This window comes from Alicyclobacillus hesperidum (assembly GCF_900107035.1).
GTDB lineage: Bacteria > Bacillota > Bacilli > Alicyclobacillales > Alicyclobacillaceae > Alicyclobacillus > Alicyclobacillus hesperidum.
The window spans coordinates 173,015-230,685 of the sequence record NZ_FNOJ01000004.1 but is presented as its reverse complement, the minus strand read 5'-3'; the positions used below and the strand labels follow the sequence as shown (position 1 = coordinate 230,685).

Here is a 57,671-nt window from a genome sequence, read left to right as displayed (position 1 = left end):
CAATCGACATGAGGTTCGCGTTGTTCCGCATAGAGAAACAAGATTGTGTTGTAACCGTTTGCCTAGTGCTACGATCAATGCGAGGCGTTACACCGAAGCGTCGCGTCGCGGCACAAGGACGACCATTGCTATCGGTTGGCTGCACCGATATGTGAAAAAGGGAGGAAGTCGCCATGAGTCTTGAATTGGCGATGATCACGCCGCACACACCGCGCATTTGCCATCGGGATCGAATCCCTGAATTTCAAAAACCGATGGTGGAGGCCATGTTGAAATGCGCTGACATCATCGATGATGTCAATCCAGATGTCATCGTGCTCATCTCGTGTCACTGGATGTCTAGCTTCATCCATTATGTCGACATTACGCCTGCGCATCAAGGCGTTTTGACCGCAGTCGAGTGCCCAGATTTAATTACCGACGTTGCGTACAGTCACCCTGGACACCCAGAACTTGGGCGTCAGTTGGTAGAGGCAGGGAAGGCTGCCGGACTTCAAGTTGTTGGGATTGATGATCCGACTTATATCTGGGACTACGGTACTGTTGTGCCACTTCGTTATTTGCTCAAGCGGCCCGATATCCCGGTTGTGGATTTGTCCGTCTGCTGGGCGGCGTCACTCGACGAGTCGATTCGATGGGGCGAAGTGATGGGAGAAGTATTCCTCAACACCCCATTGCGTGTCGTTTTTCTCGCCAGTGGCGCGCTTGCGCACAACCTCGGTCGGGGGCCGGAACTGTGGCCAAACATCACAGAGCAGGCGCTTGACCGCGAGTTTTGCCAATACCTTGTCAACGGAGACAAGGCTTCGGCGGTTTCTATGCTGCCATCGTATGTGCGAGCTGCAGGCGTCGAGTCTGGAGGGCGGCACGTCGCTGTCTTACTTGGCGTGCTGCGCAAACAGTTTACTGGCGAACTGCACGGTTATGGTCCCTCATCGGGATCGGGTAACCCTGTTCTAACAATGCGTTATGCCGATGTTGTCTGATTGGTTTTCGCCGCATTCTATTTTTGCAATCACAACACGAACACGGGTGAGGGAGAACGTATGGAAAAGGTATTGCATTTTATCGATGGCACATTTTGTGAGTCGCACGACGGCCGCACATTTGACAATTTCAACCCAGCAACCGGTGAAAAGATCGGTGTTGTTGCGGAAGGTGGCAAAGCGGAAATCGATCAGGCTGTCGCCGCTGCACGTCGAGCGTTTAAGACGTGGGGCAAGACATCCGCGGCAGAACGAGCTGCCATTATGCATCGGATCGCCGATTTGATTGAAGAAAATCTGGATGAATTGGCTCTTCTCGAGACGACGGACACCGGCAAGCCGCTAACACTGGCAAAGAGTCTCGATATCCCACGATCGGCCTACAATTTTCGTTTTTTTGCCGACTTTGTGAAAGGCATGAGCACAGAGGCGTTCGAAATGGAGGGCGTCGCGCTGAACTACGCCCTGCGCCGACCAGTCGGTGTGGCGGGCCTTATTTCACCGTGGAACTTGCCTTTGTTTTTGTTGACATGGAAGGTTGCGCCGTGTTTGGCAGCAGGCGATACCTGCGTGATCAAACCGGCCGAATTGACGCCGATGACGGCGACGAAATTGGCTGAAATCTGCCAAAAAGCAGGTGTGCCAAATGGCGTTGTCAACGTTGTGCACGGCTTTGGCCCAGATGCTGCCGGATCTGCCTTGACCGAACACCCAGATGTCGATCTGATCTCGCTTACGGGTGAGACGACGACAGGCAAAGCCGTGATGAAATCTGCAGCTTCGTCACTCAAGCGCCTGTCTTTGGAACTTGGCGGCAAAAACCCGAACATCGTCTTTGCGGACTGCGATCTCGAAGATGCTTTGACGACAACGATTCGCTCCAGCTTTGTCAACCAAGGTGAGGTGTGTTTATGCGGCTCGCGCATTTACGTCGAGCGTCCATTGTATGACCGCTTCGTCGCCGGGTTGGTCGAGAAGACCGCTCAACTCGTCGTTGGCGATCCGCTCGATCCAAACACGAACGTCGGCGCTCTTATCTCTTTCGAACACCTGGAGCGCGTCGAAGGATTCGTGCGGCGCGCGGTCGAACAGGGAGGCCGCATCCTGATTGGCGGTAAGCGCCCTGAACATCTGAAACACGGCGCGTTTTTCGAGCCCACCATCATCGGCGACGTCGACTCTTCGTGTGAAATCACGCGCCAAGAGGTCTTTGGACCTGTTGTGACCATTCAACCGTTCGACACAGAAGAAGAAGTCATTGCCATCGCCAATGACACAAATTACGGCTTAGGGGCAACCATCTGGACGTCCAATCTGAAGCGGGCACATCGTGTCGCTGCCGAGATCGAAGCGGGCGTGATTTGGGTGAATACATGGTTCCTACGCGACCTGCGCACGCCTTTTGGCGGCATGAAACAAAGTGGTATCGGCCGCGAGGGTGGAGTACACAGCTTCGAGTTCTTCTCGGAATTGAAAAATGTCTGCATCAAGTTGTAACGAGGTGATGGTGATGGCGGTATTCCAAATGGAAGATTTGGCGGCTGAACTGTTTGCGGCGGAACGTGCGTTGCGCACGATCCCGCCGTTGACAGAACGATATCCCGACATGTCGATGGAAGTTGCGTACCAAATCCAATTGCTGAATGCCCACAAGAAGCAACAAGCTGGCGATCGCGTCGTGGGTCATAAAATTGGACTGACGAGTAAGCCGATGCAGCGCATGCTCGGCGTCAACGAGCCCGACTTTGGACATCTATTTGCCTCGATGCGGTACCGTTCTCGCGACATTGTCGACTTTCCTCTGATTCAACCGAAGGTTGAACCCGAACTGGCGTTTATTCTGGCGGAGGATCTACCAGGGCCGGATGTCGACGCTGATGCCGTCTTGCGTGCGACACGCTCTGTCGTGCCTGCGCTCGAAGTTATCGATAGCCGGATCGCCGACTGGAAAATTCGTTTGGCAGACACCATCGCAGACAATGCATCGGCTGGTTGTTTTGTATTAGGGGATGAACCGACACCCGTTCGTGATGCCAATCTAACGACCTGTGGGGCAGTGCTCAAAGTCAATGGCGAAGTCGTGGAGACTGGGGCGGGAGCCGCTGTGATGGGGCATCCGGCCATTGCGGTGGCCTGGTTGGCGAATAAGTTGTCGTCTTTGGGCACGACCTTGCGTGCGGGCGACGTTGTGCTCTCTGGTGCAGTCAGCGCCGCAGTACCCGTGCGCTCTGGCGATCATGTCGCACTTTCCTTCGGCCGATTGGGGCGTGTCGAATTCACCCTGGCCAAGGCGAACTTGTCTGAGTCTTCATGGGGGTGACCAATATGACAAAATTAACAGCTGCGATTGTCGGATCGGGCAACATCGGCACGGATTTGATGGTGAAGTTACAGCGTAGCGAATGGATTGAACCACGGTGGATGATTGGCATCGATCCAGAGTCGGACGGGCTGCGCCGTGCGAAAAACGCCGGCCTCGAAGTCTCTGCGGAAGGCTTAGCCGCTATGCTGAAAGCCGGGGTGCATCCGGATATCGTCTTCGATGCAACAAGTGCGAAAGCGCACGTGCGTCATGCGAAATTGTTACGCGAGGCAGGAATCCAGGCCGTCGACTTGACGCCAGCCGCGCGCGGACCATACGTGATCGCGGCGGTGAATTTGCAGGAGCACCTTGAATCTCCAAATGTCAATATGGTCACGTGTGGCGGCCAGGCAACTGTTCCTATCGTATATGCGGTCAGCCGTGTAGTCGGCGTGTCGTATGCCGAGATCGTTGCGACCATTGCGAGTAAGAGCGCCGGCCCAGGGACACGGGCAAACATCGATGAGTTTACGGAGACGACCTCACGAGCCATTGAAACCATCGGCAAGGCTCGACGCGGCAAAGCGATTATCATCCTCAATCCGGCTGAACCGCCCATTTTGATGCGAGATACCATTTATTGTTTGATGGACGACGCATCAGAGGAGACAAGGCATAAGGTGCTTGCGTCCATTCGCGAAATGGTGAGCCACGTGCAGACCTATGTTCCAGGTTATCGCCTCAATCGCGAACCGATTTTCCGCGATAACTTGGTCAGCGTCTCCATTGAAGTCGAAGGCCTCGGCGATTATTTGCCGGTCTATGCAGGAAACCTCGACATCATGACGGCGGCTGCAGTCAAGTTCGCTGAGGAGTATGCCAAGCACCGGGCTGCGGTCAACCAGTGAGGAGGGAACATTTATGGCCTATAAGTATCGGATTGAAGTGACGGATGTCACTCTGCGCGACGGGATGCACGCCGTTCGCCATCAGTTCAGTGTCGAAGATGCTCGTGCAATCGCGTCGGCCTTAGATAGCACAGGGGTCGCGCTGATCGAGGCGGCGCATGGCGACGGGCTCGGGGGTAGCTCGGTGCAATATGGATTTTCAAAAGAAACGGAAGCGGATTATCTGCAGGCGGTGTGCGGCGCGGTTCAAAACGCGCAGGTCGTGGCACTCCTGTTGCCGGGGATCGGTACGGTGGAAGATCTTAAACGGGCCGTCGAGTATGGTATTCGCGGCGTGCGTGTAGCTACCCATTCGACCGAGGCGGACATTTCGGCGCAGCACATCGAAGAGGGTCGCAAGTTGGGCCTCGATGTTGTTGGTTTTTTGATGATGTCGCACATGACCGACGTCGAGCGGCTGGTGGAAGAGGCAAAGAAAATGGCGTCGTACGGCGCACACGCCGTCTACATCGTCGATTCGGCTGGTGCCATGTTGATGGATGAGGTGCGCCGCAAGGTATCGGCACTGCGCAATGCTTTGCCAGACGACGTGCAAGTCGGTTTTCATGCCCACAACAATCTGGGCGTGTCTGTTGCCAATTCCATTGCGGCGGTCGAAGAAGGTGCGTATCGCATCGATGCAAGCCTTGGTGGTTTGGGTGCTGGCGCTGGCAACACGCCACTTGAGGTGTTCGTCGCGGCGTGCGAAAAGTACGGCATCGACACAGGCGTATCGCTGTATCCGGCCATGGACGCTGCAGAAGATGTCGTGCGCCCGCGCATGCATCGGCCCATCATCACCGACCGCACAGCACTCACGTTGGGCTATGCTGGCGTCTATTCGAGCTTCTTGCTGCACGCGCAGCGCGCGGCCGAACAATTTTCCGTCGATGTTCGAGACGTCCTTGTCGAACTCGGCAACCGCCGCGTGGTGGGCGGCCAGGAGGATATGATTGTCGACGTCGCGTACGAAATCGCACATCGACAGGCGTAATAGATTGTCTGATAAGCTCTGGGAGGATGGACCGATGAATTTACAAGCGATCGCAGACGAGTTATACCGACATCAAACATCCGCTGCCGAGTTGGAGAAGCTGACACTTCGGTACGAAGGACTGTCTGTCGAGGATGCGTACGAAATCCAACAGCTCTGCATGGGCAAGTACATGAATGAAGGCCAAAAGCTTGTCGGATGGAAGATGGGTTTAACGAGCAAGGCGAAACAACAATCAGTTGGTGTCGATGAGCCTATTTTCGGGCATCTGCTCGACGGCATGGAGTTATATGACCCGCATGTGTCGCTCACGGGGCTCATTCATCCGCGCGTTGAGCCAGAACTCGCTTTTATTTTCAAGCACCGCCTGGAAGGCGACAAGATCCTGCCCCGCGATGTCTGGCTCGCGACCGAGTGTGTGGTTCCTGCGGTCGAAATTATCGACAGCCGTTACAAAAACTTTTCCTTCACGCTCGTCGATGTCGTCGCCGACAACGCATCCAGCGCGAAATTCTATCTCGCCGAACAGGCATATTCTCCCTATCAAATTGCGCTTGACCAAGTTGGTGTCGTTATGCGGAGAAACGGAGAGGTTGAGCAGACCGGGGCCGGTGCCGCCGTTCTCGGCCACCCAGTGCGCTCTGTTGTAGAGCAGGTGCGGATGCTCAGTCGCATCGGTAAAGCTGTGGAACCCGGTATGGTTGTCTTAACCGGAGGCATTACAGAGGCAATCTACATTCACGATGGAGATCGGATCTCTGTCTCCTTCGAAGGGATGGGCGAGATCGAACTCACGGTTAGCCAATAAACCTGCGCACGAACGAGGGGGCCCTATTTGCCCCCTTCTTAACTAGGATTCATAAAAGGAGCGTCTTGACATGCCATTAGTGCAGATGAGCATTCTTGAGGGTCGGTCCGCGGAGGCCAAACGAGCACTGATTCGGGAAGTGACGGACGCCGTCGTTCGTACGCTCGGTGTTCAGCCGGATGCTGTGCGCGTGTTACTTTACGAAATGCCCAAAGCAAACTGGGCGGTTGGCGGCGTTTCAAAGGCCGACTCCTCGTCCTGAACATGGCTTTTAAAGAGATGGTGATACGGCATGTATGATGTTCATTCACATTTTATCCCACACGAGGTCCTCGACTGGTTAAAGACCAATAGCACCATCGATGCGGTATGGGAGCAAAGAGTGCCTGATAAGGAACCGTTTCTGACGGTTGGCGGGAAATGGTCATTCGAGCTGAAACGGGCGTTTTACGATCTCGATATATACCTCGCGGATCAGTCGGCCAACGGCATCCAACACACCCTTGTTTCACCGGTTCCGCAGTTATTCCTTTATGAAGTCGAGCCAGAAGTGACGAAACAGCTTGCGGCGATTTATAACGAAGCTTTAGCATGTGTCGTAGCTAGCCACCGCACCCATCTCTCAGCTTTGGCGACGCTGCCGTTAAACGATCCGGATGCAGCTTGTCATGAACTTGAAAAGGCCATGACCCGGGGACTGAAAGGGGCCATCGTCGGTCCAGGCGTCAGTGACATTCCACTCAGCGACGAACGTTTCGCGGAATTGTGGTCCGTCGCTGACCGTTTGGGAGCCATCGTCTTTATTCATCCGCTGTTGAATACCGACAAACGGATTCAACGCCTCATGATGCCCAATCTGATTGGCGTTCCGTGGGAAACGACCATTTCAGCACTTGATCTGATCCTCGGCGGCATTCTCGATCGATATCCGAACATGCGTGTCCTGTTGGCGCACGGCGGCGGTTTTCTGCCATACCAACTGGGACGTCTGAACAAAGGATACGAGGTTTGGCCGCAGATCAAGGCGCGCCTGAACGACGAACCAGCCAGCTATATGCGGCGCTTTTGGTATGACAGTGTGCTGTGGTCGGCAGAGGCATTGCAATTGCTTTGCAGCGTCGCCGGAAAGGAACGTGTGTTACCCGGATCAGACTATCCATTTGATTTGCAGGCGTGGCCGCCTATCGAGTGTGACGAAGGAGCGGTACGCAATCTGCTTGGTCTGACACACGCATAAATTCCTGAGCAATAGCGTAATAGACGACTGTCCATGTACACCACGGCAGTCGTCTTTTCTCTTAATGTCACCATGTGGAGCCCTCAAGAAAGCGTTGACAAATGACCTCTGGACATGCAGAATGAAGTTGTATACTATTTTGTCATACAATATTGCGTATCAAAACAGAAGCGTGTGAATGCCTTGCAGACGGCGATAGGTTGCCGTCTGGGAACAGGATGGTGAAACGGTGTGAGCAATGACCTGTGTTTCGATATTGCCCATGTGGGTCACGTCGAACTGCTGACTCCAAAGCCTGATGAAAGCCTCTGGTTTTTTCGTGAACTCCTCGGCATGGAAGAAGTCGCTCGGCAAGGACAATCGGTGTATTTGCGTTGCTTTGGAGACTATGAACGCTATTCCATCAAATTGACAGAGTCTGGCCACGCCGGCGTGGGCCACACGGCTTTGCGCGCCGCGAGCGAGGCCGCGTTAGAACGGCGCGTAGAGGCTGTTACCATGGCTGGGTGCGAGGGCAGGTGGCATGAAGGCGATATCGGACATGGACGCGCGTACGCGTTTCATGGTCCAGACGGCCACCTGATGGAACTCTATTATGAGACCGAGCATTACCAGCCATCCGCAGACCTGCGACCAACACTTAAGAATCAACCACAGAAGTTTACCGGTCGCGGCGTCGGGGTCAAGACTATGGATCATGTCAACTATCTATCCTCGCATGCCGAAGCAGACGGCGATTTTGTCGAGAAGTACCTCGGTTTGCGCCTCACAGAGCAGATCCAACTGAACAATGGTCGCCGTCCGGGCGTGTGGTATCGCTGCAGCAATAAATCTTATGACCTCGTCTATACTCAGGATGCCACAGGTGCTCGTGGGCGCCTGCACCACATCGCTTTTCGCGTCGATACCAACGAGGCCATCTGGCGTGCAGCCGACTTGTTTGTCGACGCTGGTGTTTTCATTGAGTTCGCCCCAAGCAAACACGCAATTAACCAGACCTACTTTGTATACGTTTACGAACCTGGAGGCAACCGGATCGAAATCTGTTCCGGCGGCTACCTCGTGCTCGCCCCAGATTGGCAGCCCATCACGTGGACAGAGGAAGAGCGCGCACGTGGGCAGGCCTGGGGGAACAAGACCGTAGAAAGTTTCCATCATTACGGCACGCCTGTGGTATAACTGTGCATAAAAGCAGAAGTTGTCGGAAAGGCGGTGCCGGCTCTTGGAAATGCAGAGCCAGGGGTACACAGAAGACGAATGCTATCGAAAACTGCGGACGGCGATTGTCGACGGTACGTTGATGCCGGCACAGCGCCTGGTGGAAATGGACTTGGCGCGTTGGCTCGGGGCGAGCCGCGCGACGGTGCGCACGGTGTTGGCGCGCTTGGAACAAGAGGGATTGGTTGAACGCGAACGTTATCGCGGTGCTCGTGTGCGCCACGTATCCCACGAGGAAGCGGTCGAGATTTTGGAGGTACGCATGGCGCTGGAATGCATCATTGCTCGCTACGCGGCAGAGCGTGCGACGGATGACGAGATCGACAAAATTGAGGAACTCTTGGGATGGATGCGTGAAAAATTCGAAGAGGGAGATCTCGTTTCGTATTCAGAGGGCAATGCCCGATTGCACCGCACGATTGCCGAGATGTCTCGCCACTCGACGGCGCGCCGACTGCTCGATACGCTCAACTCACAAAACGTCCGCTACCAATATCGAACCATTCTTGCCCCTGGCCGCTCGCATCCCTCGCTACAGGAGCACACCGCCATTGTGCAGGCCATTGCGGGGCGCGACGCGGATGCTGCAGAACAAGCGATGCGCAAACATCTGTCGCATGTTTGTGATACGTTGCGCAAGATGAGGTCAGGGCCCTGACCTCGGAGATGGTCTTCTTTGTCACACCCTGAATTGTCAACAATTTTGTCGGCATAATTGTACTTCTTATATTCAGAAAGGGTGGGTTTCAGTTCATGCCTCAATCCGAACACATCATCCGCCTGTTGGCAGGAGCCTATGATTTACACGTTCACGTCTGGCCAGATCTAGTCGAGCGCAGCATCGACGACGTGACACTCGCACAACAGTTCAATGCCATCGGCTGGCGAGGTTTTGCGCTCAAATCGCATTATTTTCCGACGGTTGAGCGAGCGAAAGTGGTTTCCTCCGTCGTACCGGGCGTCGACGTCATCGGCGCGATCGCGCTGAATCACACGGTGGGCGGTTTTAATCCTGTCGTCGTCGACATCGCAGGACGCGCCGGCGCCCGCATCGTATGGTTGCCGACGGTCGATGCAGCCAATGAGAGCGAAGAGAAGCAAAAGGCTCGCGGAGCCGCACATTTGCCATTTTGGGCGCGCATTCAAGAAGAAGTACGGGCGCAAGGCATCGCGACTGCACCACTGTCCGTGCTCGACGAGCGCGGACAACTGCGAGACGATGTGCGGGCCTGCCTTGAACTCATTCGCCAATACAAGATGGTGCTCGCCACAGGTCACTTGGCCCGCGATGAAATTTTCGCCGTGGTTGAAGCGGCGCGTGAAATTGGCGTCGATCGCGTAATTGTCACGCACGCCTTGTTCCCTTCGGAGGCGCTTTCTATTGCCGATCAGGTACGTCTCGCAGAGATGGGGGCGATCATCGAACACTGCTACACGACGTTCTACACCAACAAGTGCACCTGGGATCAGTTGTATGAGGCGATCCGCGCGGTGGGTCCGGAGCGCACGTTGTTATCCACAGACCTCGGCCAAAAAACGAATCCTGGCATCGTAGATGGACTCATCGACTATGCCGAAAGATTGCTTGCCGCATCCGTTTCGGAAGCAGATGTGCGCAGAATGCTCGTCGACAACCCAGCCCGCTTGGTTTCGTTGTAATGTCGCCGAACTTGTTCATCTATTTTTCTTATATAGCGACTGTGAAGGAGGACGAAGAAAATGTCACAACCCGGAACACTGTTTGTCGTCAGTGCTCATGCAGCCGATTTCGTGTGGCGGGCAGGTGGCGCCATTGCGCTGCATCGTTCACAAGGTTGGAAAGTACGGGTGCTGTGCTTAAGTTTTGGCGAACGCGGTGAGTCGGCCCGCCTGTGGAAAGACGGGAAGAGCCTGGAGGAGATCAAGGCCATCCGACGTGCGGAAGCGGAACAGGCGGCGGCCATACTCGGTGCAGACATTCGGTTCTTTGACGTTGGCGATTATCCAATCGACGTTACGCCAGAGCTTCGTGACGGCCTGGTTCAAGAGATCCGTGCTCATCGCCCGGACGTCATCCTTACGCATACCTTTCTCGATCCGTACAATGCCGATCACCCGCGCACGGCAGAACTGGTTCGCGAAGCGCGCATTCTCGCGCAGGCACACGGGTATCCATCGGAGCATCCTCCCATTGGCGCGCCGCAGTTATACTCCTTCGAACCACATCAACCAGAACAGTGCCAATTTCGTATTGATCTACTCCTCGATATCACATCGGTCTTCGACAAGAAGCGCCAAGCTATGGAGTGCATGCAGGCGCAGGAACATCTTTGGGCGTATTACACCGACGTCGCAAAGCGGCGCGGCGTTCAGGCAGGGCGCAATTCCGGGCAGCCCATCGTGTACGCGGAAGCTTATCAACGCGTCTTCCCATCGGTCGGAGGTGCGTTTGTATGAAACCCGTGATCGTAACCAATATTCGTCGTCCGGATCGAGAACTCGTGGAACAAATTGGGAGTTACTCGGTTGCAACTTTACACGAGGCAATGGGGCGAAGTGGTCTCATGCTGCCGTACATGCGTCCTATTTACCCCGACGCCAAAGCATTTGGCACAGCGGTCACCGTGTTGAGCCACCCTGGCGACAACGTCATGATTCACGCTTCACTCGATGTCTCTGAACCCGGCGACCTGGTCGTTGTCACAACCACGTCGCCGTCCACCGACGGCATGTTTGGTGAACTGCTCGCGACTTCGATGCAAGTGCATGGCGTGACGGGGCTCATCATCGAAGCAGGCGTGCGCGATGTGGCGGATTTGACAGCGCTACACTTTCCCGTATGGTCGCGAGCCATCAGCGCTCAGGGTACGGTGAAAGCGACGCCTGGCAGCGTGAACGTACCCGTCGTCTGTGCAGGTGTCGCGGTTCGTCCTGGAGATATCATTGTTGCAGATGCCGACGGCGTCGTGTGCGTTCCGCAAGAACGTGCCGCAGAAATTGCACGATTGGCACAACTGCGGATCGAAAAAGAGGAAAAAACACGCGCTCGCCTGCAGAGTGGCGAATTGGGCTTGGAAATTTACGGTTTGCGCGACAAGTTGAAAGCCATGGGCGTGACCTGGGTCTCTCAATCCGAATGGGAGGGGTGAGCCGTGCGACTAGGTTTCATCGGGTTTGGCGAAGCGGCGTCGACCATCGCACTTGGTCTGCATGAAGCAGGCCTTGCACAGATGGTTGCGTATGATGCGATGCAGAACAGCAGCATGGAAGGGCGCGCACTGGCGGCTGGCGTCCAGCTTCTCGGTAGCGCCAAGGATGTTTGTGCACAAGCCGATGTGGTTTTGTCCATGGTCACGGCGAGCGTCGCGGCAGACGTGGCACGTACCATTGCGCCGTATCTACAGCCCGGTCAGGTGTATGCCGATCTGAACTCCTGTTCGCCAGCCGTGAAGCGCGAAATTGGGGAAGTCGTGCATCGAGCGCAAGCCAGTGCATGGTTTGCCTCTGTCGCTGTAATGTCAGCCGTGGGACCCCATCGCCACCGCGTGCCAATGGTCGCCGACGGGCCGGGAGCCGAGGCTTTTGCCGCTGCCCTGCGCCCATATGGGTGCAAGATTTCGGTCTTGGCCGGAGAGATTGGATCCGGAGCCGCCTTGAAGATGTGCCGAAGCACCGTGCTCAAAGGCCTGGAAGCCTTGTTCATCGAGGCGCTTGTCGCCGCAGAAAGGTACGGGGTCACCGCAGATATGCTGGCTTCGCTCGACGCATCTTTTCCCCAGCACCAACTTTCAACGCTGGCATGGTATCTCGTCGAGCGCAACTTACAGCACGGTCAACGGCGGGCGCACGAAATGGACGAAGCAGTCAAAACCTTGAAAAGCGCAGGCATCGATCCGCTTGTGGCAGAGGGGGCGGCAAAACGCTTGCATTGGTCGGCGGATCGGCAACAGGCGTGGCCAGCGGCAAGTTCGCGTTCACCGCAGGACGCCATCCGTCACTTGGCAAACGGCGTGGAGTGACAAACGAGAAGAGCCTGCTGGCTGGCGAGTCTTGATGGCCATTAGCAGGCTCTTTGTTCTAGGTTATTTCATCCCGATTGCGCAAGGCGAACTTGCAGCGGGCGATGGTGAATGGCATTCACGTGGCGGATGGTGCCAGTACCGGCCCGCAACACAACCGAATGCGTGTGCAGGTAGTCGCCTTCGCGCGTAACTCCGTTTAACCAATCCCCATCCGTAATGCCGGTCGCCGCAAAAATGGCGTCGTCGTTTCCTGCGAGATCGTGCAATTGCAAGGTTTGTGTTGGGTCCTGGATGCCAAGCTTTAGGCAGCGATCGCGCTGTTCTTGCGTTTCTGGCAAAAGCCGCCCTTGAAAGTCGCCGCCAAGGCAACGTAGCGCGACGGCTGCCAGTACGCCTTCGGGCGCGCCGCCGGAGCCGATGTATAGATCGGTGCCACCCCGTGGCAATGCTGTTGCGATGGCGCCAATCACGTCGCCACCGGCCAGCAGTTTGACGCGCACACCAAGGCGGCGAGCCAGCTCGATATGTGCGCGATGTCGATCGCGCTCGAGGACCGCAATGGTCAACTCTTGGAGCGGTTTGCCGAGCGCTTGCGCGGCCTGTTGCAGGGTCACGGGAAGAGGGGCATCGAGTGAGAGCAGGCCGCGCAGACGTGGCCCGCAAGCGAGTTTTTCCATATAGATGTCAGGTGCAGTCAGGAGTTGGCCCCGCGGCGCGATGGCCGCGACAGACATGGCATTGGGCAGGGCTTTCGCCAACATCGTAGTGCCTTCTATCGGATCGACGGCGACATCGACATCCGGCCCGTGTCCGTTACCTACTTGTTCGCCTTGCGCAAGCATGGGTGCCTCATCCATTTCACCTTCACCGATCACGACGGTGCCGCGAATGTCCACCGATTTCAGCATTTCTCGCATGGCCTCGGTGGCAGCTCCATCCGCGCCGTCGCAGTGACCGCGGCCAACAAAGGAGCAGGACGCAAGCGCGGCAGCTTCCGTGACGCGAACCAACTCGAGTGCTAATTCTCTCTCCATATTCAGATTTCCCTCCCAAACGCTAAACCCCATTCAATGTACGCTGCGCATCGCACCATTCAGATGTGTTCGCGAAACAGACCATCCTGTTGCTTGCTATTATGACATCATACTTGCGCCGAAATCAACGCATCATCGTAAATATTGCGTCATAATTAAAAGTGTGTTATTTCTATGGTACCAATCATTCCTGCAATTCAGCATTTCATGTTTGAACGATAGGGAGGCCTGGTCATGGAGAGAATTGACGATGTCACCATAGAGGGGCAGCAGGCTCGTTCCGTTTGGGTATATGCGTTTGATCAGGCCGATCCGCGCGATCGGACCAGGCTTGGCGGAAAAGGCGCAAATCTTGCCCAAATGGTGCAGTGGGGGTTGCCTGTGCCACCTGGCTTCACGATTACCACAGAAGCTTGCAAGGCGTTTTGGCAAGCAGGCGAACGTTTGCCCGACCATCTGCAAAGCGAGGTTTCCATGGCCATGTTGCGCCTCGAACGAGCGGCGGGCAAGCGGTTTGGAGATGCTTTTCATCCTCTGTTGGTCTCTGTGCGTTCCGGGGCTCCTGTGTCGATGCCCGGTATGATGGATACCATCCTCAATTTAGGTCTCAACGATGTAACGGTTCGGGCTTTGGCGTACCAGTCGCAAAACCCCGCTTTTGCCTACGACTCCTATCGTCGTCTCATACAAATGTTCGCAAACGTGGTTTTTCATGTGCCGCTCGATCCGTTTGAACACGTCTTGCAGAGTGCAAAGGCACGCCACGGTTGCAAGTTCGACGGAGATTTGGCAGCCGGCGCCTGGAAGGAAGTCGTCGCCACATGCCTGCGCGTGTATGCCGAGCGCGTCGGCGAACCGTTCCCGCAGGACGTACACACACAGTTGCGGCTGGCTATTGAAGCGGTCTTTCGCTCGTGGCGCAGCCAACGTGCAATGGTGTACCGAAAGTTGCATAACTTGAGCGAGGATCTTGGCACCGCCGTCAACGTACAGGCAATGGTCTTTGGCAATATCGGTGAAGACAGCGGCACCGGCGTCATCTTCACGCGCCACCCTGCAACCGGCGAACGGGCGCTCTTCGGAGAATTCCTTGTCAACGCTCAAGGTGAGGAAGTTGTCGCCGGCACGCGTACACCGCAACCTATCGCAGAGTTGGCGATTAAAATGCCAACGGTGTATCGTTCGCTGATAACCGTTGCGCATCAGTTGGAAACCAGGTTTCGCGACATGCAAGATGTCGAATTCACGGTCGAGCGCGGCAGGTTATATGTACTTCAGACGCGAAACGGCAAACGCACAGCACAGGCTGCAGTCAAAATCGCGATCGACATGGTGCACGAAGGACTTATTCAGCCGCAAGAAGCGTTACTTCGCGTCGATGCACAGCATTTGCGACAACTGCTTTACAGGCGGCTACAATCCACGGATGGGCTTGCTGTTCTCACAAAAGGCCTACCAGCCTCGCCCGGGGCGGCCGTCGGGCGTATCGTCTTTGACGCCAATACGGCTGTTGCGTGGGCAGGGCGTGGGGAACGGGTGATTTTGGTGAGGCCGGAGACGACGCCTGAAGACATCCACGGCGTTCTTGCCGCTGAAGGCGTCGTGACGCTGCACGGCGGAATGACCAGCCATGCAGCGGTCGTCGCTCGTGGCATCGGCAAGCCTGCCGTCTGCGGCTGCGACGATCTGCGTATTGACATGGAAAAACTCACGCTTTGTGCCGGTGAAGCCATGCTTCGCGAGGGCGATTGGGTTTCTGTCGATGGCGGCATGGGAATGGTGTTTATTGGCCAAGGTACGCTCGCCGAAGCGCAAATGGCCAACGAGCTCAATGAATTGCTTGCCATCGCCGACCAAGTTCGCCGCTTGCGCGTCCGGGCGAATGCCGACACACCTGAAGATGCGCGCCGTGCTCGCGAATTTGGCGCGGAAGGCATCGGCCTCTGCCGTACGGAGCACATGTTCTTATCACCTGCTCGCGTGCCGCTGGTGCAGCGGATGATTCTAGCGACCCACGCTGTGGAGCGAAAGGCGGCTTTGGACGAACTCCTGCCGCTGCAAGTGGCAGACTTCACCGAGATATTCCGCGTGATGGACGGACTTCCTGTCACGATCCGCCTGCTCGATCCGCCTTTACACGAGTTTTTGCCACGGGAAGAAGAACTGGTTGCAAATCTTGGGCGGTTGCGGGCAAAGGCTACGAGTGAAAGCGAAATCGCCGAGGTCGAACAATTGTTGTGCCAAGCTCGTTACTTGCGCGAAGCCAATCCGATGATGGGGCTGCGCGGCTCTCGCCTGGGCATCGTCTACCCCGAGATTTACGACATGCAAATGGAAGCTATCGTGATAGCCGCGGCACAAGCAGTTGAAAGCGGAATTCAGGTCGAGTTGGAGGTCATGCTGCCACTCATCGGCTCGACGAAGGAGTTGCGCCACTTGCGCGAACGTATGGAACAGGTCGGGCAGGCTGTGATGGAACGGCTGGGTGTGACGATTGATTTCCGGATCGGAACGATGATTGAGGTGCCGCGCGCCGCCTTGACGGCAGACGAAATTGCGGAAGATGCGTCGTTTTTCTCGTTTGGAACAAATGATTTGACGCAGATGACATACGCGTTTAGTCGCGACGATGCTGAGGGAAAGTTCCTCAACGTCTATTTCGATCGCGATATCCTTTCTTCGAATCCGTTTGAAACACTGGATACGCGTGGGGTTGGACGGTTAATACGATGGGCAGTCGAGTCAGGAAAGTCACGACGTCCCGATTTGAAAACGGGTGTATGCGGCGAACATGGGGGAGACCCGGCCTCGATTGCGTTCTGTGAGGAACTTGGACTCGACTACGTGAGTTGCTCGCCGTTCCGCATCCCGGTGGCGCGTATTGCGGCGGCACAGGCCGCCCTGCAGCACGAGCGGATCGGCTGACTAGGTCTGCGCAAAACGATTGCGCCGCAAAACATAGACATGGTGTACAATGGTGGCGAAGAGGTCATCTTGGACGGCCTGGCAGTTCGTGTAGCCAGGCCGTACGTTGTTGGAGGAGCTGAGAAGCATCGAACTCACACCTCGTCAACAGCAAATTCTGCGGCTCGTGCGGACGCACCAGCCGATTACGGGCGACCAACTCGCTGAGATGCTCGGCGTCAGCCGCCCAACCTTGCGATCCGATCTGTCCTTGCTCGTCATGCTGGGGAAGTTGGACGCGAAGCCGCGCGTCGGCTATTTCCTTGGTGAAGAGAGTGCAAACGGCGAAAAGGCGCCGTGGGACACCTTGCGCGTGGCCGATGTCCAATCGCTGCCCGTCATCGTTCGTGAGACGACGACTGTGCACGACGCTGTCATCACCATGTTTTTGGAAGACGTCGGCGGACTTATTGTGGCCGACGATGACGGTGGGCTTCAAGGTGTAGTGTCGCGCAAAGACATGTTGAAATTTACTCTAGGCAATGCCAATGCTACAACGCTGCCGGTTGGCATGGTCATGACGCGCTACCCGAATATCGAGACTGTGACGCCGGCGGATCGGGTGGTGGATGCCGCCAAGCGGATGATCGAATATAAGGTGGATAGCCTGCCTGTTGTACATATGCATGAGAGGGACGATATGCGGCCGCTTGTCGTGGGCCGCATCACAAAGACCACCTTGGCACGGTTGGTCGCGGAATGGGGGACAACATGGCGATGACCGAGGCCTGGCGCGCCGAGGCGCAAACCATTTACGTGTGTTCGGATTCGCTTGGCGATACTGCGGAAGCGGTCGTACAAGCGGCAATCCACCAATTTGATATGCGGCGCGTGCACATTGTGCGATATGCTCAACTGCGGACGGAAGATGAAATTCGGGACGTCGTCGAAACCGCCGAGCGTTCGGGCGGCTTCATCGCATATACGCTCGTACAGCCTGAACTCCGCGAAATGATGAAAGTGGAAAGCATTCGCCGCGGCGTTCGTGTCGTCGACATTATGGGGCCGATGATGCAAGCGTTTATCGATACCTTTCACGGTCATCCAAAGCGCCAGCCAGGCCTTCTGCATACGCTCAACGACGAGTATTTTAAGCGCGTGGATGCCATCGAGTTCGCCGTGAAAGCGGATGACGGCCGAGATCCACGCGCATTGTTAAACGCAGATATCGTTTTACTTGGCGTATCGCGCACTTCGAAGACGCCAGTCAGTGTGTTTCTTGCACACAAAGGCGTGCGTGTCGCAAATTTACCCCTGGTGCCGGAGGTGCGCCTCCCCGGCGAGTTGCGGCAAATTCCCCGCGAACGCATCGTGGGTTTCACCATGCGTGTGGACAACATGATCCGGATTCGGAGTGAACGCCTGCGGCACATGGGGTTGCCCATGCACGCCCAGTACGCGGACCGAAGGCGGATCGAAGAAGAGCTACTGTATGCTGAAACCGTAGTACGGGATCTCGGTTGCCCGCTTATTGACGTGACGGATCGCGCCATTGAGGAAACGGCGCAAAAGGTACTGGAACTGGTAAAAGTGTCGCGGCTGGAGCAAAGGCTATGATGGCTAGTGGTTTTCGTAATCGTTTGGACTAAACTATTGGCATAGTAAAGAATAGCGCGGGATGATTACTTCGGAATTTTAGTTCGAAAAGGCGAAGTATTCAATCTTCTTATGACCCGTTGTCTGGAGAAGCCCTATTTTTCGGTGTCCAATCCAGATCGTTTAGTACCGTGCGGTTGTCAATCCTTCATAGGAAGCGCTTACTCTTTTCTTTTCGCATGTGGCATATGTTCTGTTAGGTAAGGACGCCATCTTTGGTGTTTGATTGAGCAAACAGGGAGGAACATGTCCATGCGCATTGCATATTCCAATCTCGCGTGTCCCGAGTGGTCCATCGAAGAAGTGTTTGCAAAAGCCGTTCAATTCGGATTTGACGGTGTTGAGATTCGCCTTTTGGACGGCGAAGTCATTTCTCCGGAACTTGACAGAGATGTGCAGCAGCGACTCAAACGTCTGGCAGTCGATAGCGGCGTTGAGATGGTCGGGATCGGGGCGTCCACGAAGTTTGCAACGGCCGATGAAGGGGAGCGGCGGCAAAACGTGAAGGAGTTGCTGCAGTACATAGAGCTGGCAGCACGCCTCGAGGTGCCCTTTGTGAGGACATTTGGTGGAACCTTTCGTGCGGATCATTTAAGTGATGCACAAGCGGTTGCTTATGTGGCGGATGCATTGGCACAAGTGGCTCCACGAGCAGAGGCATTAGGTGTTGCCGTCCTGCTTGAGACGCACGACGACTTCTCGCATTCCAGTTTGGTTCGCGATGTCGTCTCGCAAGTGGGAAGTTCGGCAATCGGTGCCCTGTGGGACACTCATCACCCATACCGCATGGGTGAAACCGTCGTTGAAACTTTCGAAAATTTGAACGAGACATTGCGGCACGTCCATCTCAAGGACGCACGCAGAGTCGGTGACGGGTGGCAATTGGTCGCATTCAACCAAGGGGAGGTGCCTGTTCGCGAGATCGTCCAGACACTTGTCGCTCATGGCTACGATGGAGTTCTCTGTATCGAATGGGAGCGCAAGTGGCACCCGGAAATCGAAGCAGCTGAAACGGCATTACCCAAGCATCTAGCGATTTTACAGGACTACTTGGCCAACTTGGAATAAAAGAGGAGTTGAAAAGGATGACGGCATCACATGCAAGCGGTACAGTGAAAGTCGGACTAGTGGGTCTCGGCAATATCGGAACGACACATATGTCCTACTTATCGGACATGGATCACGTCGAGGTTGTGGGCGTGTGCGACGTCGTCCGCGAGCACGCGGATGCGTTCGCCAGACGTTACAGAACAACTCCTTACTACAATCATCTAGATCTGTTCGATCACAGTGGACTTGACGCCGTCATCATCGCCGTACCCCATTACGCACATGTACCTGTCGCGATCGACGCCTTTGCCCGGGGCATCCATGTGCTTTGCGAAAAGCCACTCGCTGTTCATGTGAACGATGCGAAAAAGATGATTGATGCTTACGAAGACGCAAAGCGCAGAAAGCCCGACCTGCAATTTGGTATCATGTTTCAGGAACGGACGTATCCGTTTTATCAAAAATTAAAAGACCTTATTGACCACGGCGATCTCGGCCGCTTAACTCGTGTCACATGGATCAACACAACTTGGTTTCGCACACAAGCGTACTACGACAGCGGAAGTTGGCGTGCCACGTGGGCGGGCGAAGGAGGCGGCATTCTAACGAACCAGTGCCCGCACAATCTCGACATGTACCAATGGCTGTTCGGCCTTCCTTCGCGTATCAGCGGCTTTGCGCACATCGGCAAATACCATAAGATTGAGGTAGAGGACGAAGTCACAGCGTACTTTGAACACGAAAACGGTATGATAGGTCACTTTATTGTCACGACAGGCGAGTCGCCTGGCACGAACCGCCTGGAGATTGTCGGGGAACACGGCAAGGTGGTGTACGAGGATGCAAAGATTGTATTCCATCGAAATCGCGAGTCGATGTTCAAGTTCTCTGCGGAATCAAAACTAGGATTTGCTCATGTCGAGAATTGGTACACGGAAATCCCGGTAGACACCAAGGTGCCGACTGGACACCACGTCGTCGCGGATCGCTTTATCAACGCTATTCTCGGTTCGTCTGAACCACTCATCGCTTATGGCACGGAAGGTCTTAACGGGCTCCTGTTGGCGAACGGGATCATGCTGTCATCGTTTACAAGGCAGATGATCGATGTGCCATTTGACGCCGATGCGTACGAAAGTATCCTGCAGGAACTCATCAAACGTTCCCAATTCGTCAAACCAACCGCGGATGGTGCTGTGCTCAATATGAGCGACTCCTTCAACGTTTGAGTCTAAGGCATAGCTTCATTCAGATAGATAGCGGGAGCATCCCGTAATTGCCGCCGCCTTGTCGAAGGCGGCGGTTGTATTGTAGTAAGGTGAAAGAAAGTTGGTGATTATTCCAAGGATAAAAGTGAAACCTATCCTAGGTGTGGCAAGGGGGGCGAATTGAGCGTATGGCTGAATGTGTTTTGTTGCAGCACAATTCACCATAGGCGATTCGCGCTATCTGCTGTTTCGCAAGTGTGACGAAATCGGCCGAGGAGGACTCTATGCACCTCAATTCGGAGTTTATTTTGCGTCTTGTGCTAGCCGGCGTTCTTGGAGCGGCTATTGGGTTCGAGCGGAAAGTTCACTATAAACAGGCCGGTATGCGAACGCATTTCGTGGTTGCTGTCGGCAGTGCCCTCATGATGATTGTGTCTAAATACGCATTTGCGGATGTGATCCATAATCACACGATTGTGTTAGACCCAAGCCGAATTGCCGCGCAAGTGGTGAGTGGAATTGGATTCCTCGGCGCCGGTGTCATTATCTTTCAACGAAACGCGATCCGCGGTCTCACGACAGCTGCCGGCGTATGGGCAACCGCGGGTATTGGATTGGCGGTTGGAGCCGGTTTATACATCCTTGGCATAACCTGTGCGGGCCTTGTGCTCGTTGGTTTTGTCCTTTTGAAACCGCTCGAGCGTCGATTCATCAAGAATATGCAGCACATCATGATTACAGCCAATGATAGCCCCGGGCTCATTGGGAAAATCAGCTCCGCGTTGGAGCGATTCGGAATGAGTATTGAACAAATCTTGATTGACCGTACGGATGAAGAAAAAGGCCTCGTGGATATCGATTTATACGTACGCATTCATCAACACATGTCAAGCAAGGAGAAAGTGATTCAGGCAATTGCGGAAATCGACGGCGTGAAGCAAATTGTGCTGCCATCGGAGACGTGACGAAAACCGAAATCGCATACTCCCTCCCTTCACGATCGTTACGTCCGATAATATATATTATGTTAACTAAAAAACGAAAATGGCTGTACAGACAAGAACACGCCCATCTCGTCTATACAGCCTTGAAACTGAATGCTACCGAGTGTAAACGCGAATTACTTCGCCGCCTTGGCAGCTTCGAGTGCAGCTTCGTAATTCGGGTGCTGACCGGCAGTCGGTACATATTCGACGTACACGATCTTGTCATTCGAATCGACGACGAAAACAGCACGGCTTTCGAGGCGAACTTCCTTAATATATGTACCATATGCACTTCCGAAAGACATGTCTCGATGATCCGAAAGTGTCTGAACCCGCTCGACACCAGCCGCACCGCACCAGCGCTTTTGAGCAAACGGCAGGTCTGCGCTAATGGTCAGAATGACCACGTTTTCACCTAGTTCACTAGCCGCTTCATTAAAGCGTCTTGTTTGTGCATCGCACACACCCGTATCTAAAGAAGGCACTACACTTATGATACGAACCTTGCCGCGAGAGTCAGCCAGTGTGACGGTGGATAGGTCATTGGCAATGACGTGAAAATCAGGTGCTGTATCGCCAACTTTCAGTTCGGGCCCAATCAACGTGCACGCTTGATCGATGAAAGTAAATGCACCTTTGCGTTCAACCATCTTGCATATCTCTCCTCTTCTTCTGAGTTACACGCGTGCTCGGCACGCTTGCCATTTCATTGTAGCGGATGGCGCGCAGTTCCCCAACACCGAGTTGCAAAAATCTCTCATCGTAAACGATCGAGCACGTATGCCTTAAGCACCACGGCATGGTTGTGTTGTGCGTCGCGCGCGGCGTAGACGAGAGTAACAGGACCTTCCTGTAACCACTGCACGATTTGACCCACCGCCTGTTGATGCGATTCATCAGTATCCAGTTCTTCTCGGTATAAAGTAGAGAACTCCGTAAAGCGGTTGGGATCATGTGCGAACCATGTTCGCAATTGAGGCGACGGAGCAACGTTTTTCAACCAGTGGCTAATTTGTGCGTCTTCCTTGCGTACACCGCGTGGCCATAGGCGATCAACCAATACGCGAATGCCGTCGGTCTCGACTGCCAGATCGTATACGCGCTTGCAATCAAGGTGACCGTACACTGAGATCCCGCCCCTTCGCTTAAAACCGTTCGCCTCCGTATCTTATACGGAGGCGTTCGTTGCTGCCGATGGATTCAGTACCAAATCTCCTGTGCCGGTAACCGAAATGCGACTCGCCAAAATCGGACGGGTGAGTTGTTTGACCAACTGAGGCGTCCCTTGGGACTGTTTGTACACCGATGTCACCAAGCCATTGCTGTTCACATTCCCGTAATACAACGTGTCGCCGATCACGCTGATCAGTGCGGCATTTGCTTTGACGAGCTGAGCATTCATCTCGAAATCCGGCGTATAACTGCTTGTTGCACTCGTTTCCGACAGCTTGAGGACATTCCATACGCCATTCTGATTGATTTCAACGTACAGAATTTTGCCCGTTTGCGTCATCGCAATGTTTTTTACGTAACCGGCGGGCACAGGAACAGATTGCACATCTTCCATGGTTCCCACGTGATAAATCTCACTTGATCCATTGGACGTGATCAATACGAATATGTCGTTTGTCTGTGTACTGTAGGTAACCTTGGTGATCTGTGCATCTGGCGAAAGGCCACTAAATACTGGCACACTTGCTGCAGTGACATCCGCCTGTTGCCCGTTTGACACATAGAACGTGTTTAACTCCAAATCGCCAGGCGATCTTTGCTCACCCACAAAAACTTCCGTATTGCCCAACCAGTCGACGTATTGCACAGGATAAAGATCCGTGGCTTCGCTGACCTGTTTGCCGGTCTCTAACGACACAACGTGAACGACATCCGTGCCATTGGTAGCCGTATCGACGTAGGTCGCGTATTGACCGTTTGGCGATTCCGTTACACCCTGATAGTGCTGTTTCAGGTTTGCTAGAACTTGTGTCGAGCGGACTTGGACAAGCCGTTGAATGGCACGCTCTGTGGCGACTTGTTGAGAATTCAACAAATGGTTCAAGTGATGAAAAAACGCAACTTCAATCATTGTCGCCAAGCCAGCAACACCTAAGAACAAGCGACCGAGTCGGCGTCTAGACGTCATTTCGAGCTGCCTCCCACTTCTGGCATTACGACAAACGACGTGGCAACGCTGCGCGCTCCTGTCAAGTCAACTGGTGTGTTGACCAGTCGGCCATTATACACCATGGTGGTCGACGAACCGCCATCGAGATCGGCCGCGATCACAGCGTGATATTGCAACATGAGTTCCGTGATATCCGCCATCGATGCCCCGAGTTGTCCGTACTGACCGCGACCATCGGTGACTATTAAAATCACCTTGCCATTTGCTGTTTGGCCAATCGCTGTTCGCGGATTATATCCCTGGTCTGGGACCGATACAGGTTGCCCATTTAACACGAGCACCGGCCCAAAACTGAGTGCCTCCTGCACATTCTTTTGTTGAAGTTCAGAGAGCGAATAGTCTCCCGCAATCATCTGACCGCCACTTGTAAACGCGATCTCCGGGTACTTCGCAGTCGTTCCAGCACCTGTAATAACCTTCCCGTCGTGAATCGTAATGCCAAGAGGGTTCGCACCTGTCCCCTGCTGATTCGTATCCGAAAAAGCACCGCCGTTAATGCCAGCGACCGCGCCTACATCATTGACCATCTGTTGGACGGTTTCACCATTGCGTCCGATGTATTTGGTTACGGCAACACGAATTCGCTTCGGATTGTCCACCACCATAATGTAGGCGGTGAATGTTTCGCCATGGTAAGTATATAGGTGAATGGCGCCATCGCTATTCGTGTAGTTTTTTGTCGCAATCTCGGAAATCGGAGTCGTCTCCGACACCATGCCGTTCTTCGCCAAAGCGTGAGCCTCGATCGCTGCATTCGACACCGTATAGAGCGACAATGGCCGCAATAAGTACCCATGTCGAGTTTCGTCAAAGGTGTCGATCACGTAATTGCGAACAGCTGAGAATGGACCATGAAAAATGAGCAATGACGACGAAACGAAGATGTATAAAAAGCATGCGAAAGCAAAGGTTACCCATCGCTTCCGTGAACGCCGCGGCTGATTCGCCTGCTGTCGTCGCTTGTTGTCTGTCGCTTGCTCTCGTCTCGTGTGATCCACCTTATCCCTCCCGTCATTCACACATACTCGTGATCCTATCATATAGACGGCTTGGGTTTGAGGAAAGTTCGTTCGGACCTCAGAGCGAAGTCTGTATCCGGCATTTGTAGATCAGATATTCGACGCCACGATGTCCATTTGCAGCATACGGACAATTGTCCACGCCGTGTTGTCCATTCGCACAAACGCGCGAGCAATGACGTCTTGCTGTGCCAAATCTACATCAATTGCGAACGCGGCTGTCACGGCCCGTTCCCTTCCCCGCTTGTCCCCCAGCGTTTCCGTGGCATTCCTGCGGATGATCGTCTCAATCAGATTCAGTCCACGCTCGATGTCCAGACCTATCTCCACAACATCCTCGCCAATCGGTTCTTCGATCCGCCGCTCCAACACGTACGCCTCAATGGAGAGCAACGTATCTGACAGGCGATGGATGGCAACCAACACGCCGAGCAGCGTGTGCGGATTCCATGTCGGACCGACCGGTTCGTTTAACATTTGGCGAATGGCAACCGCCGCGTTTGTGCGCGAAACGCGGACTGCGCTCCTCTGACTTTGGAAATTGCGCGGTGAAGGGCTTGTACCTTGCGGATCGCGAAGTGTTTTGAAGACAGCATGAAAATATGTTCTTTGCGCCGCTACAGCATCTGCGATCACGCTGTGAATTTCGCGGTATTGCCAAGTCGGCCAGACGAGATAGACGAGAAATGCGAGGAAACTGCCTAGCACTGTATCCAGCAGGCGATCTTCCATCGTCACGAAGGCAGGCGCGCGCTCAAAGAACGATAGCAGAACCACCGTTTCGGCTGTCAATGCGCAACTAAACAATGCGTAGTTAAAGTTGACAAGCATATACATCGCTGCCGCGAAGACGACGATGAGCAAACTGCCAAACATGCCCGTCTTGTCGTGCACGCCAACCATGAGGACGGTCGCAAGTAAAATACCGGCGACTGTGCCGATCACGCGGGCGATGCCGCGTCCGAAGGTCGCCGTAAAGTCAGGGCGCAAAATGATGTTTGCGGTCAACGGCAACCAATACGCGTGTTGCCAAGGCAAGGCGCGCGCAGCAAGCATGCCAAGACCCATTGCACCACTCGCCCGCAACGCATGTCGAAATGTAGCGGAATGGAACGTCAAATGGCTAAGAAACGAATTCGCTGCCTTTTTGAGTCGGCGGCCTATCGACTCGCGAGCCTCGGCGGGTAAATGCCAAACTGTACGTTCGCTTAAATCGCGGTGCAGTTGCCGCAAGGCGACGGCGATTGCACGCACGTGTGCACAAACATCACCCTGCATCTGTTCTGCGAGCTCCTCCAATTCACTCGCCGCCTGAACCAATAGTCCGAAAGTCGACAAGGTGCGATTACGTCCTGCTGCAAACGCCCAAACATCGCCTCCGACTTGTTCGACAATGGATGAAACGCGTCGCAAGGCGTGAAGGGCAGCTGTCGACGACTCGTCGCGCTGACTGGTATACGCCCTGCCCTTTGCCATCTCGACGAGCGCGACCACATAGAATCGCACCTGTTCAGCGGCGTTCAACAATCGATACAGCTTGGCACGCGCAGGCATACGCATATACGAGTCGCGCAATGTCGCATCCGCATCGACGAGTGCAGTGGCAACAGCAAGGTCTGTGTCGCGTGTGCGATCGCGCGCATAGGTCGCAAGCCTGTTGTACACCTGTGTGACCGCGTCGGCCTCCGCACTGTCAGTTGTACAAAGATCTACAACTATCATGATGGCCATCTGCAGGAGTCCGCCTGCGAGGACTAACCCCGCTCGATAAAACGCGCCACTCGGAGATTGCGGACTTGTCGAAATCAAAATCAAGGCATTGGTCGACAACAACCCCACTTGCCCCGCGGCAGCACTCACACCTATCATCATGCCTGCAATCCAGCCGCTGACCATGGTCAACAGCACGATGAGCCACGTGTGCGCCCCGGCGATTGCACCAACCAACGTGGTTACCGTCATCCATAAGGTTGCAAGCAACATCGTTCGCGTCCGACGTCGTGCGGTGCCGGCCGTGCCTGCAAAACCAGACACCAAAGCGCCGGCGGAGATGCCGACGCCTGAAAGTACATGCTGAGAAATAAGTCCGAAAACCAGTGGTAGCACTACGCCAAACGCGTTACGTATACCTGGTACAATCCGCAAATTGCCGGGATCGTGGTCCGTGACGGTATTGATACTTCTCCACGTTCTGCGCCGCAGCAACAAGCTGCACCCCGCCTTTCGGCCGTTGTCCGCAATCGTCTTCGTCTAGACTATACAATATCGTTTGCATGCGGATCTATGCCGAAATAAAGCCTTACGCTAGATGACAGGCCACTTGGTGGTCAACGTCAATCGCCCGCAACTGTGGACGAACGTCGCGGCAACGGTCGACAGCTACAGGACATCGGGTGTGAAACGGACAACCACGTGGTAGATCGAACGGCGAGGGCATTTCGCCTGGCAATGCACGCAATTCTCTCCGTGCGCTGACGTTCGCAGGAATCGGTAGCACGGATGCGAATAAAGCCTTCGAATATGGGTGGTACGGATTCTGAAACATCCGTTGCGTGGTGCCGACTTCGACGATCTGGCCGAGATACATGACCGCAATGCGGTCGGCAATTTGACCGACCGTCGGCAGGTTATGTGATATAAATAGATACGAAAGATTCCGCTCTTGTTTTAACCGTATGAACAAGTCCATCATTTGTGCCTGCACGGAGACATCCAAAGCCGATACTGCTTCATCGCAAATGAGGAGTTTGGGTTCAACAGCTAAAGCTCTTGCAATCATGACGCGCTGTTGTTGGCCTCCAGATAATTCAAACGGAAAGGCCTCAGCCTGATCCGCATGTAACCCCACTTGTTCGAGCAACTGTCGCGCTATCTCCCAACCTTCTCGCCGAGAAACAAGCCGTCGTGCAACCAACGGATCTATCACGTTGCGCCCGACGGTCATACGGGGATGCAGCGCGGCCCCGGCGTCTTGAAACACCATCTGCATGTGTCGCCAGATTGGGCGCAGGTCCCGACGGGATCGACCAACAAGTTCCTCACCCAAAAGGCGCACACTGCCTGCATCCGGCGCTGTAAGTCCGATGGCACATCGCCCTAGGGTGGATTTCCCACTCCCGCTTTCACCGACGAGGCCAAGCGATTCACCTTCCCGAATCGATAACGAAACATCCCGCACGGCGGGTAGTTGCTTTCCGCGGACGCGAAATGATTTTTCAATGTGACGCAGATCAAGGAATGGGGTAAGGCTCATGCTCATTCTCCCCTTGTACGTGATGACATGCGACGCGGTGTTCTGGTCGCGTTTGTCGCAGCGCAGGTAGGCGTTCGCGACAAACCGTTGTGGCCATATGACAGCGTGGCGCAAACGGGCAGCCTCGGGGAGCCTCTAGAAGCACGGGAGCAACTCCCGGGATTGGACGCAAGGGTCTATCAGGCTGTTCCGGATCAAATGATGCGGCGCGCAGGCCGAGTGTATACGGATGCGTTGGGAATTGCAGAAATTCGTCAATCGGTGCTTCTTCCATCACAACGCCCCCATACATGACCACGATGCGGTCACACGTATGGGCTGCAACGCCAAGATCATGCGTGACCATCACGACCGCTGTTCCACGTTTGCGGCAGATGTCCGTCAACAGTGCCAGTACCTGCATTTGCACGGTCGAATCGAGTGCCGTCGTCGGCTCGTCAGCGAAAATCACCTTCGGCTCGCTGACAATGGCGCTTGCGATCATCGCTCGCTGTCGCATGCCTCCGGACAACTCGTGCGGGTATTGTTGGAAGCGCGCTTTCGCATCCGCAATTCCGAGCTCATGCATGAACTCGATCACGCGTCGATGAGCGGTGCGACGCGTACACAGACGATGATTGACCAATACTTCCGCGATTTGTGACCCAATCGGCAAATAGGGATTAAAGCCCTCGGCTAAGTTTTGAAAGACGACGCCGATATCCTTCCCACGCACAGTGCGCAATTGCCGGTCGGACAACTGAACCAAATCCACTCCGTTAAACCACGCGTTTCCACGGATCACTCGCCCACCTTCTCCGAGCAAACCGAGAATGGACATCAGGGTCACCGACTTGCCTGATCCGCTCTCGCCAATAATACCAAGCCATTCACCAGGCCGTACGGCGAAATCGACACCGTTTACCGCATGGACCACTCCGTCGGCACGCTCGAACCGGACGACTAAATCCCGCACCTCGAGTACAGGTTGCTTGGATACATCGTTACTGAAGTCTGTTCGCGCTTCAACAACGAAGTCAGCCATGCATATTCACCCCCTTGCCCCCCCTCGCCGCACGAAGCCGCGGCCACGCCGCAAACCAGCGCCTCGGCAATGGCTGTTGTGGGTTTAAAAGCGCTTGCAGGCCATCGCCTATCCACAAGAGCGCAATGACCATGGAGCAATATACGCCTAGCGGAAACCAGAACAGCCAACGATAGCCGATGTAGGATCCGCCACCGCCATTCAGTAAATTGAGAAGCAGATTGGAACCAGGTGGCAATTGTCCACCAGTCAGTGGAACATATTGTGGATCGAGCGCAATGAGTGTGGTGGACTGAAACAGCACAGACGCCACCTGGAATACGAAGAACACAATCATATTCGATGCAATTTGCGGCAACACATAGCGCGTCGCGATGTACCAGCGCGAACCACCTGCGAGAATGGCAGAGTCAATCAACGTTCCATTGCGCACGGAAAGCGCGAGGCCGCGCGCCAGACGAGCGCATCCCGCCCAGGTGACAAGGCCTATAGACAAGCCGACGTTCCAAGCACTAAAGCCTGTGACGACCACGATGAAGAGGGCGATGATGAGCGTCGGGATCGAAAAGGCAAAATCGGTGAGCCGCATGAGCACGGCATCGATAAAGCCGCCGAAGACGCCCGCCACCATGCCGACGATGAGGCCAATGGCAACCGAAATCGCCGCACCTGTCACACCGATAAGCAATGTACCGCCAAGGCCGCGCACGATTTGTGTCAATAAGTCTTGCCCATATTGCCCGGTTCCAAATGGATGCGCCCAACTCGGACTTTGGTTTGCCTGAAATATGTTTACTGTGGGCTGTCGGGTGACGAATGGGCCTACAATCGCGACGATAAATAGCAGTGCAATGTAGGCGAGGCCGATAACAGGCAGTCCATTTCGGCAAAACCGACGCCAAGCTAAGCGACGTCTACGTTTTCGGCCATGGCTAGCGCGTTCATGCCAATCGGAGATAGCGGCGAACGACATAAACGTCCCTCCCTTTTAGTCTGCGAGCGGATTGAGCCATAGATACGCAATGTCGATGAGTAGATTCAGAACCATAATAAATAGTCCAAAAATGAACAAAGTGATCGATAACGTTGTGCCGCTGCCAAACGCGGGGGTGCCATAGGTCGTCACCTTAATCCCGAGCATGGTGCCAATGCCAGGAATCGCAAACGCTTGTTCTGCGATCACGGTGCAAAATAACGTCATCGGCGTTTGAGGACCCAAAAACGTCAACAGTCCCGTCAGCGCAGGGCGCAATGCGTGGTGCGCGACAACGGTTGCGGTACCTGCACCGCGAGCGCGCGCAGCTGCAATAAAGGACCTTTGCATCACTTCACGCATGCCGGCTTCCGTGTACTTGACTATATAGCCAATATTAAAGCAGGCCACCGTCATGATCGGTAAAATGGCATCAGCCACAGAACCCCAACCATAACTGAGTGGAATGAGATGCCATCCTAAAGAGAACGTAAAAATGAGAATAACGGCCATATCTGCAGGGGGGACTTGCCCCAATAAGACGCAGAAAGCCGAAACGGCTTGCCAAAGTGGATTGCGTGGCTTCAAAGCTGCGAAAATGCCACATGGAATACCGACGAGCGCGGAGACAAACAAGGAGCCAAACGTAAGAATGGAGCTGATTTCGAGCGAACGTAACACCAGTTCCCGCGTAATCTGAGGACCAGCGCCCCAATGCAAAGTACCGATGGCCACAAGGCTTGTGTACACGGAATGCCAAAACGGGGCTGGTTTCGCCGCTGATAGACCTGGAATTGCCGAAGACTGATTGGTTGCCGCGGGATTCAAGTATCCAAGTGCATTGCCTAAGATAATCAGGATGCACAGTAGCATCGGAATGACGGCTATACGCAATCCGATCACACGAATGATACGCAAGCGCTTTCCTGGCAATACAATCCCCCCAACCAACGTCTCATTTGGATGACTCTAGCATATCACCTGCAATCTCCTATAGAAACGATTTAGTTGGTGGATCCCGACATATTCACGTGTCACGACAAGAGAAAGCCGTATCGACCAACCGCAAGGATCGATACGGCTGTGTTGGATGTATGTGGTTTCCCCTACTTGCGCAAATGGTATGGCACGGTCGAAACGACGACATCTTTGTGACGCAACATCCATGCGCGAATCAAAAGCGATGTCTGGTTATGCAAAAGATTGTGCCACCACTTTTTCGGAACAAACTGCGCAATGAGCAACTGGATGTGGTCCGGCTTTCCACCTTCATACGTTTCAAGACGCCGAATAAACTTGGAAAGCGGGTATAAAAGTGACCGATATTCGCTCTTAATGGTAATCAGTCGACATGGTGCCCCCCATGCTTCCCACTTTTGCTCCATGCGCTCGATTGATTCGTCGTCAAACCCAATATACAAAGCAATAACATCCGGTGTACTGCTCATAGCAAATGAGATGGTATCCACGACCAAACGATGAATCCCAGAAATGAGCACAACAGAGACAATTCTGTGCTTTTGTGGGCGAACCGTCTGCAAATCGATCCGCAATTCATCGGCAACCTCAATATAGTGCTGGCGAATCTTCATGGCGATGAAAATCACCACAGGCAGGACGACGAGGACAATCCAGGCGCCGCTCGTAAACTTGGTGACCGCAAAAATGACCGCGACCAGACCTGTGATAAACGCGCCACACCCATTAATGATGGCCTTTGTGCGCCACATGCTGCCTTTGACGCGGATCCAGCGCTTAAACAGGCCGAGTTGCGCCACAGTAAATGCGACGAATACGCCAATCGCGTACAACGGGATGAGGGCATTGGTTTGCGCATGGAATACCTCGATGAGCAGTGATGCCAGTGCCGCGAGTGAAATCATGCCATTGGAATAACCGAGGCGATCTCCGCGCAGGGTCAATGCCCGCGGCAAAAAGCGGTCGCTCGCCACCAAGGCAGCCAGCTGTGGGAAACCAGTGAACGTCGAGTTGGCAGCTAAAATCAGCACGACGAACGTGCAAATTATGATGACCTGATACACGATACCATGGCCAAAATAATCGCCAGCCAGCTGCGATAGCATGGTGTTGTTCGGATTGACCGAAATGCCTCGCACGTAAAGGTGGTACGCAAAGCCTAAAAGCGTGATACCTGTGATAATCCCCAGCGCGATGTAGGCTTTAATCGCCCCGTTTTTACCGTCGCGGAAGATAGGCACTGCGTTGGATATGGTTTCAACACCAGTGAGGGCCGAGCACGCGGAACTAAACGCCTTCAATAACAACATCAAGGTAAGTCCCGCCGGAATCGTGCCAAACGGGGGTGTGACAGGTTGCACAAACCCGTGATGCACTTCGTCATCGAAGCCAGCGCCGATTAAAAACAACATACAAGCCATAAACAAAAACGTTGGATACGCAAATACCTTCGATGATTCCGAAACACCCCGCAAGTTCACGAACAGAATGATGATCACGCACAAAATCGACAACTCGGTCTCATGGTTGGCCAGAATTGGATACGACGAAGCCATCGTCTGGACGCCAGACGACACAGACACGGCAACCGTTAACACGTAGTCAACCAACAGTGCGCTCGCGGCGACAAGAGAGACCCAAGGTCGCTGAAAGTTATCCTTGCTTATCGCATATGCGCCGCCACCGTTCGGATACGCGATCACGCCCATGATATACGATGTAATCAAAATCATGAGCAACAGAACCGTCGACGCGGTGATGGGAATAATCATCCATTTCGCATCATTACCAAGCGGTGCCAGCTCGGTAATCCCAGCTTCTGGGCCGTATGCGACGGACGAATAAAGGTCGGCCGCAAGCACCGGCAGTGCAATCCACCATGTCAACTTTAGCTTTGAGCCATGCAGTTCGCGGGATCGGATCGGCTTACCCACCACAATTCGTTTCACGTTGCCAAAATTCAGCAAGGCAAATGCGAGCGCGGCGATGATCACGCAAACGAGAACAGGGTGCAACCAAAATAATCCATGTGGATGATGCATATGATTTCTCCTCGTCGTGCACTTGTGCCAAACCTAGTTTGCCCAAGAAAAGCAAAACGACCCCTTCTGGGCCACTCCTATGCACTGGTATGTATGGATGCCATATGACGTGATTTATTGTAATCCCGCAACGCAAAAATTCAATCGCAAGTTCGCAAAAAACGTGAAAAAAGCGGGACAACATCCCGCCCTTTGCGACAATAACACTCACTTGGCACGTCCCTGTGGCAGACTCACAAACTCGCAATCAAGGCGCAAAACGCATCGTACAGGCGCTCGTTGTCCGCGTGCAGGCGGATCGCAAAGCGGATGTGACGGTCGCTCAAGCCATGATAATTCCCGCAAGTTCTCACAAAAATACCACGGTCCGCAAATGATTGTAGCATCGCGGAGATAGGTATGTCGTCGGCAAGTTGACAAAACACGTAATTGACACTTGGTGGGTACCAAACGACGTCCTGGCGCTTGCCCCAAGTCGCATGAACCCATGCACTTTCGGTTGCAAGCCAAGCGTGTGTCGCGTCCAGAAAGCCTCGATCCCGGTACGCTGCTTGCGCGGCCCGCTGTGCCAATTGGTTGACGCTCCAAGGATCGCGATGTTTGGCGATCTCGTGAATGAACGACGGGTGTGCTGCGAGAAAGCCGAAGCGCAGGCCAGGAATGGCATAGATTTTAGTCGCCGAGCGCACGACCAGCACATCCTTTGTCATGATAACCTGTGACAGTACGCTGTAGCTCTCTTCATCGGGCCGAAAGTCGAGAAATGATTCGTCCACAAGAACTTTTGCATGGCGCTCCGTTGCAAAGCTGATGACCAGAGCCACTTGCCTGGCTGTCCATATCGCCCCCGTGGGATTATGCGGGTTGTTCAGGACAATTACGTCTCCCTCGCGCACCGACGCCGCGCAAAGTGCCTCGCACACGTTTAAATTCTCTGCCAAGGGCAAGCGCTCGATATGGCAGTGCGAACGCGCCGCCGCCTGCGCGTACTCAGCAAAGGCAGGTTCAAAAATCCACACCGTTCCTGGTCGTAGGTGGCGAATAGCGATATCAATGGCCTCCGCCGCACCATTTGTACACATGATGCAGTCTGTTGGTAGGCCAAAACGCTCACCAATGGCTTCGCGCACCTCCAGGTGGCGGGCGTCAGGGTAGTGACGAATCTCAGCTAAGTGTTCCGAAATGGCGGCAAGCGCCGTCGCGGGCGGACCCAGTGGATTCATGTTCGCACTAAAATCGAGCAGTTCATGTGGGGCAACGCCTGTCTGTTCCGCATATTCGTATACGCGCCCCCCATGGCCGTGTGTCAACCTGTGATCCCCCTTCCTCGTAGTGCTACTAAGGCGATTGCACCCATGGCCGCAACAAGCGCCCCCATGAGCAGCCAGCAAGCAACATTAAGAATACGGATACTTTGTTCAATGTCATTTCGCGTGAGTGCTCGGCGCGCTTCTCCCATCGTGGCACGGTGTGAAGCAACGCCACCATAATAGTTCAATCCACCCAGTTGGACGCCCAATGCGCCTGCCACCATCGCTTCCGGAATGCCGCTGTTGGGACTGGGATGTTTGTGCGCGTCGCGATAAAGTGCCCGCCAAGCGCCGCGGAGGTCCCCTTTTGTACACGCGATCGCGCCTGTCAACAAGCTCGTCGCGACCCGAGCTGGCACATAGTTGAGCAAATCGTCCAATCGAGCTGAGGCAAATCCGAACCAGCGATATCGGTCATTGCGGTACCCGACCATCGAGTCGAGCGTGTTGGCAGCGCGGTACAGCATGGCGAGTGGAGCGCCACCGACCAACGCGAACAGTGCGGGCGACACCACTGCGTCGACCAAATTCTCAGCGATCGTTTCGACCGTAGCGCGGACGACTTCTGCTTCCGAAAGTTCAGATGTGTCGCGCCCTACAATGTGCGACACAGCAGTGCGACCACCCACGAGCCCATGTTCTCTCAGTTCGCGGTCGACCATGTGCCCTGCATCACACAGACCCTTCCAAGCGATAGTCGTCGAGCAAATCCAGAGATTTGCAATCACTACCAACCAAGGAGAAATCCGGATGACAATCGCCAGAACGCCCCAGGTTACACCGAAAACCAAGGTTAACGTCGACAAGGTTAGCGCGGCACCCGCGAGCCACTGTTGCCACGGGGCGGCGTTTACCCGATGGAAACGTTTTTCGAACCCATGGACGAAATGCCCAATCGCAACGACGGGATGAGGGAGCCACTTCGGATCGCCAACTGCGCGATCCACGCCCAGCGCCGCGGCAGTGATCAAGATATGTATGATGACCGCATGGACCGTAGGCGTCATCCATTCGACGCCCTTTGCTCAACCCACGTGCGAACTGTGGCAGTATCGATGTTGGCACGGACGACGTCCGCAAAGCGGCAAATCGCATCCCATCGCCGTTCACGAAAACTTCTTTCGCCGCGAGTGCTTGTTTCCAGTCGAAAGCGACCGCGTATTGACTGCAGCCACGCTTTACGAAATGCATCGTTGTCAAACACGCCGTGCAAATAGGTGCCAACCACCCTCCCGGCATGCCAGACGGCTCCGTCATCACGCCGTACTCCTTCGCCACGGCGTGTGATTTGTGCAAAAGGCCGCGTACCCACCAATGGCAGGGTCTCGCCCATATGGATTTCATATCCGGAAACATGGATTCCCGAATACAAAGTCGTCTCGCCTTCAGCTTGGTAAGTCGCCTTGTTCTGTGCCATCACCGTACGCACAGGCAACAGGTGCAAACCAGAGGACCACCGCTCGCCTGACTCGACGCCAAATGGATCTTCCACTTCGATACCAAGCATCTGGTATCCGCCACAGATTCCGACGATCGCGGCTCCACCTGCGAAGGCGTGCCAAATGGGGGCAAAAAAGCCGCGTTCCTGTAACCAGCGAAGGTCTTCGATTGTATTCTTGGTTCCAGGCAAGATGACGGCGTGACAGCCGGCGAGATCCTGCGGGCGCTGGCAAAACCGAACCGATACGCCTGGAACGGCGAACAGCGGATCGAAATCGTTAAAGTTTGAGATGTGCGGAACCTGAACGACACCGATTTGGAGCAAATTTTCTCCCGCACCTTCTGGCTGACTGTAGCGATCGCCCGCCAACCCGAGGGAGTCCTCTTCGTCAATACCGATGTCTAAGACGTATGGCACCACGCCGAGAACTGGGACGCCAGCCAGTTCTTCCAGCATGCGTACGCCTTCGGCAAAGAGATTCGCGTTCCCCCGAAACTTGTTGACAATGACGCCCTTGACACGCGCGCGCTCGGCCGGACTCAGCAACGCGAGTGTACCGACGACCGAAGCGAAGACGCCGCCGCGATCGATATCGGCCACCAAAATGACGTCTGCGTCGGCCATGTCGGCGACCCGCATATTCGCAATGTCGTGTTCCTTCAAATTGATTTCAACCGGGCTACCGGCCCCTTCAATGACAATGACGTCAAATCTCTGTTCTAACGCGCGGTAACTCTCTTCAACCTTTGCCCAAATGGCTTGCCGCTGTTCGCGAAAATACGATTCCGTGGTTTTTGTGCCATACACCTGACCCTGAAGCACCACTTGCGACGCATTGAACGCGGTTGGCTTGAGCAGTACCGGATTCATGTGTTCATTCGGTTCAATCCCACACGCCTCTGCCTGCACAGCCTGTGCCCGACCGATCTCGGCACCCTTTGGGGTCACAGCTGCATTCAACGACATGTTTTGCGCCTTAAACGGCGCGACGCGATAACCAGCATCGACCAAAATTTTACATAGTGCTGTGCAAATGGCGCTCTTCCCGACGTTCGAGGACGTCCCAACCACCATGATGGCATGCGCCACGGATGATGCCCCCTGTCATACGTACCGAGCCTATACTCACATTACAGTTCGTCCCAATTTAGGTTTCCAGCTTTGGTGTAACTGGTCACGCGCTGTTCGAAGAAGTCTGTCTTCATGGAATTCATAGACGCATAACTGTCGAGCCAAGGCATGGGGTGTTCTGTTATTTCTGGATATAGAATAGGTAGATTAAGTGACAGCAAGCGTATGTTCGCCAAATACTTGATGTATTGATCGATCAAGACGTCCGTCAGCCCTGCAATCTTGCCCCCTGTCACATACTGTCCCCAGGCGACTTCGTGATCGACCGCAGTTCGCATCATCTGAAGAAACTCTTGTTCCAGTTCAGGCGTGAGCAATTCTTTGTTTTCTCGGATAATCTCGTGGTACAAATTGCGGAAAATAGCCAAATGCGTGAGCTCATCTCGTTGAATAAACTTGATTTCGGAGACCGTCCCCAACATCTTCCCCTGACGACCGAGCACAAAGAAAAAACTAAACCCAGCGTAAAAGTATACGCCTTCGAGAATATAGTTGGCGACCACCGTCTTCAATAGGTTGCGGTCACTCGGATCGGCGATGAACTGTTCAAATAAGTCGGTGATAAACTGGTTGCGGCGCAACAGATGCTCATCTTCCCGCCACTCATTGTAAATGGCATCGCGCGTGGCTGCATTGACGACAGAGTCAAGAATATAGCCATACGACTGAGAGTGCACCGCTTCCTGAAATGCGTGTACGGTGAGGCACAAATTGACCTCCGGTGCCGTGATGTATTCGTTGATGTTAGGCAAGTTGTGGGTCAACAGGCTGTCCATGAAAATCAAAAACGACAATACCTTATTGTAGCTACGCTGCTCATCCGCGCTTAGCGCATCGTACTGACGGGCGTCGTCCGCCAACGCAATTTCTTCCGGAATCCAGAAGTTATTCATCATGGCGCGGTACAGCTTATATGCCCAATCGTACTTGATGTTGTTCAACTCAATCATGTTTGTCGTATTCCCGCCGATGATCCGTCGCTTGCCCCAATCGCGATCACCCGCCGCGTTAAACAGTCTGGTCCTTTCCAGCTTCATCGATAATCTCTCCTATTTCGAATCGTGATGCGCACGAGTTTTTCTTGAGCGAATACCGGGCATGTTCTTCGAGATCATGACGAACAAGCCACGCAGTCTTCCACTTCCACTGCTTTACTGCGAACATAGTAAACCGTCTTTAAGCCCTGCTTCCACGCCAACAAGTACAGGTCCAAAAAAGCCTTCGCACTGATGTCAGGTGTGATGTACAGATTAAACGACTGACTCTGATCTACGTGCCTCTGGCGCACCGCGCACGCTTTGATGCTCCAGCTCTGGTCGATGGTGTGCGCCTCTTTGTAGTACCAGAATGTGCGTTCGTTCAAATTCGGCGCCGTTTGCGGCACGACACCATTTTTCTTCTCCTCGAGGAAGAAGCGTGCGAACACCGGATCGATCCCGGCGGTACTGCCCGCAATGAGGCTTGTACTGCTCGTCGGCGCGATGGCGACAAGGTACGCATTACGCACACCGTAGCGAGCAACTTGTTCGCGTAGCGTATCCCAATCCGGGCCACCCGGGCGGCTCCTGTAACCGCGCAGTTCGAAATATTCACCCGTCTCCCAATCAGAGCCATGAAAGAGTGGATACGGACCCTTTTCCTTTGCCAGTTCCAGCGATGCCTCAATGGCAAAGTAATTGATCCATTCAAATAGCTCGTCGACATGCCGCAAGTGCTGCTCAGATTCCCAAACGAGCCCGTTTTCGGCGAGATATTGGTGATAGCCGCTGATGCCAAGGCCAACTGCTCTGTACTTTCGATTCGTGATGGCCGCCTGTGCGACAGGGTAGTGATTGAGATCGATCACATTGTCCATCGCGCGAATTTGTCGGCGCACCGTCTCCCGTATCGACTCGCGATCACGACACCGTCCAAGGTTGAGCGAAGACAGGTTACACACGACAAAATCTCCGGCTTGTTGGCGCACGGTGACGATATCGCCTTCTACAATCTCCTCACTTCGCCGCGATGGGCTCATGTTTTGCATAATTTCAGTACAAAGGTTGCTGCAATAAATCATGCCCGCATGCTTGTTCGGGTTTAAGCGATTCGCCGCATCGCGGAAAAAGATAAATGGTGTGCCGGTCTCAAAGGCAGATTGCATCATTCGTTTCATGATTTCGATGGCCGGAATTTCGCTTCGAGGCAGGTCAGAATGGTTTACGCAAGCCTCGTATCTACGTTCAAACTCTTCGCCCCAAGCATCCTCCAACGAAAATCCCATCACCTTTTGCACTTCGTACGGACAAAACAGATGCCACGTACCACGCTCTTCGACCCGGCGCATGAACAAATCAGGAATGCAGACACCTGGAAAAATGTCGTGTGCTTTCATGCGCTCGTCGCCGTTGTTCGTGCGCAATTGCAGAAAGTCAAGAATGTCTTTATGCCATACGTCTAGGTAAACAGCCGCTGCACCGCTGCGCATGCCCAATTGATTACAGCTAACAGCCGTATTATTAAAGTTCCGAATCCAGGGAACCACGCCACCGCTGGCGCCGGGATGGTTGCGGATAGCCGATCCGCGCGCGCGAATTTTGCCAACGTAAATGCCCATACCACCACCGAATTTCGACACTCTTGCAAAAGCCTCATCTGTCGCGTATATGCTGACGAGATCGTCCTCGGGCATGTCGATGAAACAGGAACTCAATTGATGAAACGGTTTGCGCGCATTGCTGAGCGTCGGTGTTGCAACGGTCGCCTGTAACGTCGACAGCATGTCGTAGAAACGTTTCGCCCAGTGGAGCCTGTCCTGTTCCTTCATCGCCAGATGCATAGCCACGCCCATGAATAGTTCTTGAGGCAGTTCCATGATGCCACCGGCGAGGTTGCGAATGGCATAACGATCCATGAGTTGTTTAAGACCAACGTAGTTAAACAAGTAGTCCCGCTCGGGCTTGATATAGGCGGCCAGTTCCTTGATTTCTTCTTGACTGAAGTGCTCGCGTACGTAGGTGCCGTAGCGTCCGATTCGTTCAAGCTGTTCTATCAATTCATGGAAGTCCCCATAACCGATGAAGTCGTATCCGCGATTGCGTCCGGCCTGCTTGTAGCAATCCAATAACAAGAGCCGTGCAGCGACAAACTGCCATTTCGGTTCACTCACATTTGTCATCTCTACGGCTGCCTGGATTGCAATCTTGGCAATCTCAGACGTCGTCATGCCGTCGCGCAGCTGCGGGTAAATCGCCTGCGCCAAGCTTTCTGGATCATACCCGTCGACTTGTGCGCATCCGCGCTCGAGAAATGTATAAAATTTATTCAGGTCGAATCCTGCCTCCCTGCCGTTGTACTTGTACACGCGATATGACGCAAGCCGCTCGGTCCATCCTTCCCACTCCATTTGCACCACTCCGGTCGCGCTTTGTTCCGTCATGATCTATCCGCTCCTCATCGCTTTCATAGAAAAACCCTGTTCCCATCAAGGAACAGGGTTCGACATTCCAAAACTACGGTTTTGATTCGAGCTAAGCCAAAGCGCTCGAACCACGTGTTTTCACGTCCATCGCCCCTTCCCAATCCCTCGTGGGAGTGATGCACAACCAATCCTGGCAGGTCTCCGGACTGAGTCTCATCTGTGCCAAAGCGCCTTCCCCCATCAAGGACGGAGTGGCTGGCTGAAAGCCATAGCTTGCACATCGAACATCACCGTGGCGAGGACCGTTCCAGCTTTCCACTGGATTCCCTTTTCACTCGCGATTTGCGAGCACCAGGATTCGTCTATGTAATTGTGGTTTGCAGAATGAGATTAACACTAGATATAGTGTATTACAAGTCTCGACAACCAAGTTTGCGGTATATTTGCGGTATATTTGCGGTATATGTGTAAGCAATGCGGACGACGAAGCGCGAGCGGACAGTTCCGCTCGCGCTTGTGGATAACGCAACGTATGGCATTACGTCGACTTGTGTAGGACGCGGAACGTGCCCGTGGCAAATGCGCATAACCTGCCATCATCGCTATGGACATGTCCCTCTACTGTCATCGTGCGTCCGCCGCGGTGGACAAAGGCAGCCTTCGCACGCAGTGTACCTTCCGAGACCGGTTCGGTGAAGTGTACGTTGAGGTTGGTGGTTACAACCGGATCCTCTGGGTACTGCAAAATCACCAATACCCCCATCAACGAATCGAGCAACGTCGCATGAACGCCCCCGTGCAAGATACCTGCCACGTTGAGATGATGAGGACGAATCTCCAGTTCTGCTTCGATCTCGTTCTCTCCAATAGCGGTAACACGGATTCCCGTGTAATCGGAAAAAGTTCCCGCCGCAGTGCGCTCCAGAACCAGAGGATCAACGCCGTGCGGATTCATCGACGACCGCATCTCATCCTCCCCTTATGCATTTTGTTTGCTTTCTTCGGTAAGTTCGCGGCGTAAAATCTTGCCCACTGCGGACTTCGGTAGGGATTCTCGAAATTCGTAGGCCCGCGGCACCTTATAGGCAGCCAAATTCGCTCGACACCATGCGTCCATTTCTTCAGCCGTCACCTGTTGGCCTGGCTTGAGTTGAATAAACGCCTTGACCGTCTGCCCGCGATACGAATCTGTGACCCCGACCACGGCCGCTTCGGCGACCGCCGGATGCTCGTACAATATCTCTTCGATCTCGCGCGGATAAATGTTATAACCGCCCGCGATGATGACATCCTTTTTGCGATCGACGATATAGAAAAAGCCGTTCTCATCCATCTTACCGATATCTCCTGTAAAGAGCCAGCCATCGCGGAGAACGGAAGCGGTTTCAGCAGGCTTATTCCAATAGCCCTTCATCACCTGCGGACCGCGTACCACCAATTCACCGATTTCCCCTGCCGCCACATCGTTTCCATTTTCGTCGACGATACGCGCCTCCGTGTCAGGAAATGGGATACCGATTGAACCATTTTTACGCTCGCCCCAGAAGTTGTTCGCATGCGTGATGGGCGAAGCTTCTGTCAAGCCATAGCCCTCCACCAGTTTGCCGCCGGTCAAACGTTCAAACTGCGCTTGCACTTCGAGTGGCAAAGGAGCCGCTCCACTCACACATATTTCGATTGACGAAAGATCATACTGACCGACGTCAGGGTGATTCATGAGCGCAATGTACATGGTCGGCGTCCCCGGAAAGACGGTTGGCTTAAATTCATGGATGAAGCGCAGCACATCTTTCGCTTGAAATCTAGGCACGAGAATCAGCATGCCCGCCTTATACATGGCTTGATTCATCAAAACGGTCATACCAAAAACGTGGAAGAAAGGCAAAGCTCCCAAGTACCGTTCTTGACCATCCCGCAATTTATACGACCACAGGGCACTTTGTATCGTATTGGCAACCAGATTCAGATGCGTCAACATGGCTCCTTTGGCGACGCCCGTCGTTCCGCCCGTATACTGAATCAGTGCAATATCCTCCGCCGCGTCGATCTCGATCCGCGGTAGCTCCGAAGCTCCTTGCCGAAGTAAGATTTGCCACAATATAACGCCGTTTTGCTCTGTAAGCGATGGGGATTGCGCAAGCGGCGTCCCCGACGGCAGATAGTCTCGCATCGATGTTACAATGACGTGTTGCAGATCCGTTTCGTGCCGAATGTGCTCAACCTTTGGGCACAACTCATCGAGCGTGACCAACGCCTTTGCACCGCAGTCCTGCAACTGGTGTTTCAACTCTCGCTCGGTATACATCGGGTTGTTTTGGACGACCACGAGACCTGCCAGCAAGGCACCATAATAGGCGATTACGGCTTGTGGGCAATTGGGCAACATGATGGCGAGCCGCTCCCCCTTAACAAGGGGGAGTGCTCGCACGGCATTGGCAAAACGACAGCAAGCGTCAAGGAGTTCGCGGTAGCTCATCGTATGTCCGAAGAACCAGATAGCCGGGTTGTCCGGAAACCGTTGCGCGGAGTGAACGAGGAAAGACGCCAAGTTTTCCTTAGGATAGGCAAACGAGCTTGGGACTTCCTCCGGATAATGTGCTAACCAAGTTTTCTCCATGAGCTCACCATCCTCTCCAACCGTTCGCGTCAGCATACGTATTGTTCTGCGTCGACCACGGCACGGCCAATTTCGCGTTCCAGGCCGATGATGTCGAGCTCTGTGCGGCGCGCAAGCCGTTTGACCACCGACAACTGCATGCGTAAGGCATCTCCTTGCTCGATGCGCGCCAAGCATTCCTTCGCCAACCGCTCGATCTCGCCCAACGATTCGTACGCAAACGCCTTGGTCATCGCGATCGCGTTGGCACACGCGCCTTCGCCTGCGCGCTCGACGTGCTGCATCGTGCGCAACCACGCGCTTTCCATGGCAAACGTCAGTATAGCAATGTCTGCGAGGTTGGAGAGCACCTCTTGCTCTTCGTCAACCCGTTGTTGAAATGCCTGTGCAGCAAGCCCACCCACCATGAGGAAGATGCGCTTCGCATTGGCGATGTACTGTGCCTCTTCGGCAAGCGTTCCTTCTGGTGCCGAGAGCGCCGGCGTCATCTGCATCAACTCTGCCTGCAGAGCCTGTGCCTTTTGTAAGAGTGGCAGTTCACCCTTCATGGCACGGCGCAGCATCGTTCCCGGAATCAATAGGCGGTTGATTTCGTTGGTTCCTTCGAAAATGCGGTTGATCCGCGAGTCGCGATACATGCGTTCGACCTTGTACTCCTTGATAAAGCCGTAACCGCCATGAATCTGCAACGCTTCGTCGACGACATAGTCGAGCGTCTCCGAAGCAAACACTTTGTTGATGGAGCACTCAATCGCGTACTCGGCGATGGCCTTTGCCGACAGCATGCCTGCGTTTGGCCCTGTTACATCGACGTCTGCCAAAGCCGCATCGAGCAGGCCTGCTGTGCGATAGACCACACTTTCAAGCACAAATGTCCGCGTGTTCATGCGCGCAAGCTTTTGCTGAATCAGTGGGAACGAGGAAATCTTGCGTCCAAATTGCTGGCGTTCATTCGCGTAATGAGCCGCCAATTCGATAGCATCCTTCGATCCGCCAACAGCACCCGCAGCCAACTTGAAACGTCCGATATTCAGAATGTTGAACGCGATCTGGTGGCCTTTGCCGACCTCATACAACAGATTTTCAACCGGCACATGCACATCTTCAAGGATCAACTGGCGGGTTGATGATCCCTTAATACCCATCTTCTGCTCTTCAGGACCGACGCTCACGCCAGGCATCGTGCGTTCGACAATAAAGGTGCTAAACAGTTTCCCATCGACTTTTGCGTACACGACGAATACGTCCGCAAAACCAGCGTTCGTGATGAACTGTTTGGTGCCATTTAAAATGTAATACTTGCCGTCGTCCGACAAGCGCGCCGTCGTCTTCGCGCCCAGCGCATCCGAACCTGACGAAGGCTCCGTCAAACAGTACGCGGCAATCCATTCACCGGTGGCGAGCTTCGGCAAGTACTTCTGCTTTTGCTGTTCGTTGCCAAAGTAGACAATCGGCAACGTGCCAATGCCTGTGTGAGCACCGAGCGAAAGCCCGAACGATCCTGCTTTGGATACCCGCTCGTTGATGAGCGTTGCGCTCATTTTGTCGAGGCCAAGACCACCGTATGCTTCTGGAATTTCCGTCGACAATAAGCCGATTTCGCCGGCTTTGCGCAGCAGTTTGACGGTCAGCTCATAGTCCAATCCTTCAATTTGCTCCTGATGCGGGGAGACCTCTGCCTCGACAAAACTGGTTGTCGTCTCGGCGATCATGCGTTGCTCGTCCGTCAACGATTCCGGCGTAACAATGGAATTCGGATCGGTATCTTCAATAATAAATCCGCCGCCAATCGCAAGTGTCTTATTTGCCATCGCAAAACCTCTCCTTTATTACGTACATAGTGGGATATTGAAGCAAGTCGCCTTATGCCCGGTGTACTTCAAATACGCCGGCCGCACCCATGCCGCCGCCGATGCACATCGACACGACGCCATAACCACCGCCGCGCCGGCGCAGTTCGTGAACGAGCGTCGCCGTCAGTTTGGCGCCCGTGCAGCCAAGTGGATGGCCTAGGGCAATGGCGCCACCGTTGACATTGACCTTCGCCGGGTCAATCTCAAGTGCACGCATTACTTGCACACATTGTGCAGCAAACGCTTCATTGATTTCGAAAAGGTCGACATCGGCAAGTGAAATTCCGGCAAGCCTCAAGGCTTTCGGAATGGCGCCCACAGGACCGATGCCCATCACCGCCGGATCGCATCCGGTCACCGCAAAGCTGCGAAATGTCGCAAGTGGCTTTAGCCCGAGTGCCTGTGCGCGCTCGGCGCTCATGATGACAGCCGCTGCCGCGCCGTCGCTCATTTGCGACGAATTGCCGGCCGTCACGCTGCCACCGCGTGCAAACGCCGGTCGCAATGACGCCAATGCTTCTGGTGTCGTGTCCTTACGTACACCTTCATCCTGAGTGACGTGAACATCGCGCGACCATGGCCGTCCGTTGTCGTCGATTCCATACACCTTGGTATCAACCGGTGCAATTTCTTCATCAAATTTGCCCGCCTGCTGTGCAGCGTACGCCTTCTGGTGACTTTGATAGGAAAATTCATCCTGATCATCGCGGCTGACCCCGAAGCGTCTGGCGACGTTTTCCGCCGTATGGCCCATGGCAATGTAAACGTCGGGCATCTCGGTCAAGATCCCAGGATGCGGGGCCGGCTTAAAGCCTGTCATGGGCACGTGACTCATGCTCTCTACGCCGCCGCCAATGGCCACTTCCGCGTGCCCGAGCATGACTCTTTCAGCCGCCTGCGCGATGGCTTGCAGCCCAGACGAGCAAAAGCGGTTGACGGTGACCGCGGGCACGGATTGCGGCAAACCGCTGTACAGTGAAATGATGCGCGCGACGTTCAGACCTTGCTCGCCTTCTGGCATCGCACAACCGATGACGACATCCTCGACCTCCGCCGGATCCAGCCCGGGAGCACGCGATAAAGCAGCCTGAATGGCCACTTTGCCTAAGTCCTCGACGCGCGTGTGCGCGAACAGACCGCGCTTCGCCTTGCCAACTGGCGTTCTCGCAACGGAAACAATCACTGCTTCCCGCATATCTGTCACTCTCCTTTTTCCGAACACTTCATTAGTTGCGAAGCGGCTTTCCTTTCGCGAGCATGTATTGCATACGTTCCTGTGTTTTCGGTTCACCACACAAGCTGACAAACGCCTCGCGCTCAAGGTCAAGCAGATACGACTCGCTGACCAGTGAGTCCGCTGGAACGTCCCCGCCCGCCAAAACATGTGCCAGTTTGTTCACAATGAGCAAATCGTGATCGGAAATGTAACCGCTTTGCCACATGCCGCGTGCCGCCATCTGCAAGACCGCCTTGCCGTCGGCACCAGCCACGCGAATGCGCGCGTCGCGCACAGGTGGCGTGTAACCGTGTTCCGCCATGCGTAGCACTTCTGCTTTGGCCGCGGCAATTTGTAGGTCGCCGTTGACGATCACGCGATCATTCTCGGAGAGCCACCCCATCGCCAAGGCGTCATCGCCGCTGGTCGAAACTTTAGCCGTGCCGATGGTCTGGAACATCCGTGCCAGATGTGGCACCAGATCCTCATCAGCAGAGACCGACTCGGACACGCGACGAGCGGTTTCTTTGCAGCCACCCCCTGCAGGAATCAGTCCCACACCGACTTCGACCAGCCCGAAATACGTTTCAGCAGACGGCAATACGCGGGACGAAGCAAGACATACTTCCACACCGCCACCGAGGGTCATCCTGTGCGGCGCTGCAACCACTGGCACCGCCGAATAGCGAAGCGTCGTCATGGCCTTATGGAACATGCGCACAGACAAGTCGATCTCGTCCCAGTCACCTTCCTGTGCGGCCATCAGCATCAACATGAGATTGGCGCCAACACAGAAGTTGCGGCCCTGATTGGCAATCACCATACCTTGGAACTCGCGCTCTACAATGCTTACGCTTTGTTCGATCATCGCGAGAATATCCGGACCAATTGCGTTATTCTGCGAGTGGAACTCGAGGCACGCCACGCCATCGCCGAGGTCGACGAGGCTCGCACCAGCATTCTGTTTCACGACCCGGCCGACCTGTTTGAGAGACGCGAGATCGATGACACCGGCAGGAACCTGTACAGGAGCAGACATTCCGCCCACAGGCATATAGACAGCGCCTTCACGCTCCTCATAGAACGCCTTGTGCCCTTCGGCGATCCAGGCTTCCACCCACGCAGGCAAGGTCAGGCCTTCTTCTTGCATCCGCTTTGCTGAGGGAACGAGACCGATGGCATCCCACAACTCGAATGGGCCGAGATCCCAATTGAAGCCCCATCGCATTGCAGCGTCCACGTCTTGCGGCGAATTTGCGATCTCGCCCATCTTCTCGGCGGAATAAATCAATACCCGCTTAACGATGTCCCAGGCCAGCTGCGCGTACTTGTCTTTGCCCGCGAGCAAAGCCTGTACCTTCGCCTTTCCGCCTTTGGCAGCCTTGGCCGCCTCAAGCGACGCAGACTTCACTTTGACTTGTTCGCGATATTCCATAGTCGCCAGATCGAGAGATAGAATGCGAGTCGTCCCGCCATCTTTCACCTTTTTGTAGAAGCCTTGCCCCGACTTCTCGCCAAGCCACCCGCGTTCGACCATTGATCGAATTGCGTCCGGTACGATGAACGCCTGTTGCTCCACAGGATCAGATACGTGGGCGTGGACGTTGTAGGCAACGTGCACAAAGGTATCGATCCCGACCAAATCGAGCGTGCGGAACGTCGCACTGCGCGGACGCCCTAGCGCCGGCCCGGTCACAGCGTCCACTTCCTCGATGGAAAAGCCGCCCTTTTGCATTTCTTCAAATGTCACGAGCAGTCCATACGTACCAATTCGATTGGCAATAAAGTTCGGCGTGTCTTTCGCGATCACGACGCCTTTACCAAGCCTGCGGGTTGCAAAATCAGCCATAAAGTCGACGAGTTCTGGATCCGTGTCGCTGCCGGGAATAACCTCGAGCAGCTTCATGTAGCGCGGCGGATTAAAGAAATGCGTTCCCAGGAAGTTACGTCGGAACGCGTCACTGCGCCCTGCAACCATCTCGTTGATCGAAATTCCTGACGTGTTGGAGCTGACAATCGTTCCAGGGCGCCAATACTGCTCAATGCGCTCAAGTAACTGTCGCTTTGGCTCCAGGCTTTCAACAATCACCTCAATAACCCAGTCGACCTCGGCAATTTTTGCGAGATCGTCCTCCAAATTGCCTGGTTGAATACGTTGTGCAAACTCGGGGCGATACAGCGGCGCCGGGCTCGCTTTGTGCAATCTGGCGATTGCCTGTGTCGCCAAACGGTTGCGCACGGCCGGGTGGTCGAGCGTCAAGCCGCGCCGCTCCTCTTCCGCGGTGAGCGAAGTCGGAACCAAATCTAGCAACAAGCAGGGAATTCCGACGTTGGCCAAGTGCGCCGCGATAGCGGCACCCATGACGCCTGAGCCAATGACGGCAGCTTTGCGAATGTGTCTCATCGAGCTCCTACCTCCTCGTCTTCCTTGTTCTGCCGGACATCCTCAGCAAATACGGATGCCGCCAGAAGTTCTGCGACGTCGCGCGCCTTTACGGTGTCATCCGTTTCGGTGAGCTTCGTCCCGTCTTCCATCATCGTGAGACAATACGGGCAAGCGCTTCCGATTACGGTTGGATTGACTGCCAGGGCCTGTTGCGTGCGAGCTAAATTGATGCGCTTCCCCCTGGTCTCCTCCATCCACATGCGGCCGCCTCCAGCGCCGCAGCACATGGCGTTTTCTCGGTTGCGTTCCATTTCCACCAATTCGACGCCAGGAATAGCTTCTAAAATCTCCCTTGGAGCGTCGAACACGCCATTATAGCGTCCCAGGTAGCACGCGTCGTGGTAGACCACCCGTTCGTGTAAGCGATGGGTTGGACGCAACTTGCCTTGCTTGACTAATTCGGCAAGCAACTGCGTATGATGGTAAACTTCAACTCCCTCCATCCCAAATTCGGGATATTCATTTTTCAACGTATTAAATGTGTGTGGGCATGCGGTGACAATTTTGCGCACGCCATATTGTTGAAACGTCGCGATGTTTTCCATGGCAAGTTGCTGAAACAGCATTTCATTGCCAAGGCGTCGCGGCGTATCACCCGAACCGTTTTCTTCGTCACCCAAGATGGCGAAGTTGACGCCAGCCTCGTGCAACAACCGCACAAACGCATGTGTGACCTTGCGCACTCGGCGATCGTAAGAACCCATGGAACCGACGAACAGCAGGTATTCAAAATCAGGATTTTCATGAACCGTCGGTACAGGAACATCGAGCCCGCTGGTCCAGTTACTGCGTTCATTGCGGCTGAGACCCCAGGGATTTCCTTGCCGCTCGATGTTTTGCATGGCGCGTTTCGCCTCGTTCGGCATGCTTCCTTCCATCAAAACGAGATAACGGCGAAGGTCGATAATCTTGTCGACGTGCTCGTTGTCGACGGGACACTGATCTTCGCAATTGCGACACGTCGTGCAGGCCCAAATCTCATCTTCGGTAATGACATCTCCGATGAGGTTGAGTGTGGAAACGTCTGCCTCCTGCAAAGTCCATGACTCTTTTTGCCAGTGCAGCGTGGGCTCGATGTCGACCAATGCGTCGCTTGGAAAGTCAATGTCTTCGCCACCCGCGGCCATCTTGTGCGCAGCGCCATCGTGTTGTGGCAACAGATAAGCTGGCTCAAACGCCTTGGTATGGGTTACCGCGGCACCTTTTTCCAGAAGGTGATCGCGCATCTTGACAATCAAATGCATAGGCGACAGCGGTTTACCCGTGTTCGACGCCGGGCAGACATTGGTGCAACGTCCGCACTCGACACAGGCGAAAAAGTCGAGCATCTGCTTGCGGTTGAAATCTTCAATTTGACCAACGCCAAACGACTCCGCATTTTCGTCTTCGAGATCGAGCGAACGCAGCCGCCCTGGTGCATGTTTGCGCCGCAGAAAGACGTTAATCGGCGCAACCATGAGATGAAAATGTTTGGACTGTGGGACGTAAATGAGAAATGTCAAAAGAATACATACATGCAACCACCAAAACACATAGAAGCAGACCTCGGCCGCCGTCGTGCCGATACCAGACAGCGCGCTCGCCAACAGCGAAGAGATGGGGCCATACCACGAAGCCGCTTCGTGATGCCACACGCGCTCGAACGATAGGTCCAGCAGTACACAGACCATCAAGCCTGTGATCAGGAGCAGGACAATACTTGGCTTAAAGCCCCGCTTTAGACGCTTTAGGCGTTCTCCATAGCGGCGATAGGCCGCATAGGCGGTTGCCAAAAGGATGAGAATCGCCACACATTCTTGGCAGAATGAGAAGGATTCGTATGCGGGATACGGAATGTGTTTCCCTCCTGTGAGTCCCTTCGCAATGAGATCAAGTGCGCCAAATTGCAGAATGATGAAGCCGTAAAACATGACAAAGTGCATCGCGCCACTTTTTGCATCCTTAAACAACTTCTTTTGGCCAAATACCTGTGCGACAAAGCCGCCTATACCGGAGTGCGTATCGACGGCTACTGGTTTGCCAAGCAGCAAGTATTGATAGCGTCGGTAGACAACGATGCCAAACAAATACAGTGCGTAGGCCACCACCAACGCGAAAGCAATATCATTGACAGCTGTCATCCTGTCCATCACATCCTTCCTCGAAAAAGCCTGTACATTCATGCCATAAAGGACTTGTCCGCAACCGCTTTCAGTCCAGATGATGAAGCCCTGTTGCACAATTGACATTCGCGTCCACGGCATTTACTATGAGGATACAAAAATGAATGAGCATTCATTCATTCTTTGACAAAGATATTAGCACCGAGGTGAATGCATGACAAGTGGATTGGCAGAGAAAAAACGCGAAAAATACGATGCCATCCTCAGTGCGGCCTTGAAAATCTTTGCCGAATACGGTTATTTTGGCTCTCAGGTTTCCAAAATCGCACGTGAGGCGGGCGTGGCTGACGGCACTATCTATTTGTACTTCAAGAGCAAAGAAGACATTCTAGTGTCGCTGTTTCGTGAAAAGCTGGGCAACCTGGTTCGCATGTTTCACGAACACATCCACGAAGACGATCGCGCAGACGACGCCATCCGTAAAATTTGCGAACTACACTTCACAGAACTTGAAAAGAATGTTGATCTCGCGAAGGTAACCCAGTTGGAACTGCGCCAGAGCTCGTTGGACTTGCATCGAGAAATTAGCAACGCACTCAAGCCATATATTCAATTGATTGAAGATGTCTTGTTGCGCGGGATCGATCAAGGTGTCTTTCGGCCCGACTTGGACGTGAAACTGACGCGCCTGTTGTTGTTCGGCGCCATGGATGAAGTGGTGTCATCGTGGCTGATTTCCGGCCGGCGCTACTCGTTGTCCGACCAGGTCGAAAAGACGGTCGATTTCTTCTTGCGCGGATTGCGCGCGTAGCACCTATTGCGAAAGGGGATTGCAATATGAACGTCATCGTATTGATGAAACAGACGTTTGACACAGAAGAGCGGATCCGCTTGGTCGATGGCCAGATCGCCGAAGACGGCGTCAAGTGGATCATCAATCCTTACGACGAATACGCGGTCGAAGAGGCTGTCCGCTTAAAGGAACAACAGGGTGCATCCGTAACCGTCGTCAGCGTGGGCAACGAAGATGTCGCGCAGGCGTTGCGCACGGCACTCGCGATGGGCGCCGACGAAGCAGTGCTGATTGACGGAACAGATTTACACGATGAGCGCGCGATCGCGAAGGCGCTTAGCGCATACCTGGCCAAGACGCCATTCGACGTGTTGATGGCAGGTAACTTCTCCATCGATAACGGTGCCGGTCAAGTCGCCATCCGCGTCGCTCACCAACTCGGGCTGCCACATGTCGCCGCCATCACGAAGCTCGCGATTGACGGTGGCAAGGCGACGTGTGTGCGGGAGGTGGACGGCGACGTGCAAACGGTGGAGGTTCAATTGCCTGCTCTCTTCACGGCACAACAGGGACTGAACGAACCGCGTTACCCATCTCTACCGGGCATCATGAAGGCCAAAAAGAAACCGCTCACAAATGTTACCTTACGCGATCTCGGTCTGTCTGCAGACGACGTCGCACCACGTGTCGCGCGCATCGATCTCTCCCTCCCGCCAAAACGCCAGGCAGGACAACGCCTGAGTGGAGATGTGGAGGCACAAGCCGAGCAACTCGCCGACATCATTTTGCAAGCCACCGGCCAGGCCGGCGCTCGCTGAAGATTGACAGGAGGAGAAGAGCTATGGGAAAAACAGTGCTTGTCATCGCAGAGCAAAAAGATCAAAAGCTGCGCCAGGTGTCGCTTGAAGCCTTAGCGGCAGCAAGGCAACTAGCCGGCGACGGCGGCAACATCGTCTCCGTGCTCGTTGGCGACAACGTCGATGCCGCGGCGCAACAACTCGCCGATCATGAACAATCGCAAGTCGTGTGTGTTACCGCAGATATACTTGTCTCGTACGAGGCTGAACATTACTTCGCGGCAGTGCAACCGGTCATCGACGAAGTTAAGCCGGATATCGTCATTCTGCCGCATACGGCAAGCGGCCGTGACCTTGCACCGAAGATCGCATGTCATCTTGATGCTGGCCAGATTTCCGACGTCGTCGCGATTGAAGCGGTTGGCGAAGACGTCACATTCAAGCGTCCGATCTACGCTGGCAAGGCATTTGAAACAAAGCGCTTCCTAACTGGTCCCTGGGTGGTGACCATCCGTCCGAACAACCTCCAAGCCGATGCGACGAACGGTGCAGCCGCCCCCATCGTCAAACGAACCTATACCGAACCGACGCCCGTGCGCAGCCAGGTCGTCGACGTTCAGCGAAAGAGCGGCGACACGCGCGACCTCACGGAAGCAAAAGTGGTCGTCTCCGGTGGCCGCGGCGTGCGTAGCGCGGACGGCTTTGCGCCGCTTGCCGAACTGGCTGAAGTGCTCGACGGCGCCCTCGGGGCTTCACGCGCTGCTTGCGATGCAGGCTACTGCGACTACAGCTTGCAAATCGGCCAGACCGGCAAAGTGGTCACGCCGGACGTCTATATCGCGTGCGGCATTAGTGGTGCCATCCAGCACCTCGCCGGCATGAGCCAGTCCAAACTGATTATTGCAATTAATAAGGACGGCGAAGCGCCGATCTTCGACATCGCAGACTATGGTGTAGTTGGCGACTTGTTCGAGATCGTCCCAAAACTAACAGAAAAGCTGCGAGACAAGATTGCCGCGGTTCGCTCGTAAGCGCTGCCTTTCGGAGTCGTCGCTGTGCCGCAACGCTTGCGGCACAGCCGACGCCAAACCTTCGCCATCGTGTGCTCGACTTGCCGTGCCAGGACACTTAGGTGGTTAACCCATGCGCGAGAACAGTCCCGTCTTGACGTCATCATCGTGAATCAAGGCGTCGATCACGTCGGTGTCGAAGTTGATATTGACGTTGCACGCTTCCTCGTTGTGATCACCGTACACGTCCCCAGTGGCCTTATTCGTTTTCTGATGTTGATCCCATCCCGTAATGCGGCTGTCGCCGACAAAGACCCCTGCATTTTGCTGCATGCTACTGATGTTCATCCCCTGAAACGCGACGTGCGTTTCCACGGGCGCCGCATGGTGCTCAGCTAACACGTGCACATCGCGATCATCAATCGGCGTATCAATGGCATCTGCGTCATGGAGTAAAGTCCTGTTGTATGCCACCACGCTATGTGAGCCAAGATCGCCAAAGCCTGTGTTCGATTTGCTATGTGCACTAAGCCCGTAGACGATGTTCTGCCCACCGATGTTCACAGCCGATGAGCTTTGTACGGAGTCGATCTGCAGTTGTAATGGCAGCCAAGTCGATATCCCCTTCGGCATCATAACTGTACACTCCAACTGGGTTTTAGATCCTGATCCATGATCACGCCGTCAATCAACTCCAAGCCGTCGAAATTGAAGTTTAACCCTGCGATCAGCGCATTCCCAGCACCGAAGACGGCACCGTGGCCGCTGTTGGACTTCGCGTGTGCATCCCAGCCGGTGATATTGGTTTCTCCGATGAAGACGCCCGCGTTCTGCTGTGGCGTATTCGTATAAATGGCGCCGAATGAAATCAGTGTCGGCACGAGCCTCGACCCCTTCCCCTTATTCGTCGCCCGAAAAGTCGATCGCGATCGCGTCACCTGGCTGTTCGCGCGCCTGGTCTTTTTGCAGGTAGACGACCAAAAGCCCACTTCGGTACATCGCCTTCGTCGAATCTGGTAATACGCGCTCGGGCAGCTCGATCTCGCGATCAAACGCGCCATGGAAGATTTCAGACATCATCTTCTGTTCATGCGTGCCGGAAAAGTAATTCGGCACCGTGCCGCGTACGCGCAAAAATCGCGATCGAACGCTGAGTGCGACGTCTGAAGCAGACTTTAAACCGGGCAGCGCGATTGCGGCAATGAGTTCGGTACTGCGATTGTACAAATCGATGGCGGGAAACTCGGATGCAGTTCGCTCCTCCTGAAAAAAAGGCATGCTCTGCATGTTCGGTAATGGGAGGTTTTTGAAAAAGTCCTGCCCTAAAAACTTTCGCATGTCTCCCAAGTCGCCGAGTTGGTTGATAAAATCAAAAGGATTGTTAGACTTGTTCAAGCTAGACGCCTCCGAATCACAGCTATGACCGCAGGCAGCAGCCTAACGGCCGGACAGCCAACTGGATAGCCAGGATGGCCGCACATGTTCGGGTAACACTGCGAGGTCCAGCCCATCCGGGTCATTTTGGAGTGTTCGATTTCCGTAAATTGCAGATTTTTCGCCGTACACGTTGCCAAAGCCTTGATTCTGTTTCGAATGGCTCTGGAAACCCGACGCCCATGTGTTGCCCATGTTGAGACAGGATGCACCTGAAATCTGATGAATCTGAATGCTGCCGATGATGAAAGTCGGTGACAGCGCGTTGCGCACGCGTTCCCCTCCTTGTCAAAAATGCGTGATTTACGTATCGCTTGCCCGTGCGTTCGCGTCTGTGAACGATACGCGATATCCCGTCCCCGTTTGCGCGATCCCGCTTGGAGAGGAAGGTTGCGCCTCAATTCCCTTCGCACCTGGATTCTCAATGCCAAAGTTATTTCCGAAATTGAGCGTCCCACTCAGTTCATCAATGTCGAAATGGTCCACGCGAAATAGCAATTCTCGAAGCGCAACCTGGTCGACATGCAGATGCTGAACCGTCACCTGTACTGTATGTTTCGACTGTTCGTCCAAGGCATCGCGCACGGCTTGCACGAGTTCTTCCAGACGAGCCACCATCTCGCGTTCGCGTCTATGCCTGCGAAAACCCAGCATCGCACTTCCTCCTACGGGCGCTCGGCCTCGTTTCATATATATGTACGAGCCGCACTTTTACGCCTCAGCGTAACGTGTAGCAGTTCTGCACGCTCGAGCAGGCGCATACAATCGGCGAGAAGACGGGGGTGGGAGTATGCCCACATGGATTCTCGTAGACCGCATCGATCACAATTCCGCACAGCAAAATGCAGGATTATTTGTCGGCATCACAGCACACGGAGGATTCGACGCCAACATGAAAATCGACCGCGGCCGCGCTAGCGTTTATGGATTTTGGAACATATGCCCCAATTGGTACGCAGCAAACCTGAGTGGATGGACGTGGCTCGATGGAGCCATTGACGATCGCGATAGGAAACCAACACTGTCTGTAAAAAGAGGCGACTGACATGCCAACGTGGATCATCGGAAAACACATTGTGAGCAACGTGCCTCAACAGAACGCGGGTATCTGGGTGGGAGCGCACACATTTGGCGGATTTGATGCAAGTGCGAAGACGAACCAGGGGCAGGCTGCTATCTTTGGGTCTGCCAACTGGCTCCCCACGCAGCGAAGCATCAATGTCGACCAGGTTAGTGTGTATAACGGTGTCATGTATGACACAGATGTCAAAGACACGTTTCGCTTCGGACGATAAAGCATCGTCAGCGACCTTGATTTCGATGAAACGATCGAACGGTGGTACACTGATGGGGACAATCGAAGTGGAGGTATCTTTACATGTACGAACATATGGTACTCTTCCGATTTGCGTCCGAACCTTCAAAAGACCAACTGAACACCCTATACGCCATGGCTCGTCAATTCCCAAAGCATATCCCAGGTATCGTAGACGTCGCCATTGGACGCGACACGACTGGGCGTAATCAAGGTTTCCAAGTCGGATTAACGGTGCGTTTTATCGACCGCGCAGCCCTCGACGCCTATGGACCTCACCCTAAGCATCAGGAATTGGTTCAGTATAGCCTGGAGATGGGGAGAACGGACATTATCGTCGTCGACTTCCCAATTGAAACCTGAAACAAACATCAGACGGACAAGGCGGCTGGCATCTAACGATGCACCGCCGCCTCCTTTCGTGCGCGTTTGTTCGCATAGAGCCGCTCGTCGGCTTTCGCATAACACGCCTCAAACGTCGTGCCATCTACCCCCCATTCCGCACCGCCTACAGAGACCGCATAAAGCCCGTTGGCACGATTGCCAACGACGTTCTGAATCTGCAACATGAAATCGTGCCAATGCACCTTCGACTGGCAAAAGATGATAAATTCATCGCCCCCCAGGCGACCGATGAGACCACCATCCTCCACGCACGTCGAAATGGCACGCACAATGTTGCGTAGCACGCGATCACCGGTTGGGTGTCCATACGTATCGTTGATCTCTTTAAAATTGTCGACATCGACCAACCCGAGGATCAGATGTTCTTTATCATGCAACCGTGAACGATGATGATTGACCAAGCGTGCGACTCGGCTTTCCATACCGCGGCGATTCCAAGCACCCGTAAGCAAATCGCGTTGGCTGGCATGTTCAGCGATACGCAAGGCCATGATCATATCCAATGCCAGCGATACCTGTGCAGCACAGGCGTCAACGAGCGCATTACTCATCTCGGCCGTCACCCGAGTCGCGGCCCGTGTGCGGGCGACAAGGAGAGCACCCCGCACTTCTTCGCGCGAATAAATGGGCCATACGCCAAATTCCAACAACCCGTAGCCATGCACGAGCTCGGCAAGTGATGGATTGGGTATGTCTTCTGCCAACAACCAACGATCCGTAGGAACGTCAAGCGTAAGGCTCGTTTCGAAAAGGGATTGAAGCCCACTGACAAACTGACCATCATCTGCGAATGCACCCCAGGGCGCAAAAGCAGCCGGAGGCTGCGGAACGAAGTCTGTTTCAATACCACGCTTTCTGTAAATAAAACAGCCGGTGTCGATTTGTCCAAATTCTCGTAAAGCCTCGCCAGCGAGTTCCAGCAGTTCGATTCCGCGCTGTGCTCTGCCCCATTCCCTCGTATGAGCATAAAGCCTGCGCAGCAAGTTGGCTTCCATGTCTCCATCTCCCGCGATGACCAACGTCCGGACAATGGTTGGTGCCATGCCATCGACGGACGTCAGATACAGCACCGAATCTTAGATCACATAAGTTCAATACTGAAATTCGACGTGCGGAACTCCGTTCCTGCTCGCCACCTCACAACTAAAAAACACATTTCATCCATTTAAGATAATATCTGTTTCCAGATTGCAGACGTATGCTCACCAAAAAGGCTGAGCGTCTGTCCACCTTGACGGTACACGAGCGTGGGATATCCCAGAGGGGCGTACTGATCACCGGCATTTGGTGCGAGTATGAAGTATGTAGGAAAGTTAGCTAGGTGTAACTGTGCTCGTTCCGCGCGATCAATTCGAACCGCGTCAGCCAGTGTTGCGCCACTCGGATATCCGACGTCGACCAAGGTTGGAATTTGTTTAAGTTGCGATTGAAGCTTGGTCAACAGTTGAAGTGTGCGCTGGCAATGGGGGCACCAATAGGCGACAAACAGGAGCGGGCCGTGGGTAACGTCAAGATGCGCCGACTTGCCATTGGCTTGCAGCACAAGGACATCCTTATACAGGGAGCCTCCGACTGGCTGAGAGTCTAACTTGGTGTCAG

General features: G+C 54.3%; 55 protein-coding genes and 1 riboswitch (1 of these 56 cut by a window edge). Of the genes, 26 read left to right on the top strand and 29 right to left on the bottom strand.

Annotated features, from left to right (window positions below; genetic code table 11):
• The first annotated feature begins 173 nt into the window (after positions 1–173).
• From BLU70_RS04880 to BLU70_RS04815, 14 genes are all read left to right on the top strand, one after another.
• Positions 174–986: a DODA-type extradiol aromatic ring-opening family dioxygenase gene (locus BLU70_RS04880; protein WP_006447586.1), complete on the top strand. Its 813-nt coding sequence runs from the start codon at positions 174–176 to the stop codon at positions 984–986.
• Between the two features lie 60 nt (positions 987–1,046).
• On the top strand, positions 1,047–2,483 hold the full coding sequence (locus BLU70_RS04875) for an aldehyde dehydrogenase (protein ID WP_074692434.1): 1,437 nt from the start codon (positions 1,047–1,049) through the stop codon (positions 2,481–2,483).
• Between the two features lie 13 nt (positions 2,484–2,496).
• The gene (locus BLU70_RS04870) at positions 2,497–3,306 is read left to right on the top strand and encodes a 2-keto-4-pentenoate hydratase (RefSeq protein ID WP_040290098.1); all 810 of its coding nucleotides are present in this window, start codon (positions 2,497–2,499) and stop codon (positions 3,304–3,306) included.
• Between the two features lie 5 nt (positions 3,307–3,311).
• Positions 3,312–4,196 (top strand): acetaldehyde dehydrogenase (acetylating), encoded by an 885-nt coding sequence (locus tag BLU70_RS04865; protein ID WP_040290101.1) that lies wholly within the window; start codon positions 3,312–3,314, stop codon positions 4,194–4,196.
• 13 nt (positions 4,197–4,209) lie between these two features.
• The gene (gene dmpG / locus BLU70_RS04860; RefSeq protein ID WP_006447590.1) at positions 4,210–5,229 is read left to right on the top strand and encodes a 4-hydroxy-2-oxovalerate aldolase; all 1,020 of its coding nucleotides are present in this window, start codon (positions 4,210–4,212) and stop codon (positions 5,227–5,229) included.
• Between the two features lie 34 nt (positions 5,230–5,263).
• Positions 5,264–6,037 (top strand): 2-keto-4-pentenoate hydratase, encoded by a 774-nt coding sequence (locus BLU70_RS04855; protein ID WP_074692432.1) that lies wholly within the window; start codon positions 5,264–5,266, stop codon positions 6,035–6,037.
• A 70-nt stretch (positions 6,038–6,107) separates the two neighbouring features.
• Entirely contained in the window at positions 6,108–6,299 is a 192-nt protein-coding gene (locus BLU70_RS04850) for a 2-hydroxymuconate tautomerase (protein ID WP_040290106.1), read from the top strand.
• Between the two features lie 30 nt (positions 6,300–6,329).
• The gene (locus BLU70_RS04845; protein WP_074692431.1) at positions 6,330–7,274 is read left to right on the top strand and encodes an amidohydrolase family protein; all 945 of its coding nucleotides are present in this window, start codon (positions 6,330–6,332) and stop codon (positions 7,272–7,274) included.
• A 231-nt stretch (positions 7,275–7,505) separates the two neighbouring features.
• Complete coding sequence (locus BLU70_RS04840) at positions 7,506–8,453, top strand: catechol 2,3-dioxygenase (protein WP_006447594.1); 948 nt, start codon at positions 7,506–7,508, stop codon at positions 8,451–8,453.
• 49 nt (positions 8,454–8,502) lie between these two features.
• The gene (locus BLU70_RS04835) at positions 8,503–9,150 is read left to right on the top strand and encodes a GntR family transcriptional regulator (RefSeq protein WP_237716489.1); all 648 of its coding nucleotides are present in this window, start codon (positions 8,503–8,505) and stop codon (positions 9,148–9,150) included.
• 95 nt (positions 9,151–9,245) lie between these two features.
• Positions 9,246–10,151, top strand: a complete 906-nt coding sequence (locus tag BLU70_RS04830) for a DUF6282 family protein (RefSeq protein WP_074692430.1) — start codon at positions 9,246–9,248, stop codon at positions 10,149–10,151.
• Positions 10,152–10,211: 60 nt separating this feature from the next.
• Positions 10,212–10,928, top strand: coding sequence for a PIG-L deacetylase family protein (locus tag BLU70_RS04825; RefSeq protein ID WP_074692429.1), 717 nt, complete (start codon positions 10,212–10,214; stop codon positions 10,926–10,928).
• Positions 10,925–11,620, top strand: coding sequence for a 4-carboxy-4-hydroxy-2-oxoadipate aldolase/oxaloacetate decarboxylase (locus BLU70_RS04820; RefSeq protein WP_040290110.1), 696 nt, complete (start codon positions 10,925–10,927; stop codon positions 11,618–11,620). Before BLU70_RS04825 ends, BLU70_RS04820 begins: the two co-directional genes overlap by 4 nt.
• 3 nt (positions 11,621–11,623) lie before the next feature.
• The gene (locus BLU70_RS04815; RefSeq protein ID WP_006447599.1) at positions 11,624–12,490 is read left to right on the top strand and encodes an NAD(P)-dependent oxidoreductase; all 867 of its coding nucleotides are present in this window, start codon (positions 11,624–11,626) and stop codon (positions 12,488–12,490) included.
• A gap of 68 nt (positions 12,491–12,558) precedes the next feature.
• Here the strand turns inward: BLU70_RS04815 and glpX are convergent, their stop codons facing one another.
• Positions 12,559–13,527, bottom strand: a complete 969-nt coding sequence (glpX, locus tag BLU70_RS04810) for a class II fructose-bisphosphatase (RefSeq protein WP_040290113.1) — start codon at positions 13,525–13,527, stop codon at positions 12,559–12,561.
• A gap of 234 nt (positions 13,528–13,761) precedes the next feature.
• Here glpX and ppdK point away from each other — a divergent pair, with 234 nt between their 5' ends.
• From ppdK to BLU70_RS14940, 6 genes are all read left to right on the top strand, one after another.
• Entirely contained in the window at positions 13,762–16,452 is a 2,691-nt protein-coding gene (gene ppdK / locus BLU70_RS04805; protein ID WP_074692428.1) for a pyruvate, phosphate dikinase, read from the top strand.
• Between the two features lie 106 nt (positions 16,453–16,558).
• Complete coding sequence (locus BLU70_RS04800) at positions 16,559–17,212, top strand: helix-turn-helix transcriptional regulator (protein ID WP_006447602.1); 654 nt, start codon at positions 16,559–16,561, stop codon at positions 17,210–17,212.
• On the top strand, positions 17,209–18,048 hold the full coding sequence (locus tag BLU70_RS04795) for a pyruvate, water dikinase regulatory protein (protein ID WP_006447603.1): 840 nt from the start codon (positions 17,209–17,211) through the stop codon (positions 18,046–18,048). The genes BLU70_RS04800 and BLU70_RS04795 overlap by 4 nt, the downstream gene beginning before the upstream one ends.
• 291 nt (positions 18,049–18,339) lie before the next feature.
• Positions 18,340–19,155, top strand: coding sequence for a sugar phosphate isomerase/epimerase family protein (locus tag BLU70_RS04790; protein WP_074692427.1), 816 nt, complete (start codon positions 18,340–18,342; stop codon positions 19,153–19,155).
• A 17-nt stretch (positions 19,156–19,172) separates the two neighbouring features.
• The gene (locus BLU70_RS04785) at positions 19,173–20,366 is read left to right on the top strand and encodes a Gfo/Idh/MocA family protein (RefSeq protein ID WP_074692426.1); all 1,194 of its coding nucleotides are present in this window, start codon (positions 19,173–19,175) and stop codon (positions 20,364–20,366) included.
• Positions 20,367–20,629: 263 nt separating this feature from the next.
• The gene (locus BLU70_RS14940) at positions 20,630–21,310 is read left to right on the top strand and encodes an MgtC/SapB family protein (RefSeq protein ID WP_074692425.1); all 681 of its coding nucleotides are present in this window, start codon (positions 20,630–20,632) and stop codon (positions 21,308–21,310) included.
• Positions 21,311–21,465: 155 nt separating this feature from the next.
• Here BLU70_RS14940 and tpx read toward each other — a convergent pair whose 3' ends face one another.
• The 21 genes from tpx to BLU70_RS04675 form a co-directional block, all read right to left on the bottom strand.
• Complete coding sequence (tpx, locus tag BLU70_RS04775; protein ID WP_006447607.1) at positions 21,466–21,981, bottom strand: thiol peroxidase; 516 nt, start codon at positions 21,979–21,981, stop codon at positions 21,466–21,468.
• Between the two features lie 107 nt (positions 21,982–22,088).
• Entirely contained in the window at positions 22,089–22,457 is a 369-nt protein-coding gene (locus tag BLU70_RS04770; RefSeq protein WP_040290119.1) for a DUF488 domain-containing protein, read from the bottom strand.
• Positions 22,458–22,499: 42 nt separating this feature from the next.
• On the bottom strand, positions 22,500–23,471 hold the full coding sequence (locus tag BLU70_RS04765) for a hypothetical protein (protein ID WP_040290122.1): 972 nt from the start codon (positions 23,469–23,471) through the stop codon (positions 22,500–22,502).
• A complete protein-coding gene (locus tag BLU70_RS04760; protein ID WP_074692424.1) occupies positions 23,468–24,511 on the bottom strand; it encodes a phosphodiester glycosidase family protein in 1,044 nt (347 codons plus the stop codon). Before BLU70_RS04760 ends, BLU70_RS04765 begins: the two co-directional genes overlap by 4 nt.
• A gap of 111 nt (positions 24,512–24,622) precedes the next feature.
• The gene (locus BLU70_RS04755; RefSeq protein WP_244885120.1) at positions 24,623–26,740 is read right to left on the bottom strand and encodes an FUSC family protein; all 2,118 of its coding nucleotides are present in this window, start codon (positions 26,738–26,740) and stop codon (positions 24,623–24,625) included.
• A gap of 91 nt (positions 26,741–26,831) precedes the next feature.
• Positions 26,832–27,785, bottom strand: coding sequence for an ABC transporter ATP-binding protein (locus BLU70_RS04750; protein WP_074692423.1), 954 nt, complete (start codon positions 27,783–27,785; stop codon positions 26,832–26,834).
• Positions 27,763–28,809 carry an ABC transporter ATP-binding protein gene (locus BLU70_RS04745; protein WP_074692422.1) on the bottom strand — a complete coding sequence of 349 codons (1,047 nt, stop codon included), beginning with the start codon at positions 28,807–28,809 and terminating at the stop codon, positions 27,763–27,765. The genes BLU70_RS04750 and BLU70_RS04745 overlap by 23 nt, the downstream gene beginning before the upstream one ends.
• Positions 28,802–29,782: an ABC transporter permease gene (locus BLU70_RS04740; protein ID WP_074692421.1), complete on the bottom strand. Its 981-nt coding sequence runs from the start codon at positions 29,780–29,782 to the stop codon at positions 28,802–28,804. Before BLU70_RS04740 ends, BLU70_RS04745 begins: the two co-directional genes overlap by 8 nt.
• Positions 29,783–29,797: 15 nt before the next feature.
• Complete coding sequence (locus BLU70_RS04735) at positions 29,798–30,715, bottom strand: ABC transporter permease subunit (RefSeq protein WP_074692420.1); 918 nt, start codon at positions 30,713–30,715, stop codon at positions 29,798–29,800.
• Between the two features lie 173 nt (positions 30,716–30,888).
• Positions 30,889–32,802 carry an APC family permease gene (locus BLU70_RS04730; protein WP_074692419.1) on the bottom strand — a complete coding sequence of 638 codons (1,914 nt, stop codon included), beginning with the start codon at positions 32,800–32,802 and terminating at the stop codon, positions 30,889–30,891.
• A 233-nt stretch (positions 32,803–33,035) separates the two neighbouring features.
• Entirely contained in the window at positions 33,036–34,112 is a 1,077-nt protein-coding gene (gene cobD, locus BLU70_RS04725) for a threonine-phosphate decarboxylase CobD (RefSeq protein WP_074692418.1), read from the bottom strand.
• A complete protein-coding gene (cbiB, locus tag BLU70_RS04720) occupies positions 34,109–35,119 on the bottom strand; it encodes an adenosylcobinamide-phosphate synthase CbiB (protein WP_074692417.1) in 1,011 nt (336 codons plus the stop codon). The genes cobD and cbiB overlap by 4 nt, the downstream gene beginning before the upstream one ends.
• Positions 35,116–36,642 carry a cobyric acid synthase gene (locus BLU70_RS04715; protein ID WP_074692416.1) on the bottom strand — a complete coding sequence of 509 codons (1,527 nt, stop codon included), beginning with the start codon at positions 36,640–36,642 and terminating at the stop codon, positions 35,116–35,118. Before BLU70_RS04715 ends, cbiB begins: the two co-directional genes overlap by 4 nt.
• Positions 36,643–36,683: 41 nt before the next feature.
• Positions 36,684–37,721, bottom strand: a complete 1,038-nt coding sequence (locus BLU70_RS04710) for a ribonucleotide-diphosphate reductase subunit beta (protein WP_006447621.1) — start codon at positions 37,719–37,721, stop codon at positions 36,684–36,686.
• Positions 37,722–37,795: 74 nt separating this feature from the next.
• Positions 37,796–40,102, bottom strand: a complete 2,307-nt coding sequence (locus tag BLU70_RS04705) for a ribonucleoside-diphosphate reductase subunit alpha (RefSeq protein WP_083341152.1) — start codon at positions 40,100–40,102, stop codon at positions 37,796–37,798.
• Positions 40,103–40,259: 157 nt separating this feature from the next.
• Positions 40,260–40,455, bottom strand: a riboswitch (cobalamin riboswitch).
• Between the two features lie 167 nt (positions 40,456–40,622).
• Positions 40,623–41,051, bottom strand: a complete 429-nt coding sequence (locus tag BLU70_RS04700; protein ID WP_006447623.1) for a PaaI family thioesterase — start codon at positions 41,049–41,051, stop codon at positions 40,623–40,625.
• A gap of 12 nt (positions 41,052–41,063) precedes the next feature.
• Complete coding sequence (locus tag BLU70_RS04695; RefSeq protein WP_074692415.1) at positions 41,064–42,701, bottom strand: long-chain-fatty-acid--CoA ligase; 1,638 nt, start codon at positions 42,699–42,701, stop codon at positions 41,064–41,066.
• Between the two features lie 29 nt (positions 42,702–42,730).
• Positions 42,731–44,512 carry an acyl-CoA dehydrogenase family protein gene (locus tag BLU70_RS04690; RefSeq protein WP_006447625.1) on the bottom strand — a complete coding sequence of 594 codons (1,782 nt, stop codon included), beginning with the start codon at positions 44,510–44,512 and terminating at the stop codon, positions 42,731–42,733.
• Positions 44,513–44,564: 52 nt separating this feature from the next.
• Positions 44,565–45,749, bottom strand: coding sequence for a thiolase family protein (locus BLU70_RS04685; protein ID WP_040290139.1), 1,185 nt, complete (start codon positions 45,747–45,749; stop codon positions 44,565–44,567).
• A 31-nt stretch (positions 45,750–45,780) separates the two neighbouring features.
• Positions 45,781–48,174 (bottom strand): 3-hydroxyacyl-CoA dehydrogenase/enoyl-CoA hydratase family protein, encoded by a 2,394-nt coding sequence (locus BLU70_RS04680; protein WP_040290141.1) that lies wholly within the window; start codon positions 48,172–48,174, stop codon positions 45,781–45,783.
• On the bottom strand, positions 48,171–50,336 hold the full coding sequence (locus tag BLU70_RS04675) for a (Fe-S)-binding protein (protein ID WP_074692477.1): 2,166 nt from the start codon (positions 50,334–50,336) through the stop codon (positions 48,171–48,173). The genes BLU70_RS04680 and BLU70_RS04675 overlap by 4 nt, the downstream gene beginning before the upstream one ends.
• Positions 50,337–50,532: 196 nt before the next feature.
• Here BLU70_RS04675 and BLU70_RS04670 point away from each other — a divergent pair, with 196 nt between their 5' ends.
• Genes BLU70_RS04670 through BLU70_RS04660 form a run of 3 tightly spaced genes read left to right on the top strand, consistent with a single transcriptional unit; the run spans position 50,533 to position 52,939 of the window.
• Positions 50,533–51,129, top strand: a complete 597-nt coding sequence (locus BLU70_RS04670; RefSeq protein WP_006447629.1) for a TetR/AcrR family transcriptional regulator — start codon at positions 50,533–50,535, stop codon at positions 51,127–51,129.
• 26 nt (positions 51,130–51,155) lie between these two features.
• The gene (locus BLU70_RS04665; protein WP_006447630.1) at positions 51,156–51,929 is read left to right on the top strand and encodes an electron transfer flavoprotein subunit beta/FixA family protein; all 774 of its coding nucleotides are present in this window, start codon (positions 51,156–51,158) and stop codon (positions 51,927–51,929) included.
• Between the two features lie 23 nt (positions 51,930–51,952).
• Positions 51,953–52,939 (top strand): electron transfer flavoprotein subunit alpha/FixB family protein, encoded by a 987-nt coding sequence (locus tag BLU70_RS04660; protein ID WP_006447631.1) that lies wholly within the window; start codon positions 51,953–51,955, stop codon positions 52,937–52,939.
• Between the two features lie 105 nt (positions 52,940–53,044).
• Here the strand turns inward: BLU70_RS04660 and BLU70_RS04655 are convergent, their stop codons facing one another.
• Genes BLU70_RS04655 through BLU70_RS04635 form a run of 5 tightly spaced genes read right to left on the bottom strand, consistent with a single transcriptional unit; the run spans position 53,045 to position 55,006 of the window.
• The gene (locus BLU70_RS04655) at positions 53,045–53,554 is read right to left on the bottom strand and encodes a hypothetical protein (protein ID WP_074692414.1); all 510 of its coding nucleotides are present in this window, start codon (positions 53,552–53,554) and stop codon (positions 53,045–53,047) included.
• The gene (locus tag BLU70_RS04650) at positions 53,551–53,799 is read right to left on the bottom strand and encodes a hypothetical protein (protein ID WP_006447633.1); all 249 of its coding nucleotides are present in this window, start codon (positions 53,797–53,799) and stop codon (positions 53,551–53,553) included. Before BLU70_RS04650 ends, BLU70_RS04655 begins: the two co-directional genes overlap by 4 nt.
• Positions 53,800–53,818: 19 nt before the next feature.
• A complete protein-coding gene (locus tag BLU70_RS04645) occupies positions 53,819–54,313 on the bottom strand; it encodes an Hsp20/alpha crystallin family protein (protein ID WP_006447634.1) in 495 nt (164 codons plus the stop codon).
• 42 nt (positions 54,314–54,355) lie between these two features.
• Positions 54,356–54,625, bottom strand: a complete 270-nt coding sequence (locus BLU70_RS04640) for a hypothetical protein (protein ID WP_006447635.1) — start codon at positions 54,623–54,625, stop codon at positions 54,356–54,358.
• Positions 54,626–54,655: 30 nt separating this feature from the next.
• Positions 54,656–55,006: a hypothetical protein gene (locus BLU70_RS04635; RefSeq protein WP_074692413.1), complete on the bottom strand. Its 351-nt coding sequence runs from the start codon at positions 55,004–55,006 to the stop codon at positions 54,656–54,658.
• Positions 55,007–55,142: 136 nt separating this feature from the next.
• Between BLU70_RS04635 and BLU70_RS04630 the strand changes: the two genes are divergently transcribed.
• The 3 genes from BLU70_RS04630 (at position 55,143) to BLU70_RS04620 (ending at position 56,030) form a co-directional block, all read left to right on the top strand.
• The gene (locus BLU70_RS04630; RefSeq protein ID WP_040290147.1) at positions 55,143–55,397 is read left to right on the top strand and encodes a hypothetical protein; all 255 of its coding nucleotides are present in this window, start codon (positions 55,143–55,145) and stop codon (positions 55,395–55,397) included.
• 1 nt (position 55,398) lies between these two features.
• A complete protein-coding gene (locus tag BLU70_RS04625; RefSeq protein WP_006447637.1) occupies positions 55,399–55,647 on the top strand; it encodes a hypothetical protein in 249 nt (82 codons plus the stop codon).
• Between the two features lie 83 nt (positions 55,648–55,730).
• Positions 55,731–56,030 carry a Dabb family protein gene (locus BLU70_RS04620; protein ID WP_040290150.1) on the top strand — a complete coding sequence of 100 codons (300 nt, stop codon included), beginning with the start codon at positions 55,731–55,733 and terminating at the stop codon, positions 56,028–56,030.
• 32 nt (positions 56,031–56,062) lie between these two features.
• On the opposite strand, the gene BLU70_RS04615 is transcribed toward BLU70_RS04620, so the two are convergent.
• Both BLU70_RS04615 and BLU70_RS04610 read right to left on the bottom strand, forming a co-directional pair.
• A complete protein-coding gene (locus tag BLU70_RS04615; protein WP_244885119.1) occupies positions 56,063–57,142 on the bottom strand; it encodes a GGDEF domain-containing protein in 1,080 nt (359 codons plus the stop codon).
• A 95-nt stretch (positions 57,143–57,237) separates the two neighbouring features.
• Positions 57,238–57,671: the 3' portion of a conjugal transfer protein TraF gene (locus tag BLU70_RS04610; protein ID WP_074692412.1), read on the bottom strand. It continues 169 nt past the right edge of the window; the window shows 434 of its 603 coding nt (coding positions 170–603); its start codon lies off the right edge, out of view — the gene reads right to left on this strand; its stop codon occupies positions 57,238–57,240.

What these genes read in the sequence shown, in the direction of transcription:
- BLU70_RS04880 (WP_006447586.1), top strand. Translation starts at nt 174, where the DNA reads ATGAGTCTTGAATTGGCGATGATCACGCCGCACACACCGCGCATTTGC.
- BLU70_RS04875 (WP_074692434.1), top strand. Translation starts at nt 1,047, where the DNA reads ATGGAAAAGGTATTGCATTTTATCGATGGCACATTTTGTGAGTCGCAC.
- BLU70_RS04870 (WP_040290098.1), top strand. Translation starts at nt 2,497, where the DNA reads ATGGCGGTATTCCAAATGGAAGATTTGGCGGCTGAACTGTTTGCGGCG.
- BLU70_RS04865 (WP_040290101.1), top strand. Translation starts at nt 3,312, where the DNA reads ATGACAAAATTAACAGCTGCGATTGTCGGATCGGGCAACATCGGCACG.
- dmpG (WP_006447590.1), top strand. Translation starts at nt 4,210, where the DNA reads ATGGCCTATAAGTATCGGATTGAAGTGACGGATGTCACTCTGCGCGAC.
- BLU70_RS04855 (WP_074692432.1), top strand. Translation starts at nt 5,264, where the DNA reads ATGAATTTACAAGCGATCGCAGACGAGTTATACCGACATCAAACATCC.
- BLU70_RS04850 (WP_040290106.1), top strand. Translation starts at nt 6,108, where the DNA reads ATGCCATTAGTGCAGATGAGCATTCTTGAGGGTCGGTCCGCGGAGGCC.
- BLU70_RS04845 (WP_074692431.1), top strand. Translation starts at nt 6,330, where the DNA reads ATGTATGATGTTCATTCACATTTTATCCCACACGAGGTCCTCGACTGG.
- BLU70_RS04835 (WP_237716489.1), top strand. Translation starts at nt 8,503, where the DNA reads ATGCAGAGCCAGGGGTACACAGAAGACGAATGCTATCGAAAACTGCGG.
- BLU70_RS04830 (WP_074692430.1), top strand. Translation starts at nt 9,246, where the DNA reads ATGCCTCAATCCGAACACATCATCCGCCTGTTGGCAGGAGCCTATGAT.
- BLU70_RS04825 (WP_074692429.1), top strand. Translation starts at nt 10,212, where the DNA reads ATGTCACAACCCGGAACACTGTTTGTCGTCAGTGCTCATGCAGCCGAT.
- BLU70_RS04820 (WP_040290110.1), top strand. Translation starts at nt 10,925, where the DNA reads ATGAAACCCGTGATCGTAACCAATATTCGTCGTCCGGATCGAGAACTC.
- glpX (WP_040290113.1), bottom strand. Translation starts at nt 13,527, where the DNA reads ATGGAGAGAGAATTAGCACTCGAGTTGGTTCGCGTCACGGAAGCTGCC.
- ppdK (WP_074692428.1), top strand. Translation starts at nt 13,762, where the DNA reads ATGGAGAGAATTGACGATGTCACCATAGAGGGGCAGCAGGCTCGTTCC.
- BLU70_RS04795 (WP_006447603.1), top strand. Translation starts at nt 17,209, where the DNA reads ATGACCGAGGCCTGGCGCGCCGAGGCGCAAACCATTTACGTGTGTTCG.
- BLU70_RS04790 (WP_074692427.1), top strand. Translation starts at nt 18,340, where the DNA reads ATGCGCATTGCATATTCCAATCTCGCGTGTCCCGAGTGGTCCATCGAA.
- BLU70_RS04785 (WP_074692426.1), top strand. Translation starts at nt 19,173, where the DNA reads ATGACGGCATCACATGCAAGCGGTACAGTGAAAGTCGGACTAGTGGGT.
- BLU70_RS14940 (WP_074692425.1), top strand. Translation starts at nt 20,630, where the DNA reads ATGCACCTCAATTCGGAGTTTATTTTGCGTCTTGTGCTAGCCGGCGTT.
- tpx (WP_006447607.1), bottom strand. Translation starts at nt 21,981, where the DNA reads ATGGTTGAACGCAAAGGTGCATTTACTTTCATCGATCAAGCGTGCACG.
- BLU70_RS04765 (WP_040290122.1), bottom strand. Translation starts at nt 23,471, where the DNA reads ATGACGTCTAGACGCCGACTCGGTCGCTTGTTCTTAGGTGTTGCTGGC.
- BLU70_RS04750 (WP_074692423.1), bottom strand. Translation starts at nt 27,785, where the DNA reads ATGAGCCTTACCCCATTCCTTGATCTGCGTCACATTGAAAAATCATTT.
- BLU70_RS04745 (WP_074692422.1), bottom strand. Translation starts at nt 28,809, where the DNA reads ATGGCTGACTTCGTTGTTGAAGCGCGAACAGACTTCAGTAACGATGTA.
- BLU70_RS04740 (WP_074692421.1), bottom strand. Translation starts at nt 29,782, where the DNA reads ATGTCGTTCGCCGCTATCTCCGATTGGCATGAACGCGCTAGCCATGGC.
- BLU70_RS04730 (WP_074692419.1), bottom strand. Translation starts at nt 32,802, where the DNA reads ATGCATCATCCACATGGATTATTTTGGTTGCACCCTGTTCTCGTTTGC.
- cbiB (WP_074692417.1), bottom strand. Translation starts at nt 35,119, where the DNA reads ATGACGCCTACGGTCCATGCGGTCATCATACATATCTTGATCACTGCC.
- BLU70_RS04710 (WP_006447621.1), bottom strand. Translation starts at nt 37,721, where the DNA reads ATGAAGCTGGAAAGGACCAGACTGTTTAACGCGGCGGGTGATCGCGAT.
- BLU70_RS04705 (WP_083341152.1), bottom strand. Translation starts at nt 40,102, where the DNA reads ATGACGGAACAAAGCGCGACCGGAGTGGTGCAAATGGAGTGGGAAGGA.
- BLU70_RS04700 (WP_006447623.1), bottom strand. Translation starts at nt 41,051, where the DNA reads ATGCGGTCGTCGATGAATCCGCACGGCGTTGATCCTCTGGTTCTGGAG.
- BLU70_RS04695 (WP_074692415.1), bottom strand. Translation starts at nt 42,701, where the DNA reads ATGGAGAAAACTTGGTTAGCACATTATCCGGAGGAAGTCCCAAGCTCG.
- BLU70_RS04690 (WP_006447625.1), bottom strand. Translation starts at nt 44,512, where the DNA reads ATGGCAAATAAGACACTTGCGATTGGCGGCGGATTTATTATTGAAGAT.
- BLU70_RS04685 (WP_040290139.1), bottom strand. Translation starts at nt 45,749, where the DNA reads ATGCGGGAAGCAGTGATTGTTTCCGTTGCGAGAACGCCAGTTGGCAAG.
- BLU70_RS04680 (WP_040290141.1), bottom strand. Translation starts at nt 48,174, where the DNA reads ATGAGACACATTCGCAAAGCTGCCGTCATTGGCTCAGGCGTCATGGGT.
- BLU70_RS04675 (WP_074692477.1), bottom strand. Translation starts at nt 50,336, where the DNA reads ATGACAGCTGTCAATGATATTGCTTTCGCGTTGGTGGTGGCCTACGCA.
- BLU70_RS04670 (WP_006447629.1), top strand. Translation starts at nt 50,533, where the DNA reads ATGACAAGTGGATTGGCAGAGAAAAAACGCGAAAAATACGATGCCATC.
- BLU70_RS04665 (WP_006447630.1), top strand. Translation starts at nt 51,156, where the DNA reads ATGAACGTCATCGTATTGATGAAACAGACGTTTGACACAGAAGAGCGG.
- BLU70_RS04660 (WP_006447631.1), top strand. Translation starts at nt 51,953, where the DNA reads ATGGGAAAAACAGTGCTTGTCATCGCAGAGCAAAAAGATCAAAAGCTG.
- BLU70_RS04655 (WP_074692414.1), bottom strand. Translation starts at nt 53,554, where the DNA reads ATGATGCCGAAGGGGATATCGACTTGGCTGCCATTACAACTGCAGATC.
- BLU70_RS04635 (WP_074692413.1), bottom strand. Translation starts at nt 55,006, where the DNA reads ATGCTGGGTTTTCGCAGGCATAGACGCGAACGCGAGATGGTGGCTCGT.
- BLU70_RS04630 (WP_040290147.1), top strand. Translation starts at nt 55,143, where the DNA reads ATGCCCACATGGATTCTCGTAGACCGCATCGATCACAATTCCGCACAG.
- BLU70_RS04625 (WP_006447637.1), top strand. Translation starts at nt 55,399, where the DNA reads ATGCCAACGTGGATCATCGGAAAACACATTGTGAGCAACGTGCCTCAA.
- BLU70_RS04620 (WP_040290150.1), top strand. Translation starts at nt 55,731, where the DNA reads ATGTACGAACATATGGTACTCTTCCGATTTGCGTCCGAACCTTCAAAA.